Below are 56,931 nucleotides of genomic sequence, written 5' to 3' on the forward strand. Positions count from 1 at the left end.
CGGGTCAAACAAAAAACCCACCAAAAAAACCACCAAAACCACCCCCCCCAACCCCCCCAAAACCAAGAAAAAAAACAACACCCCACCCCACAAAACCCCCCCAAAACCCCCCCCCCCCCTTGGGGTTCCCCCCCCCGGGTTGGCTGAGCCCGGCTTTCCCGGGCTCACCAACGGGTTTGGCTGGGGTGTTACGGGCGGGCGGTTTCCCAGGCGACTGTGTCCTCGGCGGCGCCGGCAAGAGTGCGGGCGGCGGCGGGGGCCGGTGGGTTGTCGGCGGTGAGGTTGAGGCCGGGGTTGCGGTCTTCGATGGTGAACTGGGCTCGGGTGAAGACCTCGGCGTCCTTCGTCTGCACCGCGCGGACGGTGCGGAAGTCGGCGACCAGCGACTCACGGGTGATCGTGGTGTTCACGTAGCCGCGGAGGTTGTTCTGGAAGCGGAGGTGCGGGTTCCAGGCGAACCACGGGTGTGAGCCCGTCGCGGAGTCGGCGCCGTTGCCGCCGCTCGTGATCGACGAGCAGACGAGCTCCGAGCCGACGGTGCGCGACGTCGGGTCGTCGTAGTCGAGCTTCAGGTCCGAGGCCCAGTGGGCGTGCACGTCGCCGGTGAGTACGACGGGGTTCCGCACCCGGGCGTCGACCCAGCCGCGGGTGATGCGGTCGCGGGAGGCGACGTACCCGTCCCAGGAGTCCATCGAGGTCACCTTCAGCGGGCCGGAGTTGTTGTCGCGCTGCGCGAAGAACACCTGCTGGCCGAGGATGTCCCAGCGCGCCTCGGACCTGCGGAAGCCGTCGATCAGCCACTTCTCCTGCCGGTCGCCGGTGATCGACCGCTTCGGGTCGACGGCGGCGGGGCAGTCCTTGTAGCCGTCGCCGCAGCCCTGGTCGTCGCGGTACTGGCGGGTGTCGAGCATGTGGAACGTTGCCAGCTCACCCCACTTCACCCGGCGGAAGAGCTGCATGTCGATCCCGCGCGGCTTCGACGAGGCGCGCAGCGGCATGTTCTCGTAGTACGCCTGGAATGCGGCCGCGCGGCGAGCCAGGAAGCCGTCCTCGGCCCGCTCCGGGACCTCGTCGGCCCAGTTGTTGTCGAGCTCGTGGTCGTCCCACACCACCAGCCACGGCGCGACCGCGTGCGCGGCCTGCAGGTCGGGGTCGGTCTTGTACTGCGCGTGCCGCTGCCGGTACGACGCCAGGTCGGTGGTCTCGGGTCCGTCGTGATCACGGACGTTGCCGCCGGGAGCGACGTACGCGCCCTTGGTGTACTCGTACTGGTAGTCGCCCAGGTGGAGCACGAGGTCCGGGTGGTCCTGGGCGAGCCGCCGGTACGCCGTGAACCAGCCGTGCTCGAACTGGGAGCACGAGACGAACGACATCGACAGTTCGCGCGGCGTCGTACCGCGAGCCGGTGAGGTCAGGGTCCGCCCGGTGGAAGACACGTGGCCCTCGGCGCGGAAGCGGTAGTAGTACTCACGACCGGGCTCGAGGCCCTGCACGGTGACATGGATCGCGTGCGCGTGCTCCGGCCGGGCGACCGCGACGCCGGCCTTGACGACGCGGTGGAAGCGCGAGTCGGTGGCGACCTGCCACTGCACCGCGTACGCGCGGCTCGGCATGCCGCCGAGGCCGTCCGGCGCGACCGGGTCGACGGCGAGGCGGGTCCACAGCACGAACCCGTCCGGCCACGGGTCGCCGCTGGCGATGCCGAGGGTGAACGGGTTCTGCCGGACCGGCGTCGCGGCGGCGGTGGTCGAGGTGGCGAGGGCGGGGGTCAGGCCGGCGACGGCCGCAGTGGAAGCCAGACCGGCTTTCAGGACGGATCTACGGGAGGTCTCCATGCGCCCGACCGTTCCCGTCAATGATGTGCGGAGGCTGACTTCCAGGTGGCCAATGGGTTACATACCCCGGTCGTCGGGGACGAGCGGCGCTCGCCCGAGCACCCGATAGCGGAGGTGCGTCGCCGCAGGCGTTTGGATCACCCGGATCGGCGTGAGCTCGATCGCCTCCTTGCCGGCCAGGCCGAGATCGTCGAGCAGGCGCATCCCACCGTCGAGAACGACCGGGGCAATGTGCAGATCCAGGTCCTCTGGCGCCAGGCTGTTCCAGACGTCCTCGTTGCCGTAGATCAGCATCAGGTACTTCATGCCGCCTCCTCGGCGACTCGATTCTGCCTGCCGGCTAGCGGAGATTCCGTTCCAGCCGGGACTCCAGCCGGTCGAGAGCCTTCTCGGCGGCGGCGCGGACGGCGTGGTCGGGGTCGTCGAGAAGCCCCTGCAACGCCTCGGCGTGCTCGGCCTCGCCGGCCGCGCCCACCGCCCGAGCAGTGGCCGAGCGCACTCGGGGCAGCTCGTAGGTCAGACCAGGGAGCAGCGCATCGACCAGCTGGCCGAGCTCCCGTTGGGCCGTGACCCGGGCGACGTGTTCCCGCACCCGCCACGCCGGGTCGGCGGCGGCGATCAGCAGGACGTCGACCGCGTCGTCACGCCAGGCGTACAGAAAGACCCGGGCAGCCCAGACGCGCGCCCAGTAGAAGTTGACCGGATCGAGCTTCGCCCAGCCGCCGACGGTCGGACCGACCAACCACTTCAGCTTGTCGACCTCGGTCGTGAACGCCTCGTCCGCGCTCACCGCACCGGTCAGTACGGCGATCGCGAAGTCGATCACCGCGTCCTCGCCGTACTGCGCGCACGCCTCGAGCACGATCTCCCGCGGTGGCTGCCGGTCGGTCATGCACACCAGTAAAGCGGCGACCGCCGACAGAATGCCGAAGAGCCGGCCGGGCTCGCCCCGGCCGGCTCCTCAGGTGGTGCGTCAGCCCGCGATCAGGGACCGCAGGACGTACTGCAGGATGCCGCCGTTGCGGTAGTAGTCGGCCTCACCTGGGGTGTCGATCCGGACCACCGCGTCGAACTCCTTCTCCGAGCCGTCGGGCGAGGTCGCCTTGACGTGCACGGTGCGCGGGATCGAGCCGTCGTTCAGCTCGGTCACGCCGGAGATGTCGAACGTCTCCTCGCCGGTTAGGCCGAGCGACTCCGCGGTCTCCCCCTCCGGGTACTGCAGCGGGAGCACGCCCATGCCGATCAGGTTCGACCGGTGGATCCGCTCGAACGACTCGGTGATCACGGCCTTCGCGCCGAGCAGCGCCGTACCCTTGGCGGCCCAGTCGCGCGACGATCCCGAGCCGTACTCCTTGCCGGCCAGGATCACGAGCGGCGTGCCGGCCTCGGCGTACGCCTGCGCGGCGTCGTAGATCGTGGTGACCGGCGCGTCGGCCTGGGTGAAGTCGCGGGTGAACCCGCCCTCGGTGCCCGGCGCGATCTGGTTGCGCAGCCGGATGTTCGCGAACGTGCCGCGGATCATCACCTCGTGGTTGCCGCGCCGCGACCCGTACGAGTTGAAGTCCTTGCGCTCGACACCGTGCTCGGCCAGGTACGTGCCTGCCGGGCTGTCGGCCTTGATCGAGCCGGCCGGGGAGATGTGGTCGGTGGTGACCGAGTCGCCCAGCTTGGCCAGCACCCGGGCGCCGGCGATGTCGGTGACCGGGGCCGGCTCGTTCGCCATGCCCTCGAAGTACGGAGGCTTGCGCACGTACGTCGACTCCGGGTCCCAGGCGAACGTCTTGCCCTCCGGCGTCGGCAGCGACTGCCAGCGCTCGTCACCGGCGAACACGTCGGCGTAGTCCTTGGTGAACATCTCCTTGTTGATCGAAGTGGCGATCGTCTGCTCCACCTCGTCCGCGCTCGGCCAGATGTCGCGCAGGAACACGTCGTTGCCGTCAGTGTCCTTGCCCAGGGCATCGGTCTCGAAGTCGAAGTCCATCGTCCCGGCGAGCGCGTAGGCGATCACCAGCGGCGGGCTGGCCAGGTAGTTCATCTTGACGTCCGGGTTGATCCGGCCCTCGAAGTTGCGGTTGCCGGACAGCACCGAGACGACCGCCAGGTCGGCCTCCTGCACCCCGGCCGAGATCGGCTCCGGCAGCGGGCCGGAGTTGCCGATGCAGGTGGTGCACCCGTACCCGACCAGGTGGAACCCGAGCTTCTCCAGGTACGGCGTGACGCCGGCCTTCTCGTAGTAGTCGGTGACGACCTTCGACCCGGGCGCGAGCGACGTCTTCACCCACGGCTTCGACGCCAGGCCCTTGTCGACCGCGTTCTTGGCCAGCAGCGCGGCGGCCAGCATGACCGACGGGTTCGAGGTGTTGGTGCAGGAGGTGATGCTGGCGATCACGACGTGGCCGTGGTCGAGCTCGATCTCCTGGCCGTCCAGACTGACCGTGGTCTTCATCGACGGGCGCCCGTCGCTGCCGTGCGGCACGTGCGGCTCGTCGTTGACGTTGGCGCCGTGGCCGTTCGGCGCGTCGCTGGCCGGGAAGCTCCCGGTCTCCGACGGGTCGACGTCCAGCTCCTCGGTCGCGTAGTCGGTCAGCGCACCGCGGAAGGCCTCCTTGGCCTCGCTCAGCTCGACCCGGTCCTGCGGCCGCTTCGGGCCCGCGATCGACGGGACGACGGTCGAGAGGTCGAGCTCGAGGTACTCCGAGTAGCGCGGCTCGATCGCCGGGTTGTGCCAGAGGCCCTGCTCCTTGCTGTACGCCTCGACCAGCGCGACGTCGGCGTCGGAGCGGCCGGTCAGCCGCAGGTAGTCCAGCGTGACGTCGTCGATCGGGAAGATCGCGCAGGTGGAGCCGAACTCCGGGCTCATGTTGCCGATGGTGGCCCGGTTCGCCAGTGGCACCGCGGCCACGCCGTCGCCGTAGAACTCGACGAACTTGCCGACCACACCGTGCTTGCGCAGCATCTGGGTGATGGTCAGCACGACGTCGGTCGCGGTCGCGCCGGCCGGGACCGCGCCGGTCAGCTTGAAGCCGACCACCTTCGGGATCAGCATCGACACCGGCTGGCCGAGCATGGCCGCCTCGGCCTCGATCCCGCCGACGCCCCAGCCCAGTACGCCCAGGCCGTTGACCATCGTGGTGTGGCTGTCGGTGCCGACACAGGTGTCCGGGTACGCCTGGCCGTTGCGGACCATCACGGTCCGGGCCAGGTGCTCGATGTTCACCTGGTGCACGATGCCGGTGCCGGGCGGGACCACCTTGAACTCGTCGAAGGCGGTCTGGCCCCAGCGAAGGAACTGGTAGCGCTCACGGTTGCGCTCGTACTCGAGCTCGACGTTGCGCTCGAACGCGTCCTGCCGGCCGAACACGTCGATGATGACCGAGTGGTCGATGACCAGCTCGGCCGGAGCCAGCGGGTTGATCTTGGTCGGGTCGCCCCCGAGCTCGGCGACCGCCTCGCGCATCGTGGCCAGGTCGACCACGCACGGGACACCGGTGAAGTCCTGCATGATCACCCGGGCCGGGGTGAACTGGATCTCGGTGTCGGGCGCCGCGTTCTGGTCCCAGTTGCCGAGCTTGGAGATGTGCTCGGCGGTGATGTTCGCACCGTCCTCGGTGCGCAGCAGGTTCTCCAGCAGCACCTTGAGCGAGTACGGCAGCGTGTCCGCGCCCTCGATACCCGCCAACCTGAAGATCTCGTACGACTGTCCGTTGACCTCGAGTGCCCCCTTGGCACCGAAGCTGTCGACGCTCGCCATCAACCTGCTCCTCTATCCGGTCCAGTTCCTGTGCCCATCCTGCCGAGCCTCGCACCCGGCCGCGAGATCAGGCTCCCCTAACCTCACCCGACAAACTCTCTCGACATCAAGATACACGACATCGAGCCACCCCAGCACCCCAACATCCCTCCTGTGGACAACCCGCGGGCTGAAGACGCGGTCAGCGCATCGCCGCTTCGATCCGGGCCGCCAGGTCGTCCAGTTCGTCCAGCAGATCCGCCGCTCCCCAGACCTGGTTTCGCGTCCGGTCCGTCAGCGGACGGATGATCCCTGCCTCATGCAGCCGCTCGATCCCGGCGTACACACTGCTTGTTGCGCCACCGATGGTTTCCTCGGCCTCGCTCGCCGAGAAGATCGGCGCCGCGATCAGGCCGTCGAGCAGGCGGGACGCCGCACTGCCACGCCGGCCAGCCACCTTCTCTCGCCAGACGGACGGCAGCTCGGCGATCCGGGCCGCACTCACCCGCGACTCCCGCGCGGCGACGGCCGATGCCGCGGTGAACGACCGGATGATCGGCTCGACACGGCCCTCGCGATAGGCACTCAGGACGTCGAAGTAGTCGTCGCGCCGCGCCACGAGCGCGGAGGCCAGCGGGACGACGACGCGCCGGGTGGCCCCGCGGCGGCGCAGCACCGTGTTGATGAGCGCGCGGCCGATCCGGCCGTTGCCGTCGGTGAACGGATGGACGGACTCGAACTGCGCGTGCAGGATCGCGGCTTGGGCGAGCACCGGCAGGTCCGTGCGGTTGCCGAACTTCACCAGGTCGGCCACGTACTCATTGACCGTCTCCGGCGGCGGTGGCACGTAGACCGCGTTCCGCGGTGAGTGGTCGCTGCCGCCGATCCAGTTCTGCATGTCGCGGAACCGGCCGGCGTACGCATGCTCGTGCGGATCGTCGACCATCAGGGCCAGGTGAGCCATCAGGATCATCGCGACCTCGATGTCCTTGCCGTCGTCGACCGAACCGACCAGGGCGGCCAGCGCAGCTGTCGACGCGACCATCGACGTCGCCGACGGGTTCGACCTGATGCCGTGCAGCGCCCGGGCGAAGTCGTCGACCGAGGCGTGGATGTGCTCGATCTTCGACGAGGCGACCGACTCGGTACGCAGCAGCAGGGTCTCGAGTACGCCGAGCTCGGCACCGTGCGAGTGGTCGAGCGCGGCAATCTCGATCACACACGCTTCCATGACGGCTGCCAACTCCGGACTCAGCCGTACGTCGCGATCCCCGATCAACGGCGGTCGCATCGCCACGACTTCGGTGAGCCTGCGGTCGGCCGCCGTACCGCCTCGGGTGCGCTGGCGCCACGGCCGGACGTCGGGCACGTGCGCCGGCCAGCCCGGATCCGAACCACTTCTCTCCGGATCCGGGCTGTCGATTCGCGCGGGCGTCACCGGACTGCCTCCAAGTCGGAACTGCGTCGGCGTTATTCCGACTTAGTCAGTCTAACTCGGAATAACGTTCGGGCTATTCCGACTTGTGCTCAGGACACCTGCGGGAGGACCTCGGCGGCGATGAGGTCGAGGTGGGTGAGGTCTTGGAGGTCCATGATCTGGACGTACTGGCGTTGGGAGCCGGCGGCGGCGAACTGGCCGAGGCGGTCGACGACCTCGGCGGGGGTGCCGGCGATGGCGTTCTGCTTGAGGTCTTCGACGTCGCGGCCGATGGCGGCGGCGCGTTGCTTGACCTGGGCGTCGTCCTTGCCGACCACGACGGTGTGGGCGGTGGACAGGGCCAGCGTCTGCGGGTCGCGGCCGATCGCGTCACAGGCGGCACGGACGCGCTTGAACAGCGTCTCGGTCTCCTCGACCGAGCGGAACCCGGCATTGAACTCGGCCGCGTGCTGCGCGGCGAGAGACGGCGTACGCTTCCTGCCCGCGCCGCCGATGATGATCGGCGGGTGCGGCTGCTGGACCGGCTTCGGCAGCGCCGGCGAGTCGGTCAGCTGGTAGTGCTTGCCCGCGTAGTCGTACTTCTCCCCCACCGGCGTGTCCCACAGGCCGGTGATCAGCTCCAGCTGCTCGGTCAGCAGGTCGAACCGGCCGGGCGTGTCCGGGAAGTCCAGCCCGTACGCCTTGTGCTCCGCCTCGAACCAGCCGGCGCCCAGCCCGAGCTCGGCGCGGCCGCCGCTCATCTGGTCGACCTGCGCCACCGAGATCGCCAGCACGCCAGGGTTGCGGAACGTGGCCGAGCTGACCAGCGTGCCGAGCTTGATCCGACTCGTCTCCCGGGCCAGGCCGGCGAGCGTGATCCACGAGTCGGTGGGTCCGGGCAGGCCGTCGTGGTCGCCCATCACCAGGTAGTGGTCCGAGCGGAAGAACGCGTCGAACCCGTTCTCCTCGGTTTTGCGTGCCACCGCGAGCAGATCGTCGTACGAGGCACCTTGCTGGGGTTCGGTGAAGATCCTGAGAAGCATGCGGACAACGCTATCTCGCGGTCGTGTACAGCCTTTCCAGGTACGACGGCTGCCACTCGGGACCGCGGTCGTACAGCCGCCGTACCAAGCCGTGTACGTCGAGCCGCGGCTCCACCGGGTTGTCCCACCAGTCGGGCACCTGGTCGTACCACCGGTCGATCCGCAGCGTCCGCCCGGCCGCGTCGATCCGCGCGAACAACCAGCCGCCCTGGTCGCCGGCCTCGGTGATCCACAGGTCGCCGAGCAGACCGCTGAGCTTGTCGGCAGCGAACTCCGGATCGTCCACCTCCGGCGGCTCCAGGTCGAACCGGTACGACGGCGCCGCCGGGTCAAGCACCTGGACCTGAATCGTGAACCCGGACGGCACGACCGCAGTCCGCGCCCGGCACCACGCGTGCAGCGCCTCGAACGCCTCCGTCGCCCGAGGCCGCGGCCGCGGCCGCTCCACCTCGGCCCGCATCGCCTCCTCGATCGACCCCGGCTCCGGCTGAATCCGCGGCCCATCGGCCCCCACCAGCCCCAGGCCAGGAATAGACATCCGCACGGCAGCAGCCACGTCGGCCACCGGCTCATCCCCTATGACAGGAATGAAACTGGTCGGCTCGTCATCATCCGCATCGGCGCCGAAGCCAGCCCCCGCGAACTCCGCCGCCCCGTACGCCGCCTCGCGCCGAGCAGCGGCACCGTCATACGGCGCCCCGAACTCGTCCGCCTCGCCCCCGTATTCCGCTTCCTGCCGACCCGCCCGCGCCGCGTCCTCGTACGCCTCCTGCCGACCCGCCCGCGCGCCGTCGTCGTAAGCGGACTCCTGCCGACCCGCCTGCGCCGCATCCTCGTACGCCGACTCCTGCCGACCCGGACGAGCCGCATCCTCGTACGCGGTCTCCTGCCGACCCGCCCGCGCGCCGTCCTCGTACGCGGTCTCTTGCCGACCCGCCTGCGCGCCGTCGTCGTACGCAGACTCCTGCCGCCCCGCCCGCGCGACGTCGTCGTAAAACTCCGGCGCCGCGGCGCCGCTTGGCGCGCCTGCCTGCGTCTCGTCGTATGCCGCGTCCGCCCGCGCGTCGCCGTACGACACGTCCGCCTGCACGTCGCCGTACGGGTCACCCGCCTGCGTCGCACCGTCGTATGGAGCCTCCGGGCGCGCCTCGCCCTCGTACGGCGCCTCTGCCCGTGCTCGCTCGTCGTATGGCGAGTTGGCCTGCATCGCGTCGCCGAATGGCGGCTCCTGCCGAGACCCCTGCCTCGCTTCGTCGTACGAGGCCCCTGCCCGGCCGTCCTGCGGCGCGCCCAGTTGCCTCGCGTCGCCGTAGTCCGACTCGCGCCGGGTCGCCTGCGCCGCGTCGTCGTACGGCGCGTCCGTCATCGCGTCGCGGTAAGCCGACTCGCGATGGGTCGTCTGCGCCGCGTCGTCGTGCCCTGCGTCAGCCCTCGCGTCGCCGTACGCCGACTCGCGGTGGGTCGTCTGTGGTGCGTCGTCGTACGGTGCGACCGCCTGCCTCGCGTCGTACGGCGACTCGGTGCGGGCCGCCTGGGCAGGCGGGCGGTTGTCGGCTGGGTGGGTGTTCAGCGGGTCGTGGTGAGCTGCCGGCGCCACGTGGGTGGTGGGCTCGGGGCGGGGCATGGGGTCCGGCTGCGGGGACGGCTCGGGCTCCGGCCACGGCATCGGCTCGGGAGTGGGCTCGGGCTGTGGCTCGGGTTCTGGCCAGGGGCCAGGCTCAGGCTCGGGCTCCGGTTGTGGGGTGGGCTCCGGAGTTGGTTCCGGCGTGGGTTGGGGCTCGGGTTCGGGCCATGGCTCGGGCTCCGGACCGGGACCCGGGATCGGCCCGGGCGTCGGCTCAGGCTGAGGCGTCGGCTCGGGGCGCGTCGGCTCGGGGCCCGGAGTCGGCTGGGGCTCGGGGGTCGGCTGCGGGCCGGGTGTTGGGCCAGGACCTGGCGTGGGCTCGGGGTGCGGGCCGGGCTGGGGCCAGGGGGCCGGGTGGGGGTCGGGTTGTGGCCACGGCTCGGGGTGGGGTTGGGGCCAGGGCTGCGGTTGAGGGTGAGGCTCAACCTGAGCTGTAGCGGCCGGTGCCGTACCGAAGACCTCATCCTCTTCAGCATCCGGATCCACCCGCACGCTGAACCGCAACGCAGGCTCAGCCGACACAATCTGCCCAGCAGCGGCCTCCGCCGCGGACTGCTCGTCCGCCGGCGGCTCGTCTGACACAACCGGGATCTCTGCCGTGAGATCGTCCTCGGACTCATCAAACTGCGCACCAGGTACGGCGTCGTCCGCCCCCTCGCCGTACTGCGCGCTAGGTACGCCGGTGTCGTCCAACCCATCGCCGTACTGCGCCGCCTCGTCAGCTCGCTCGGGAGCAGCCTCGTCAGCTGTTGCGTGCCCGGGCGCTCCAGCCATGGGGGCACCGGGGCGTGACCTGGTGTCGTCGAGGTGGTCGTGTGAGGTGTCGACGCGGTTGGCGGGGCCCTGGTCAGTGGGCTCCGCCGGGTGGCTGACGGTTTGGTTGGGGTGGACGGTCGGCTCGCCGTCCGTGGGGGTGCTGGAGCGGGCTTCGGGAGATGACAGGCCAGCGGAGGCCGCGCGGGAGTCGATGGGCGCGGGCTGGCTGTCGGCGGAGGTGTTGGGGCTGCCGGCGGGTGAGGGTAGGCCGATGAGGGGGGTGGGGTGGTCCTCGGTTGGTTCTGGGGTTACCGGGGCGAAGGGGGACGGGCCGGTGAAGGAGGCCAGGTCTTCCTCGTCGTCGGTGGGGTCTAGGACGGCGGCGATTTCGGCGGTGGGGGCGTCGTCGTCTTCGAGGTCCGAGGGTGCCGCGGACGTGGTGGGGAGGAATGGGTTTTGCCGTGCGGACTCCGGGGCCGGTGGGAACGCGGTCGAGTCCTCGGAATGTGAGGGTGCGAACGGCTGCGAGGCCGGGGCGTTCGCGGCCGACGGGTGCGAGCCCGGCGGGTGGGTGGCGGACTGCTGGGCACCCGACTGGAGCTGGCCAGACTGATGGGCGCCCGACTCGTGCGGTGCAGGCGGCTGCGCACCTGGCTCGTGCGAGGCAGACGGCTGGTGCGGGGGGCCCGGCTCTCGCAGGCCAGACGGCTGGGCGCCCGGCTGATGCAGGGCAGACGGCTGGGCGCCCGGCTGATGCAGGGCAGACGGCTGGGCGCCTGACTCGTGCAGGGCAGAGGGCTGGGCATCCGGCTCACGCAAGGCGGACGGATGGGCGCTCGGCTGGTGCAGGGCCGATGGGTGGGCGGCCGGCTGGTGTGGAGTGGGCGGTTGAGGGGCGGGCTGGTGGGTGGTTGACGGGTGCGGCGCGGGCGCGTGGGTGCTGGAGGGCTGGCTGCTTGCGGGCGCGTGGTTGCTGGAGGGCTGGGCGCCTGCGGGGGTGGGGGTGCTGGAGGGGTGGGGGGCTGCGGGCGTGGGGTGGGGGGCGGGGGTGGGTGGGGTGGAGGCGTGGGGGGACGCGGGGTGTTCTACCCATTTGCCGTTGATCCAGGCGCCGCCTACCCAGTCGTTGGTGGGGGTGGGGTCTTCGGGGAAGGGGTTGTACTCGCTGGTGGCGTCTTCGTCGGACCAGGAGGGTTGTTCGGTGGTTTCCCAGTCTTGTTCGTCGGCGGGGGCAGCGGGCTGTTGGTAGGCGGCTGCGGGGGCGTCGGCGAAGAGGCTGGCGTAGAAGTCTTCGCCTTCGTGGACTCCGCCGCCTACTCGGGGTGGCTCCGAGGAGGGGAGGGCGCCGTACGGGAGGCCGGAGCCGATGATGCCGTCGGGGACGAAGGTGCCGGGCGCGGGGCCACCGGACTGGTAGGCGGCAGCAGGACCGCCGGACTGGTAGGCCGCGGCGGAACCGCCCGGCTCAAAGCCGCCCGGAGCGGAGCCGCCGCGGTCGGCGGGACCGCCGCGGTCAGCGGGACCGCCGTCATCGGCGGGGGCGTCGTCGTGCCTCCGGCGGCGGAGCCAGCCTTGTTTCCTGGAGACGATGCCGTAGTCGTCGTCCCGTGCGGGTTCCCGGTACGGCGTCTGGTCGTAGTAGGGCTCCGGTTCGGCATAAGCAGGACCGGCCTGCGCCGATTCGTCGATCGGCTGGCCGGTGAACGGGCTGATGCCGGGAGGAACGACGTACGACTCCTCGTCCTCCAGGTCCTCGGGTGCTCCAGTCACGGCATCTTCAACGACCGAGACCTCGGCTGTGTCAGGCTCGTCGGCCAACTGTTCTGCGACTGCAAGGTTGAAGTCGCCGGCCGCGGCCACCCCGGCGGGCAGGTCCGGCTGCACCGGCGAGCGCGGATCGATCCCGAAGATGCTGAAGAACTCCGCCAAGGAATCCAGCGTGACCCCGGCCCGGATCAGCTGCACCCCGAACGGCACCAGCTCGTCGAGCCCGCCGAGGTAGTCGCACCACTCCGCGACCCACTCGATCATCTCGCCGGCGGTGTCCTCGTCGGAGGTGATCCAGTGCCCGATCGGCGCGAACCCGTCCTCGGCCGGCTGCCACGGGTCGCCCGGATACGACGCCCGCGCCCACGTCCCGTTGAACGCGCCGTACACGAATCCGAGCTCGCCCGCCGCGATCAGCTGCCGGACCTCGGGCTGGCCGATCCAGTCCGGCGAGCCCGCGAGCAGATCCGCCCCGGTGGTCTGGCTGTGCTGCGTGTGGAACCCGAACAGCACCGCCCGCCCACCGTCCAGCCGGACCAGGTTCAGGAAAGACGCCGTCTCGTCCTGATGGTGGTAGCCCGCCTCGTCGGCGTACCAGCGCCGGTCGAACCCGGTGGCATGGGCGACCGCGGCGAGCGCGGCCCAGCGGGCACGCAACTCGTCTGGGTCGTCCAGGTCAACGAGCGGCATCAGGTCTCCAGCGCATTTGGAATCCAGGGCCAGAACGCTACCCGAGCCCCCCGACACTCGCGACTCAGCCGTCCACAGGCTCCAAAATGGCCACGCACTCGATGTGGTGGGTCATCCCGAACAGGTCGAACGCCCGCAGCGACGCGATCCCGTAGCCGAGGCCGGCGAAGGACTTCAGGTCGCGGGCCAGCGCCGCCGGGTCGCAGGCCACGTAGGCGACCCGACGCGGGGTCAGCGCCGCAATCCGCCGTACGACGTCCTTCCCCGCACCCGTCCGCGGTGGGTCCAGCACGACCAGGTCCACGTGCTCGAGCCCCTGCCCCGCCGCCGCGTTCAGCACGCGGTCGACGTCACCAGTCTCCAGCGTCACGTCCGTCAGGTCGTGCAGGTTCCGCCGCGCGTTGCGGACTGCGTCCTTGTCCCCCTCGATCGCCAGCACCGGGCACCCAGCCTCGGCCAGGAACGCAGCAAACAGCCCGACACCCGAGTAGAGGTCCAGCGCCGTCTCCCCCGCCGCTGGCTCCAGTCCACTCAGTACGGCGTCCACCAGCGTCTCCGGAGCCGCCGGATGCACCTGCCAGAACCCACCGGCCTCCACCCGGAACCGCCGGCCCCGCACAACCTCGACGACACGTCCACCAGGCGCCTCGTCGGTCAGTACGGCGGTCTTGCCCTCCGACGACACCACAGACTGCACCGACGTCACGTCCGGCCACCGCTCCCCCAGCACGTCAGGGCTGTCCGGGTGCGCGATCAGGCACTTGTCGATCTGGATCAGGTCGTGCGACCGGTGCGCGTACATCCCGGGCCGCCCGTCGACCACGGCGTACCGCATCCGGGTCCGCCAGCCGAGGCCGTCGTCTCCCGGCGACTCCATCACGATGGTGCGCTCGATCCCACCGATCCGCCGCAGCGTGTCCGATACCACGGTCGCCTTCAGCCGCCGCTGCTCGACGATGTTGGCATGCTGGAAGTCACAGCCACCGCACCGCCCCGGCCCCGCGTACGGGCAGGGCGGATCGATCCGCTGCGGCGACGGTGTCAGAACCTGTACGGCGTCGGCACGCAGGTACTTCGCGTTCTGCTCGGTGACGCGGGCGTGGACCAGTTCACCCGGCAACGCGTGCCGGACGAAGACCACCTGCCCCTCGTGCCGGGCTACACAGTGTCCCCCGTGCGCTACTGGCCCTACCTCCAGCTCGACTACCGTCCCGACGATGTTCTCGTCTGTCACCGATCTCCTGACGCCTTGCGGGCTCCACGCCGTACCTGGCCTGCCACCCGTTCCTCCCGGTCGTGCCGCTCCTCGGCTGCCTGCGACGAGATCAGCTGGTAAGGAACGGACGTAACCATGACACCAGGTGTGAACAAGAGGCGCCCCTTGAGCCGGAGTGCGCTCTGGTTGTGCAGGAGGTGCTCCCACCAGTGGCCGACGACGTACTCCGGGATGTAGACCATCACCACGTCCCGCGGCGACTGCCGCCGGATGTCGCGCACGTACTGCAGGATCGGCCGGGTGATCTCCCGGTACGGCGAGGCCAGCCGCTTCAGCGGGACCGGGATGCCCCGGCGGTCCCACTCGGCCTGCAACGCCTCCGACTCGTCCCGGTCGACGTCGACCGTGACCGCCTCGAGCATGTACGGCCGGGCCGCCTTGGCGAAGGCCAGCGCCCGCAGGGTCGGCTTGTGCAGCTTCGACACCAGCACGATCGAGTGCACCCGCGACGGCAGCATGAGCTGCTCGTCGCCTTCGGCCGCCATCTGCTTACTGACCGCGGTGTAGTGCCGGCGGATGCCCTTCATCATCAGGAACAGCACCGCCATCGCGATGATCGCGATGTACGCGCCGTGGGTGAACTTGGTCAGCAGCACGATCACCAGGACGACGCCGGTCATGGTCAGGCCGATCGTGTTGATCGTCCGGGACCGGTGCATCTGCCGTCGCCGGGAGGTGTCGGTCTCGGTCTTCAGCAGCCGGGTCCAGTGCCGGACCATGCCGATCTGGCTGATCGTGAACGAGACGAACACGCCGACGATGTAGAGCTGGATCAGCCGGGTCACCTCGGCGTCGAAGGCGACGATCAGGAAGATCGCGAACGCGGCCAGGATGATGATGCCGTTGCTGAACGCGAGCCGGTCGCCGCGGGTGTGCAGCTGGCGCGGCAGGTAGCCGTCGCGGGCCAGGATCGAGCCGAGCACCGGGAAGCCGTTGAACGCGGTGTTCGCGGCCAGCACCAGGATGACGCCGGTAGCGGCGGCGACCAGGTAGAAGCCGAGCGAGAAGTGGTCGAAGATTCCCTGGGCCAGCTGCCCGATGACCGGGTCCTGGTGGTAGCTGTCCCCGACCGGGACGCCGTCGCGGAGCAGCTGGTGCGCGGGGTCCTCCGCGAAGCGCACGTTCATCACGTTGGCCAGCGCCACGACGCTGAGCATCATCGCGATCGAGATGCAGCCGAGCAGCAGCAGCGTGGTCGCCGCGTTCTTGCTCTTCGGCTTCCGGAACGCCGGCACACCGTTGCTGATCGCCTCGACACCCGTCAGCGCCGCACAGCCGGACGAGAACGCCCGCAGCACCAGGAACCCCATGGCAAGGCCACCCGCGCCCTGCACGAACGGGTCCTCCGCGACCAGGTCCAGGCCGGCGGTCTCCGCCTGCGGCAGCGTCCCGAACACCATCCGGCCGAACCCGAACGCGGCCATCCCCAGGATCGTGACCATGAAGATGTACGTCGGGATCGCGAACGCCGCACCGGACTCACGGATACCGCGCAGGTTCATCGTGGTCAGGAACAGCACCGCGATCACCGCCGCGGTCGCCTGGTGCCCTTCCAGCGACGGGATCGCGGACGCGGCGTACTGCGCGGCGGACGAGATCGACACCGCCACCGTCAGCACGTAGTCGACCAGCAGCGCGCTGGCCACGGTCAGGCCGGCGGTCGGCCCGAGGTTGACGTTCGCCACCTCGTAGTCGCCACCGCCCGACGGGTAGGCGTGCACGTTCTGCCGGTACGACGCCACCACCACGAGCATCACCAGGGCGACGACGATGGCGACCTTCCACGAGATCGTCAGCGCGGTCAGGCCGGCCAGCGACAGGGTCAGGAAGATCTCGTCGGGCGCGTAGGCGACCGACGACAGGGCGTCGCTGGCGAACACGGGCAGCGCGATGCGCTTGGGCAGCAGCGTCTCACCCAACTGGGTGCTGCGCAGCTTGCGGCCGAGCAGCAGCCGTTTGCCGATATCGCCGAGAGCGGGAGTCACACCGTGATGTTAGAGGGCGAGGCGGGTCCGTGATGTCAGCGGGAGCCCCAGTGCGGTGTAGCGTCTATCCCGCCGAACCGAGCCAGTGGCCCCGCGAGCGGGGCAAGGAGTGAAACCGAGTGCACGTCGTCATCATGGGCTGCGGCCGCGTCGGGTCGACGCTCGCGCGGACCCTGGAGAAGCGGGGCCACACGGTCGCGATCATCGACCAGTCCGCCGACTCGTTCCGCCGGCTGAGCCCGAACTTCACCGGCCGGACCATCACCGGCATGGGGTTCGACCGCGAGATCCTGGTCGAAGCCGGGATCGAGGAGGCCGAGGCGTTCGCCGCGGTGTCCAACGGCGACAACTCCAACATCCTGGCCGCCCGGGTGGCCCGGGAGACGTTCGGCGTGAACAACGTGGTGGCCCGGATCTACGACCCGGGCCGCGCCGAGGTCTACCAGCGGCTCGGCATCCCCACCGTCGGCACCGTGCGGTGGACCGTCGACCAGATGATGCGCCGGCTGCTCCCCGAGGGCTCCGAGCCGGAGTGGCGCGACCCGTCCGGCACGGTCCGGCTGGCCGAGGTGCACGTGCACTCCGGCTGGGTCGGCCGGGCCGCGTTCGACATCGAGAAGGCCACCGGCGCCCGGGTCGCGTTCCTGACCCGGCTCGGCGAAGGACTCCTGCCCAAGGCCGACACGGTCATCCAGGAGGGTGACCTGGTCCACGTCGTGATGCTCGAACGGGACGCCGCAGCCGTCGAGTCCCAACTCGGCAACAAGCCTGAGGAGCTGTGATGCGGGTAGCCATCGCCGGCGCCGGCAACGTCGGCCGTTCGATCGCCGCCGAGCTGCTGGAGAACGGCCACGAGGTGCTGCTGATCGACAAGGACCCGCGGGCGATCAAGGCCGAGTCGGTGCCGCGGGCCGAGTGGCTGCTGGCCGACGCCTGCGAGCTGTCCTCGCTGGAGGAGGCAGCGCTGCAGCGCTGCCAGGTCGCGATCGCCAGCACCGGCGACGACAAGGTCAACCTGGTCGTCTCGCTGCTGGCCAAGACCGAGTTCGGCGTCCCGCGGACCGTTGCCCGGGTCAACCACCCGCGCAACGAGTGGATGTTCAACGAGGCCTGGGGCGTGGACGTGTCGGTGTCCACCCCGCGGATCATGTCCGCGCTGGTCGAGGAGGCGGTCTCGGTCGGCGACCTGGTCCGGCTGTTCACCTTCCGCCAGGGCGACGCGAACCTGGTCGAGCTGACCCTGCCCGAGGACTCCCCGATGATCGGCAAGCGGGTCGGCGACATCGACTGGCCGCTGGACACCGCGCTGGTCGTCATCCTGCGCGAAGGCCGGGTCCTGCGCCCGGACCCCGAAGGCACCCTCGAGCTCAACGACGAGCTGCTGTTCGTCGCGGCCGACGAGACCGAGGAACAGCTCGAGGACATGCTCTCGCCGCACCACCGCAAGGCGGAATGACCGCAGCGCCCGGGGATCCCGGGCGCTTCCTTTACTTCTTGTTCCCGCGCAGCAGGTGCGTGACGTGGTCGCGGGCCTCGTCCCACTTGTCCTGCGGCAGCGATCCACGCAGTACGGCGTACGCGAGCCAGAGCGCGAGCGCGTAGAACGGGAGCCCGAGGCCGATCTTCGCGATGCCGAGCGCGTTCAGGCTGCCGGTGAAGTACAGCGGCACCTGCACGATCAGCCGGATCGCGAACAGGCCGACGAACACCATCGTGGCCCGCGAGAACCCGCGCAGCATGGCCGGGTCCTTGCGCCAGGCGGTGCCGGTCTGGGTGATCACGCCGTACAGGACGCCGAACAGCGGCCAGCGGATCAGCACGGTGATCAGGTAGAGCGCGCCGTACCCCAGGTTGGTGAGCAGGCCGGGGACGTAGAAGTCCTTGGCGTTGCCGGTGCGGTTCGCGACCCAGGCCGAGATCAGCACGCCGACGAAGCCGCCGAACACGTTCCGCAGCGGCTGCCGGCGAAGCAGGCGCAGAACGGCGATTGCCGCCGCACCGCCGATCGCCACGATCAGCGCGACCTGCAGGTTGTGGTCGGTGGCCGCGTAGACGACCAGGAACGCGATCCAGGGCAGCCCGATGTCGAGCAGCGCGCCCCAGCCGCCGAGGGCGTGGAAGAAGTCCTTGTCACTCGACGGCGATTTCGCCTTGGTCTCGTCGCTGGTCAGCTCCGCCTCGGCCGCCTCGACCTCCGGACGCAGCATCTCGACGAGCTGCTCGTCGAGATGGTCATCCAGTTGCTTGCGCAGGCCCGACTCGGGCTGCTGGTCGTTATCGACCTGGTCGCGCCGCGGCTCAGCCATGCGCGGCCTGCGGACGCAGCTCATAGCGCGGGTTGAACATCACCCGGTCGCCGTCCACCACGCCGATCCGCCCGGAGACGATCAGCTCGGACCCCGGGTGGATCCCGGCGATCTTGCGGCGGCCGAGCCAGATCAGCTTGACCGTGCCGGTTCCGTCGTACAACTCGCCCTCCAAGGCTGGGACGCCGCCGCGCGGGCTGAACGTGATCGTGCGCAGCGTGCCGAACAAGGTGACCAGCTCCCGGTCGTGGCAGCCGGTGATCGACCGCGCGCCACAGTCCTGTGCGAAGTCCTGGAGAACCTCGGCGTCATGCTGCTCGCGGTCGCCAGCCAGGCCCCGGAAGGCGCGCCGCAACAGCCCCGCGGGTTTGTCGCTACCCATGCTTCGAGTGTAGTCCGTCAGGCTCCGGCTTCGGGAGCTGGCTGAGCGCCCGGCGGCAGCCGCAACGGCAGCGACTCCCGCACCGCCATCGGCTCGGTGCCGCGGACCACGATGGTGCTACGCAGCGTCTCCTCCATCGGCGGCGCCGCGTCCGGCTCGACAGCGGCCCGGCCGAGCACCGTGGCCCGGAGCAGCCAGCGCGGGCCGTCCACACCGATCACCCGCGAGGTCTGGCTGAAGATCTGGCCGTCCGGGTCCTCGACCGGCACGACCAGCACCAGCTCGGTGCCGAACGGGCCCTCGGTCTCGGTCGCCGTCCCGCCCATCCGGCTCGCCTCGGCGGCGATCTCGCGCCGTACCTCGGTCCAGATGCCGCTGGTCTTCGGCGCCGCGAACGCGCGCAGCTCGAGAGCCGAATCCTCCAGCACCAGCAGGATCGCCTGAACCTGGCCGGACTGCTCGTCGACTTGCAGCCGCAGCTCCATGCCGGGCTGACCGCTGATCACGAGGGCGCCGAGGTCGATCCGGTCCTCGGCCTCCAGGACCTCCGCGTCGACCTCGGAGGAGTCGAACGGGCCCTCCGCGCGGGGTTCCGGCGCCGTCTCCTCGACCGCCTCCTCGGCGGTTCCGGGCTCCTCGTTCTTTGCCTTGCGGCGGAAGATCACAGCCTTTTGCCTACTTCCTGGTTCTTGAGTTCGTACAGCCGCCGTAGTCTCGCGCATCCGTCAGGTCAACAGACGCACCTGATCAGCGTGTCACACCACCGAAACCGCCGGTCGAGCCGTACCCCCCGTCGCCACGGGCCGACCCGGGCAGCGTGGCGACCTCGATGAACCGGGCCTTCTCCACCCGCTGGATCACCAGCTGGGCGATCCGGTCGCCGCGCCGCAGGGTGACCTCGGCGTGCGGGTCGAGATTGACCAGACAGACCTTGATCTCGCCCCGGTAGCCGGCGTCCACGGTGCCGGGGGCGTTCACGATCGAGAGGCCGTGCTTGGCGGCCAGCCCGGAGCGCGGGTGCACGAAGGCGGCGAAACCGTCCTGCAGCGCGATCGCGATCCCGGTGCCGACCAGGCCGCGCTCACCGGGCTTCAGAGTGATGTCGCTCGCCGCCACCAGGTCCGCGCCGGCATCGCCGGGATGCGCGTACGACGGGAGCGGCAGGTCGGGGTCGAGTCGCTGGATCAAAACCTCGGTCACGGGAGGCGACCCTACCGACACGGTCGCGGCGGCCACGTGCCAGGCTGGTCCTCGTGGGTAGCTATCGCGAACGCCTGAGCGTGCCGGTGTCCTGGTGGATCATCGCCACCGCGTTGGTCGTCACGCTGTTCGTCATCACCTACGTGCCGGTCGGGCGCTTCGGCGGCGCCTTCGTCGGCGGCCTGTCCGCGCTTCTGCTGGTCCTCTTCTTCCTGCAGTACGGCGCTGCCGTGGTCGAGGTGGACGATGAGCGGCTCCGGGCCGGCCGGGCCGTGATCGACCGGGTCCACCTCGGCAAGGTCGAGGCGCTGACCGGGGAGGACGCCCGGAACGCGTTCGGGCGGGACTGCGACCCGAAGGCGTACCTGTTGCTGCGCAGCTACGTGCGGGGCGCGGTCCGGGTCGAGATCACCGATCCGCGCGACCCGGCGCCGTACTGGGTGATCGCCACGCGGCACCCGGACCGGTTGGCAGCAGCCCTGACGGGGAACAGCGTGGCAAGATCCTGATGTCGGGGACTTGCCGTTAGGAGGCTGTTGTGGTCGGAGCGAAGATCGGCTGGAAGCTGGTGCTGGCCGCGTTCACGCTGGTCGTGGGCCTGGTCGCGAACAAGGCGGTCAGTACGGCCTGGAAGCTCGGCTCGGGCGGGAAGCCGCCGAAGGGCGGCCAGGGCGGCTACGCCGAGGTGGTCACGTGGGCGGTCGCGAGCGGGGCCGCGGCGGCCGCCGCCAAACTGTTCGCCGAGCGGCGTGCGGCGGCGTACTGGTTGAAGTCCACCGGGTACGCACCCCCAGGCTACGAACAAGACGCCGTCAACGGCGTCCTGGTAAAAGCAACAGACACAGCCCTAACCAAGAAGCAAGAAGACTAAACCGCCTCGCTCCGCTCGGCGGGGATGGCGGGTAGCAGGCGGCTCGCCGGGCGGTTCGAGAGCCTCGGTCCGCTCGGCGGGGTGGGGGGACGGCTGGGGGTTGTGGTTGCGCAGCGAGCGGGGCCTCCCCATGGGCTGGGGTGGTCCCGCTCGTTGGCTGAGGCGAAGTAGGGCGCTGGTGTCAGGCTGCGCAGTCGCGGCAGATCAGTTGCCCGTTCTTCGTCTCTGCGAGCTGGCTACGGTGGTGAACCAGGAAGCAGCTCGAACAGGTGAACTCGTCGGCCTGGCGCGGGAGCACCCGCACCGCAAGCTCTTCGTGGCTCAGGTCGGCGCCGGGCAGCTCGAAGCTCTCGGCGGCCTCGGCCTCGTCCTCGTCGACCTTGCCGGAGTTCTTGTCGTGACGGCGAGTCTTCAGCTCCTCGATCGACTCTTCGGAAGCATCCTCGTCCGTCTTGCGCGGGGCGTCGTAGTCAGTCGCCATGGTGTTTCCCTGCCCTCTTCGTACCCGTGGTGTTGCCTGCTGAGCCCTTGAACGGGTAGAGCGGCCGAGAAATTCCGCGCCGGGACCGCACGCTGAATCTTTCGTCCCCCGAAACCCTTGACAGCCAGGCCGGGACCGGCAAGTACCGTTCCCGAGGACGGGATTGTGCCCTATGAAGGGCCCTACGCGCGCGTCAGGGTCCACCTTCCGGCCAGCGTGTCGCAACAAATGTCAGGACCGAACACGAAAATGCTCGTTAATGCTCAGTACGCGCACTAACGAGCACTCAGTGGCGTCTAGGCCCGCAACGGGTCCGTCGCGGCCAGCAGCTCGTGGAACGGCTCGAACAGCGCCGGACTGGCCGCGATCGACATCTCCGGCGACACCGCGGCCCCGTTCAGCCCGCCGACGGCCGCGCCGGCCTCGGCCGCGATCAGCGCACCCGCTCCGTAGTCCCACGGATTCAGTCCGCGTTCGAAGACCGCGTCCAGCCGGCCGCAGGCGACGTAGCAGAGGTCGAGCGCGCCGACCCCGATCCGCCGGATGTCGCGCACCTTGGTGATCAGCTGCTGGATCACCTCGGCCTGCACCTGCCGCCGCTCCGGGTCGTACCCGAACCCGGTGCCGACCAGCGCCGTGCTCAGGTCCGTGCACCCCGACACCTGGATCGGCTTCCCGTCCAGGAACGCGCCGCCGCCCAGGGTCGCCGTGAACACCTCCCCCTTGGGCGCGTCGACGACCACGCCGGCGACGGTCCGGCCGTCGTACTCCACCGCGATCGAGACGGCGTACGTCGGGATGTCGTACAGGTAGTTCACGGTGCCGTCGATCGGGTCGACGACCCATCGGACACCGCTGGTACCGACCACGTCGTCACCCTCCTCGCCGAGGAACGAGTCGTCCGGGCGAGCCTGCAGGATCCGGGCCCGGATCAGCTCCTCGGACTCCCGGTCGACCGCGGTGACCACGTCGGTGACGGTGCTCTTGGTGTCGGCGACCGTGATCGTGCCGCGGCGGCGTTCGACGATCAGCCTCGCTGCCTCCTCCGCCACCTCCACGGCCAACTTGAGCAGGTCCTGGGGGTCGGTCATACGGCTTCCTTAGGGGTAGGACGGCGAAGCGGTGGGCAGCAGTCGTGGCGGCAGTCGTCCCAGGCCGGGCCGAGCTTGCCGACGCACGGCCGGGCCGGCTGCTCGCCGCGCTCGGCCGCGGCCCGCTCGACGACGAGGTCGCGCAGCATGGTGACGAACGGCTTGTCGGTGCCGGGCGTCGCGGCCCGGGCCATCGGCAGCCGCAGCTTCTCGGCGGTCTGGGCGGCCTCGGTGTCGAGGTCGTAGATGACCTCCATGTGGTCGCTGACGAACCCGATCGGCACAACGGCCACACCCGGTACGCCGTCCGCCGCGAGCGCCTCGAGGTGGTCGTTCACGTCCGGCTCGAGCCACGGCACCTGCGGCGGTCCGGAGCGCGAGCAGTAGACCAGGTCGGTCCGCCGGGTCTGGCCGGTACGGCGCTCGATCTCGGCGGTGATCTCCGCGGCGACGTCCAGGTGCCAGTCGAGATACCCGTTGCCGTCCGGTCCGCTGGTGGCATTCATCGCGTTCGGAATGGAGTGCGTCACATACGCGATCGCCGAGCCGTCGGGCAGCTCGCTGAGCGCCTTCGCGGTCGATTCGACGAACGAGCCGACGAAGCCGGGATGGTTCGCGTAGTGCCGGAGCTTGTCGATCCGGGGCGCGTCCGGGACCTGCTGGGCGGCGTCCTCGAGGTTCTCGCGGTACTGCCGGCAGCCCGAGTACGACGGGTAGGCGGCGGTCACGATCACCACGGCCCGGCGGATGCCGTCGGCGGCCATCTGGCGCATCGTGTCGGTCAGGTACGGCGCCCAGTTGCGGTTGCCCCAGTAGATCGGCAGGTCCAGGCCGACCTCGTCGAACGACTCCCGCAGCGCGTGGAGGAGGGCCCGGTTCTGGTCGTTGATCGGGCTCTTCCCGCCGAACGAGTAGTAGTGCTCGCCGACCTCCTTCAGCCGCTCGTCCGGGATCCCCCGGCCCCGGGTCACGTTCTGCAGGAACGGCAGCACGTCGTCCGGCTTCTCCGGGCCCCCGAAGGACAGCAACAGCACCGCGTCGTACGGCGAAGCATCGACAGGCATACCCCAAGTTTCGCAGCCGGGGTGTGAGGGCGGACCGCCAGGCCATCACAATCGCCCCGGCGCGGCCGGGTTGAGCGCGGGCCGGTGCGTGCGCCGGGAATTGGGATGGCCTGGCGGTCCGCACCCGTTAGGGTGTTCCCGGTCCCCCATGCTCAAGCCTTACGTCCACCTCATGCGCCGTCCCGGCGCCAGCGCGTTCTTCGCCGCCGGGATCCTCGGGCGTATGCCGATCTCGATGATCGGGCTCGGCATCGTCATCCTGATCGCGCAGGAGAGCGGTTCGTACGGCCTGGCCGGCGCGGTGTCCGGTGTCGCCGTGATCGCGGGCGCGCTGACCGGCCCGATCCAGGGCCGCATGGTGGACCGGTTCGGGCAGCGCCTGCTGCTGATCATCGGCTCGGTGGTCTGCACGATCGCGCTGGCCGCGCTGCTGGTCGCCGTCCGTGCCGACGCCGCTACCTGGGTGCTGTACGTGCTGTCGTTCGTTGCCGGTGGCACCCGTCCGCAGGTCGGGTCGTTCGTCCGCGCGCGCTGGACGCATCTGCTCGGCCGGGGTCGGGCGTTGCAGACCGCGTTCGCGCTCGAAGCGGTCGGTGACGAGGTCGTCTTCATCGTCGGCCCGGTGCTGGTCACACTGCTCGCGACCCAGGTCAGCCCGTACGCCGCTCTGTCCGCAGCTGGAGTGCTTGGACTCGCCGGCGGCATCTGGCTGGCGCTGCTGCGGGCGTCCGATCCGCCGGGTCGTGGCAAGTCCGATGGGACCGAGCAGGCACCACTCCCCTGGGTGTCGATCATGCTGCTCAGCCTGATCGGGCTCGGTCTCGGCGCGACTCTCGGTGGCACGGAGGTCATCACAGTCGCGTTCACCACCGAGCGAGGCCAGGCGGGCATGTCCGGCGTCGTACTGGCCGTCTGGGCGTTCGGGAGCTTGCTGGCCGGTCTCTGGTACGGCTCGGTGCATTGGCGCGCACCGGTCGAGCGGCGGCTGCTGATCGGCACGATCCTGCTCGCGATCACGCTCGCTCCACTCCCCTGGGTCAACAGCGTGTGGCAGCTCGGCGTGGTGCTGTTCGGCTGCGGTATGACGATCGCGCCGACGATGGTCGCGGTCACTGCCTGCGTCGAGGAGTGGGTCCCGCCGCAGCGCCTGACCGAGGCGATCACCTGGACCGTCACCGGCATCCTGCTTGGCGTCGCCCCCGGCAACGCCGCCGCCGGCCATGCGGTCGACCTGTGGGGCGCGTCCACCGCCTACTGGGTCCCGTTCGCCATCGGCATCGCCTGTGCCCTCGTCGCCGCCGTGTCGATCACCTTCGCACGGCCGAAGACGAGGTTCGCGCACAACTAGACTTGTATCTCCTCCGAGGGGAGATGTGAGGGTCGTCCTGTGGATTACTCGATCGGTGAGTTGGCGCGGCGGGCCGGGGTCTCGGTGAAGACAGTTCGCTACTACTCGGACCAGGGCCTCCTGACGGCTCGCCGTACGGCCGCCGGCCATCGCCGGTACGACGGCAGCGCGCCGGCCCGCCTCGAGTTGATCCGGACGTTGCGTGCCCTGGGCATCGATCTGGCGACGGTCCGTGCCGTGCTGGACCAGGAGCGCACGCTCGCCGACGTACTCACCGCACACGCCGACGCGGTCGCCGTACAGATCCGGACGCTGCAGCTGCAGCACGCGGTGCTGTCGGTCGTCGCTCGCCGGCACTCGACCCCGGAGGACCTCGAACTCATGCATGAACTGACCACCCAGTCCGAGCAGCAGCGCCACGCCCTGATCGCGGACTTCCTGACCTCGACGCTCGGCGACGACCCCGGCCTCGCCGCGGTCCGGCAGAACCTCACGCCGGTGCTCTCGGAGGACGCCGACGCTGACCAGGTCGAGGCGTGGCTGGAGCTGGCGGCGCTGGTCCAGGATGACGCCTTCCGATCATCGGTACGGCGGATGGCCGTCGGCTACCGCGCGCTAGGCGACGACTGGCGTGATCCCGAGTTCCGCGGGCGGCTGATCGAGCTCCGTCGTACCGAGGCTGATCCGCGGTGGGACCGGTACCTCGAGCTGCTCGCCGTGGTCAACGGGTGGGCGCCGCCGTCACGAGTGGCGGGGTAGCGGCGCGTTCCAGCCGCGGAGGATCGCGAGCAGGCGGATGCCGAAACAGGTCAGCGCGGCCACGATCGGCACCCACAGAACGTGGTAGTCGAGAGCCGCGGCGATCACCACGATGCCCGCGCCGAGGAACGCCGGCGTGGCATAGATCTCGGAGCGCAGTACGACGGGAACCCGGCCGCTGAGCAGGTCGCGGATCACACCGCCGCCGATGCCGGAGATGGTGCCGAGCAGGGCGGCCGACAGCGGCGACAGGCCGGCCTCGATCGCCTTCCGGGCGCCGATCACGCAGAACAGCGCGAGGCCGGCCGCATCGAAGATGTTCACCAGCCGCTCGACCCGGCCGATCCCGGGGTGCAGGAAGAACGTGACCAGCCCGGCCACGACCGGGACGACGAGGTAGCGCCAGTCCTGCAGCGCGGCCGGCGGGGTGGCGCCGATCAGCACGTCCCGGAGGAAGCCGCCGCCGAGCCCGGTGACGAGCGCGAGCACCAGGATGCCGAACACGTCCAGCTGCTTGCGTACGCCGACCAGCGCGCCGGTGATGCCGAACACGAAGATCCCGATCAGGTCGAGCACCTGCAGAGTCATGCTCCGCACGCTAATCCACAGGCGCCGGCTCCCTTGCCGCTCTATCGTCTGTGGACATGACCGGAGCGCCCGACGTCGACTACACCGCAACCTCGCTGCGACCTGATTGGCCTGCACTCCCGCTCGCCCTCCGCGAGAGCCTGACCGTTGCCCTGGGCAGCGAGGTTGTTGGGGCCGGCCCATCCGTGAGCTCAGGCTTCACTGGCGGCTTCGCGGCCCCGGTCCGCCTGGCCGACGGCCGCCGGGTCTTCGTGAAGGCCTCCGACGACACCCTCCACTCCTACCGCGCCTACCAACGCGAAGCCAAGGTCGTCCCGCAACTGCCGCCGGAGATCCGGGTGCCGGCCATCCTCGCGACCGCCCACACGACAGCAGCTGGACAGAAGTGGTTTGCGGTGGTTTCGGAGTGGGTCGACGGGCGGATGCCGGGGACTCCCTGGAGCATCGCGGACTTCGACGCTGTGACTGCGACGTGTGAGGCGATCGCGGAAGTGATGGAGCCGAGTCCGCTCGAAGGTTTGCGGAGTTTCCTGGTGGACTTGGAAGAGAGCGGCTCGCCGTTGCTGACGCCGGCTCGGATTCTGGATGGCGAGGCGCCGTTGCCGACGGGCCTGCAGCCGTGGGTGCCGAAGGTGCTGCCCGAGTTGGTCGAGCTGGTGCAGCTGGCGCCGGAGGCCTTCGCCGGCGAGACTGCGACGCACAGCGACCTGCGGCCGGACAACCTGCTGATCGACGGCGACGGCACCTGCTGGACGGTCGACTGGAACTGGCTGGCGCTGGGCCCGCGGTGGATGGACTGGGTCGGCCTGCTCCCGGTCGCGCAGCACCACGGGGTCGACACGGCCGCCGCGATCCGGAGCAGCCCCCTCACGGCCGACGTACCAGCTGAGTACCTCGACTGCTTCATCGCGGCCGTCGCGGCGTACATGATGACGAGGGCGGACGAACCGCCACCGTTCGGCTGCACTCCGGCACTGCGCGAGCACCAGCGGTTCTACGCCTGGACATTCCTCGACTGGCTCGCCGTACGACGGGAGTGGCTACGGTGAGGGTATGACGAAACGTCCGACCACGAGGTTCAAGGTCGAGGTGCTGGACGGCGACCGGACGTCCCGGCGGGAGGACGTCGTCGTCACCGAAGAGCCGCTCGAGCTCCGGCTGGAATGGCCCGGGCACCCGCCCGAGCCGCTGATGGTGACGATGCGGACGCCGGGCTCGGACTTCGAGCTCGCGGCCGGGTTCTGCCTCGGCGAGGGGTTCGCGGTCCGCCCGGACGCGATCAAGACCGTTGCCTACTGCACCGATGAGCAACTGACACCGGACCAGCAGTTCAACACGGTCACCGTCACGTTCGACGGCCCGCCCGACCGGGAGCCACCCCAGCGGTACGGCGTGACGTCGGCAGCCTGCGGTGTCTGCGGCCAGCAGAGCCTGGACGAGTTGGCCGAGCGCGACTACGCCCCCGTCGACCCGGTCGAGGCGGATATCGACGTCGTACGGCGGCTGCCCGACCTCCTGCGCGAGGGCCAGCCGATGTTCTCCCGGACCGGCGGGCTGCACGCCGCCGGCCTGTTCACCACCGACGGCCGGCAGGTCGTGGTGAAGGAGGACGTCGGCCGCCACAACGCGGTCGACAAGGTGGTCGGCTGGACCGTCCTCAACAGCCACAGCCGCCAGGGTCTGATCCTCGCGGTCAGCGGCCGCGCCGGCTACGAGATCGTCCAGAAGGCGGTCGCCGCCGGGATCGGGATGATCGTGGCCGTCGGCGCACCGTCCAGCCTGGCCGTCGACCTCGCCCGCCGCTTCAACGTCACGGTCGCCGGCTTCGCCCGCGGCGACCGCTGCGTCGTCTACAGCGCGCCGGAACGAATCAAGCGTCCAGCTTGATGAAGGTCGCCCGGGGGACGTACTCGTAGCGGTCCGGCATGCAGGTCAGGATGATGATCTGCCCGTGGTCGCCGGCCCGGCCGAGCAGCGCACCCATGTCGCGGAGCCGGGCCTTGTCCGACCAGCCGAGCGCGTCGTCGAAGATCACCGGCACGCTCCCCTCGCCGGTGCTGACGAGGTGGCTGATCGCCAGCCGGGTGATGATGGCCAACTGCTCCTGAGCACCAGTCGAGAGTGCCTCGACCGGCAGCCGCGTGCCGTCCAGCTCACGCTCCGACACCGCGAGGTCGTCGTCCAGCCAGACCCGGAACGACGGCCCGTAGACACTCCGCCCGAGCGACTCGATCCGGCTCTGCAATGGCTCGGAGTACTTCGTTTGCGCCTCGGCCCGGTGTCGGCTCAGCGTCTCGTAGACCCGGCGAGCCGCCTCGGCTCGCCGCCGCAGGCTCTCGTGCTCTGCCCGCACGGCGGCCAGCTCCAGCTCGGCCACATCGCGTCGCGTCGCCAGCCCGTCCCGACCCGACTGCTCCAGCCGGCCCTCCGTCGTACGCAACGCATCGCGCAGCGTGTCCCGCTCGCCCTGCAACCGCTCGGCAACCGCCAACGCGTCCGCCAGCTCACCGGCGACCTGGTCGGCCCCGGCCGCGTCGGCCTGCTCCTGTACGGCGGTCAGCTCCTCGAGCACCGCCTCGACCTCAGCCGTCGCCTCGGTCTCGGCCAAGGCCACGGCGTCGTCATCGAGGACACCCCGAGCCGACTCCAACGCGTCCGCCGCCGCGGCCAGTCGCTCGGCCGCGATCTCCGACCGGGCCCGCGCGTTCTGTGCCTCGGACCGATCCTCGTCCGCCGCCTTCCGGGCCTGCGCCGCCGCGAACTCCGCGTCGCCCAGCAACCGCTCCGCCTCGGCCAGCCCGGCCCGGGCCTCCTCGAGGAAGGCCTGCGCACCGGCCAGATCGCCGGGCTCGGCGGCCGGCGGCTCGAAACCCTCGAACAGCGTGTCGAGTGGCGAGGCGAACTCCTCGAACAGCGACATCTGTCCCGGGACGCCCTCGACCGCAGCCTGCTTGTCCGCGGCCTCCTCGGGTTCGTCCGTCCCGAGCCGCGCGGTCAGCACCGCGATCCGCTCCCCCGGATCACCGCCGGCGGTTAACGATCGCTCGGTCCGCCGCGCCTCGTTCAGCTCGGCCGCGGCCGTGTCCGCCTTGCGCAACAGCTCCCGCGCGGCGGCGACGTCCTTCACCCCGGCCTTCTTCAGCAGGTCCTTCTCGCGCCGGACCGCCTCGTCCACGCGAGACCGCAGCGTCGCCGCTTCGCCACCGGCCCGGACGGTCACCTCGACCTGCCCCGGTACGCCGACCACCAGCTCACCCGAGACGAGCACCTCGGCCGACTCGTCGAAGCCCAACTCGGACGGCAGCGCGCCGGCGGTCACGTCCAGTCCGGTCCCCGACAACTTGACCGGCTCGGCGCCGAGTCGCCGTACCGAGACTTCCGGGACGCCGGCGGCGAGCGCGGCGCGGGCCTCGACGACCGCCGCGTGCGCGTCCTCGAGCGCGGCGACCTTCGCGTCGTCGACCTTGATCCGGTCCAGGATCGTCCCGGCCGTGGCGATCCGGGCCCGTACGTCGACGAGCTCGGCCTGCTGCCCGAGCAGCCGGTCCAGCTCCGCGCGATCCATCAACTCCGCGACCCGCCGCTCGGCCTCCTGGACGTCGGTACGGCGGGCGTCCTTGAGCTCGACCACCTCGGCCAGCGCCGCCTCGGCCGCGTGCACGGTCTCGGCCGCGGTCCTGGCGACCGTCTCGGCATCGGTACGGCGTTCGGTCAGCTCGGAGTCGGCCTTGGTGAACCGCTCGACCTCGTCGAGCAGCCGCTCCCGCTCGACCCGGGTCCGGGTGTGGTTCTCCAACCGCGCCCGGGCCGTCTCGGCACGGGCCCGCACCGAGTCGCGGCGGAGCAGGATCTCGTCGGTCGCCTTCTTGCGTTCGCGCAGCTCCTCGACCGACCTGAGGTGATCGGTGCCGCGAGCGGTCACGTCCTCGAGGTCGAGAGCGAGCCGCTCGGCCCGGCGAATGTCCTGCTGGACCTCTTCCATCGCCTTCAACGCCTGCGCCGCGGTCAGCTCGGCAGCGGCCACGGCCTTCTCGGACCGCGCGAAGTCGCCGGTCGGTCGGCCGCGCGGCGTCCAGTAGCGCAGGTACTCGTGCTCAACCGCCGAAACCAGTGGCATCGACGCACCGTCGATCGGCGTCCCGGACTCTGCGGTCACCGCGGTGATCAACGGCTCCGCGTCGGCCGGCGTCGGCAGCACCAGCGACTGTCCCTGGCTGACCATCAACGTCTGCCACAGCACCCGGTCGACGTGCTCGTGGAACAGTCGCTCGGCCTCGTTGTGCGCCTCACGCCCGGTCCAGGAGGTACGGCGGCCATCGCTGTCGACGATCGTGAGCTCGGTGGCGCGGTTCTTCAGCCAGCGCTTGGTGTAGGTCAGCTCGCGCCCGCCCAGCGTGAGCTCGGCCGTCACCTCGGGGCCGACGTCCTGGCCGACCGGCTGGATGTCGCGGATCCGGGTCGACTTCGAGTCGTCCGGCAGGTCGAAGATCAGCGCGAACGCCTCGACCAGGCTGGACTTGCCGACCTCGTTGTCGCCGACCACGACGGTGGTGCCGAGCGCGGGCAGCCGAACGGTACGGTCCTTGACGCCGCGGAAGTCCCGCAGCGTCAGAGCGTGCAGCCTCATCCCGCGTCCCGGGCCAGGCGGTGCATCAGCGACAGCGCAGCACCGGCGCTCTCGTCACCGGCGGCCAGCGCCTGCCGGAGCTCTTCCATCGCGGCCCGCGCCGGTCCGCTCAACTGCAACACGTCCAGGTCGGCCGCGTCCGGCGCCGGCCGGACGGTCCAGAACTTCGCCCACCGCTCCACGCTGGCGAACACCTCGCCCTGCGCGTCGATCAGCATGTCGAGCCGGCTGTGCAAGGGCAGCGGCAGCGACCCGTCACCTGCGAGCCGCACGTAGGTGCGCTCCTTGTCCGGAAGCTCGGCGAACCAGTCCTCGAGCGCGTCCAGCGATTCCTCGTCGAACAGCTCGACCCGATGGTCGACCATGTGCCACGCACCAACGCGAACCGGCTCGACGTCGATCGCACGCTTGCCGATCGTCACCTTGAGCACGTTGCCCGGATCGGTCTCCTCCGGAGTCGTCACTTCCTGCGTCCCGGAGAACCAGATCCGGTCGGTCACCTGGGTCGTGGAGTGCCGGTCGCCCAGACCGACGTACTGCACCCGGCCGTCCGCGACGACCGCTTCGAGGGCCGCCTGGTCGATGGTCGGTACGTCGGACATGCCGCCGCTGAGACTGGTCAGCTGGCCGTGCGCGAGGAGGATCCGCGCCGTCCCGGCCGGAGTGGGCTTCAGGTCGCCGTACCCGGGAACTGCCGGGTCCGACAGCGGGCGGCGGGAACGCCAAGGCGCGCCGACGATTTCGACACCGGGCAGGATCTCCAGCGGCTTGGTGTCGGTCAGGACCGTCACGTGCTCGGGCGCGTGTGCCTGCCACTGCGCCGACGTCCACAGCGAGCCCGGCTCGAGGGCGTCGTGGTTGCCGGGCAAGAGGACGACCGGGACCGGGATCCGCTTGAGCGCCTCACAGGCTCGCAGGATGGTCTGCCGCTCGACCTGGTTGTGCTCGAAAACGTCGCCTGTCACGACCACGAAGGCCGCCCCGGTACTGGTTGCGACGTCACCGATCCGCGCGACAGCATCCAGCCGGGCCTGACCCCACCGGGCCTGACCGTCCGGCCCCAGGAACCGGCGCATCATCCCCAGCTGCCAGTCCGAGCTGTGCAGAAACGTGATCGACTCTTCCATCGCGCTGAGAACGCTAACCCGACCCACCGACAACCACCCAACCCAACACACCCCAACCCTCACACCGCCCACACTCCGGACGCTCCGACCGACCTTGAGAAGCCACCAACCACTTTCGCGGGCCCGCGATGGTCGGTGGCTTCTCAAGGTGCGACGGCGTCGGGCGGCGCGGCGGGGTGGGGGGCGCGGCGGATGATGGGCGGCGTGGATGTGTACCTCGAAACCGGGCGGCTGAGACTACGTCGGTTCACCAGTGCGGACGCCGACCTGCTGGTCGAGTTGGACTCGGATCCGGAGGTGATGCGGTTCCTGACCGGGCAGCCGACCCCGCGTGCGGAGATCGAGCGCGTCGTGCTGCCGAGAATCCTGAAGCTGTACGACGAGCATCCGCAGCTCGGCACGTTCGCGGCGCAGCAGAAGTCGGACGGCGCGTTCGTCGGGTGGTTCGGGCTGCAGCCGACCAAGGAGCCGCAGACCGTCGACGTCGGTTACCGGCTGAACCGGGTCGCGTGGGGCAAGGGGTTCGCGACCGAAGGCACCAAGGCGCTGATCGACAAGGCGTTCGGCGAGCTCGGGATGGAGCGGGTGGTCGCCGACACGATGGCGGTCAACCACCGGTCCCGGGCGGTGATGCGGCGGTCCGGGCTGCGGTTCGTGCGGATCGTCCACGAGCACTTCGACGACCCGCTGCCGGGCACCGAGTTCGGCGAGGTCGAGTACGCCGTCGACCGCCGTACCTGGGAAGCTGGACGACGTGCCTGACCATCAACGCCCGTACGCCGTACTGGACATCGACGCCACGTTGTCCGACACCAGCCGGCGGATCCACTTCATCGAGAAGCGGCCGAAGGACTGGGACTCGTTCTTCGCGCACGCGAAGGAGGACGCCGTCCTCGACGAAGGTCTCGCGGTCGCGACCACACTGGCCGCCGACCACGAGATCGTCTACCTGACCGGCCGGCCCGAGCGGCTGCGCCGGGACACGCTCAAGTGGCTGAAGGACAACGGGTTCCCGGACGGCAAGGTCTACATGCGCGGCAACACCGACCGCCGCCCGTCGGTGACGATGAAGCTCGGCCAGCTGCAGCGGCTGGCCGGCGAGCGGCCGGTCGCCGTCCTGGTCGACGACGACGTCAAGGTGTGCGCGGCCGCCGAGAAGGCCGGCTACACAGTGCTGAGGGCCGACTGGGGACTCGACGCTGAGACCCAGCCGACCCTCTTCGAAGCTCAGGAGACCGAAGGACGGACCTGAGCCACTACTTGCTCAGCCCGACGATCAGCACGTTCGGGTACGGCGGGTACGGCGGCAGGTAGAAGTTCTGCACCTTGGAGCCGTGCAGGAACGCGTTGCGGGCGTAGATCAGCGGGACGATCGGGGCGTCCTTCATGATCTGCTGGTCCACTGCGCTCCATGCCGAGGCCGCCTTGGCCGGGTCGGACTCGGCCGTCGCCGCGTTGATCGCGGTGTCCACCGCCGGGTTGGAGTAGCGCGAGATGTTGTACCCGCCGTTGCCTGCCTCCGAGGACGCGAACAGCGGCTGGATGTTGCCGAGCGCGCTCGGGTAGTCGGGCAGCCAGCTCGACACGGTCAGGTCGAAGTCGGGCTTGTTGCCGGTGATCAGGTCGGTCAGCGGCTCGCTCTCCAGCGGCTTGATGGTGACGGTGATCCCGGCCCGCTTCAGACCCTGCTGGATCGCCTGCGCGACGCCGAGGCCGGACGCGTTGTCGGCCGCCAGGACCAGGTTGAGGTTGCTCACCCCGGCTGCCGCGAGCATCGACTTGGCCTTCTCCGGGTCGCCCTGCGGCGGCGCCTGGTACAGGTCGTACTTCTGGTAGCCCTCGATGCCCGGCGTGATCAGGGTGGTGGCGATCTCACCGCCGTACTCCGGTCCACCCTCGGCGACCTGGACGGCCTGCTTGTCGACGGCGTACTGGATCGCCTTGCGGACCTCGGGGTTGGCCAGCGCCGGGCGCTTTGTGTTCATCGCCAGGTACTGCAGCGCGCCGGACGGCGACGTCGCGACCCGGGACTTGACCGCCGGGTTGCCCGAGACGGTCGGGATCAGCGCGGCCGGCACCGAGACACCGGTGGCGGCGGCGAACTTGTCGTCACCCGCGTCCGCGATCAGCCGCTGGTTGACCACGTCGGCCTGCAGGCCCATGTCGATCACGATCGCGTCCGGCAGGCCGGTCCGGGCCTGGTCGGTCGTCTTGTCCCAGTTCGGGTTCCGCTCCAGCTCCAGCTTCGAGCCGGGCGTGTACGCCTTCACCTGGTACGGGCCGCTCGCGACCGGGTCCTCGCCGTAGTGCGCCGGGTCCTTGTCGGCCGCTTTCGGCACCGGCGAGAAGGCCGGCATGCTGACCACCCACGGCCAGTCGCCGAACGGCTTGTTCAGCTTGAACACGATCGTGGAGTCGTCCGGCGTCTCGACCGACGCCAGCTGGGCGCCCTTGTACGGGCCGGTGTACTTGTCGCCGCCGACCAGCAGTGACTTGTGGTAGCCGAGGCCGCCGGACAGCTCCGGCGCGAACGACCGCTCGATGCCGTACTTGATGTCGGCGGCAACGATCGGCGACCCGTCGGCGTACTTGAGACCCGGCTTCAGCTTGTAGGTCCAGGTCTTGCCGCCGTCGCTGACCTTGCCGGTGTCGGTGGCCAGGTCCGGGACCAGTTCGGCCGCCTTGTCCGGCGCGGTCTTCCACGAAGTCAGGCCGCGCAGCACCAGGTGGATCGTGCTCGTGCCCAGGTTCTGGCTTTTGGCCGGGTCGAGGCTGATCTCCTTGCTGGTGCTGAGGACGTGGAACGTGCCGCCTGCCTCGGCTGCCGCCGTACTGCCGGCGCCGCCGCTCGTCGACTGATTATTGGCGTTGCAGGCGGCGACAGCCAACGCCAGTGCGGCCGCTACCGCGACCGCTCGGGTGGTGCGCTCCATAGTGTCCTCTCAGAGGTGGGGGGCTCAGGGAAGTAGCAGGCGGCCCGGTGCTCGGTGTTGTCCTCGACGGGCTCGAGCACCGGCCGTTGCGTCGCGCAGACGTCCTCGGCCTTGTAGCAGCGGGTCCGGAACGGACAGCCGGACGGCGGGTCGATCGGCGTCGGCACGTCGCCGGACAGCACGATCCGATCCCGCTCGATCCCGGGCACAGGCACGGATACGGCGGACAGCAGGGCCTTCGTGTACGGGTGCGCCGGCGCCGAGTACACCTGGGCCGCCGGTCCCTCCTCCACGATCGTGCCGAGGTACATGACGGCCACCCGGCTCGCCACCTGCCGTACGACGGCCAGGTCGTGAGCGACCAGCACGTACGCCAGGCCGAGCTCGTCGCGGAGGTCGGCGAGCAGATTCAGCACCTGCGCCTGCACCGACACGTCGAGCGCGGAGACCGGCTCGTCGCAGATGAGCAGCTCGGGCTTCACCGACAGGGCCCGCGCGATGCCGATGCGCTGGCGTTGGCCGCCGGAGAACTCGTGCGGGTAGCGCTCGAGGTGTTCCTCGGACAGCCCCACCTGCTGGAGCAGCTCAACGAGCTGTGCTCGGGTCGGCCGGATGCCCTGCGCGCGGAACGGCGTGGTCAGGATCGCGCCGACCGACTGCCGCGGGTTCAGGGATGCCTGCGGATCCTGGAACACCATCTGGACCTTGCGGCGCACCGGCCGCAGCTTGCGTCCGTTCACCTTCGTGACGTCGTCGCCGGCGATCGCGACCCGGCCGGCGGTCGGGTCGAGCAGTCGCGTGGCGACCCGGGCGAGCGTCGACTTGCCGGAGCCGGACTCGCCGACGAGGCCGACCGTCTCGCCCTTGCGGACGACGAAGTCCACTCCGTCGACAGCCTTCACCGACTTGCCCGACCGCCACGGTGCGCCGCGCACCCCGAAGTGCTTGCGGACTCCGTCGAGGCGAAGCAGTTCGTCAGACAACGGCCGGCCTCCGCCCCAGATGGCAGGCGGCCTCGTGATCGCCTTCGCCCGGTCGCAGCGTCAGCTCGGGTCGCTCGGTGATGCAGCGCTCACCCACCTGCGTCGTGTAAGCGCACCGCGGCTGGAACGGGCAACCGGTCGTGACGGATCCGGGCGACGGCGGACTGCCCTGGATCGTGGTCAGCCGCGGCTTCGGCGGTACGTCGACCCGCGGCATCGCACCGAGCAGCCCGAGGCTGTACGGATGCGCCGCGCGCTGGAACAGGTCGCGGACCGTTCCGCGCTCGGCCGCGCGTCCGGCGTACATCACCAGGACGTCGTCGGCCGCCTCCGCGACCACCCCGAGATCGTGCGAGATCAGGACCAGCGCCGTACCGAACTCCGCCTGCACGTCCTCCAGCAGCCGCATGATCTGCGCCTGCACGGTGACGTCGAGCGCGGTGGTCGGCTCGTCCGCGATCAGCACCTTCGGGCTGTTCACCAGAGCCATAGCAATCACGACCCGCTGCCGCATTCCCCCGGAGAACTCGTGCGGGTAGTTGTTCGCCCGCCGGGCCGCGTCCGGGATGCCGACCTGGTCGAGCATCTCGACCGCCCGCCGGCGAGCCTCCTTCTTCGGCACGTCGTGGTGCAGGCGGTACGCCTCGGCGACCTGCCAGCCGACGCTGTAGTACGGGTTGAGCGCGGACAGCGCGTCCTGGAAGACCACGGCGATGTCGTTGCCGCGGACGCTGCGAAGCTCCTCGTTGGACAGGCCGACGAGCTCACGGCCGTCGAGCAGCACTTCGCCCTTGACGTCGGCGTTCGCCCCCAGCAGACCCATCACGGCGGCCGAGCTGACTCTCTTGCCGGAGCCGGACTCGCCGACGATGGCGAGCGTCTGGCCGGGCGCGACCGCGAAGTCGATGCCGTCGACGGCAGGGACCAGGCCGCCCTCGGTCCGGAACGTCACGTGCAGGTCGTGGACCTCCAGCACCGGCCGGTCAGGCATGGCTGACCCTCGGGTCGAGCGCACCGTGCACGATGTCCACCACCAGGTTCGCGAGGATGATCAGGAAGGCCGAGAACAGCGTCGTACCTACCACCACGGCGACGTCCAGCTGGCCGACCGCGCTTATCAGCAACTCGCCCAGGCCCTGCATGGAGAACACCTTCTCGGTCAGGATGGCGCCGCCGAGTAGACCGCCGAGGTCGAGGCCGAACAGCGTCACGATCGGGACCAGCGCACCGCGCAGCCCATGGGTCAGGACGACCCGCGCCTCCCCCGCGCCCTTGGCCCGGGCGGTGGTGATGTGGTCGAGGTTCAGCTCCTCGAGCATCTGCGCGCGGGTCAGCCTGATGTACGACGCCGCCTGCAGCAACGCGAGCACCAGCCAGGGCGTGATCAGGTGCCAGACCCAGTCGACCGGGCTCTCGGTGAACGGGACGTAGCCGTTGACCGGGACCATGTTGAGCCAGAACCCGAACACCAGGATGGCCAGCAGCCCGACCAGGAACGAGGGTGACGCGACCCCGATCAGCGCGAACCCGACGGCCAGCCGGTCGGCGAGCTTCCCTCGCTTCAGCGCGGCGACGACACCGAGCGAGACACCGGCGAGCAGCCAGAGTACGGCGGCGCCGATCGCGATCGAGGCGGTCACGGGCAGCCGTTCGAGGATCAGCGTGGTGACCGGACGGGCGAGTGGGAACGAGTAGCCGAAGCAGGGCGCTTCGCAGTGCACCGCCGCGCCCTCGCCGAAGGTGCGGCCGGCGAAGATGCCTCTGAGGAAGTTCAGGTACTGCTGGATGATGCTCTGGTCCAGCTGCATGAAGTGCCGCGCCTGCTCGAGCCGCTCCGGCGTACACGGCTTGCCGCAGGCCAGGTGCGCCGGGTCGGCCGGGATCGCGTAGAAGATCAGGTAGACGGCGAGGCTCAGCGCGAGCATCACCAGGACGGTGGCAGCGAGCCGCCGTACGACGAACCAGCCGAGGTCGGGCATCAGTGCGTCCTCCTCAGCCGGACGTCGAAGGCGTCCCGGACGCCGTCACCGAGCAAGGTGAACCCGAGGACGGCGACGAACAGCGCGGCCCCCGGGAAGACCAGGAACCACGGATCCGCGCCGGTGTAGACCCAGGCGATCGAGTCGGAGATGGACCGGCCGAGGCTTGGTGTCGGTGGTGGCACGCCGACGCCCAGGAAGGACAGCGCGGCCTCGGCGCCGATGTAGCCCGGGATCGCCAGCGTCGCGATGACCAGGACCGGGCCGAGCAGGTTCGGGAGCAGCTCGCGGGCGATCACGTGCCAGCCGCTCGAGCCCACACTGCGAGCGGCTTCGACGAACTCGCGATTCACCAGCGACCGCGCCTGGTTGCGGATCAGCCGGGCCAGGGTCGCCCAGCCGAAGACGCTGAGCACCCCGCACAGCAGCAGCGCCCGCGGCACGCCGGCCGGCACAACGATGCCCAGGGCAATCATGAAGACCAGTTGCGGGAAGCCGAACAGGAAGTCGAGCAGGCGCGAGACGATCGCGTCGTACCAGCCGCCGAAGTAGGCCGCGCTGATGCCGACCAGAGTGCCGATCACCGTCGTGACGACGGTGACCACGATCGCGATGGCCAGCGAGGTGCGCAGGCCGAGCACCACGATCGAGAACAGGTCGCGACCGGTCAACGGCTCCACACCGAACCAGTGCTCGTTGCTCACGCCACCCATCGGGCCCCTCGGCGCGTTGCCGCGGGCCGGGTCGAGCAGATCGATGTGGTACGTGTACGGGTCCTGCCCGGCCAGCTTGACCAGCAACGGCGCCGCGGCCGCGACCAGGATCAGCACCGCGACGAGCACCACCCCGAGGCGCGCGCTGCGATCACGCCGTAGCCGGCGCAACGCCTGCCGGGTCGGCGAAACGGTCCCCGCGACCGACGAACTCACAAGCACTCCCGACAGATCGATGCATGCAGCCGACAAACGTTAGGCCGCATCCTTGCACCAGCCGAGTGCCATCTCGAATTGCGAGAATGTCGACTCGACAACTCGAGTTTGTGCTCGCTTCAGAGCGCGAGCTGGTACCGGCTCACCCAGGTCAGCGGGACGCCGACCTCGGCGTCGCCGTGGTGCTGGAAGCCGCGGGCCTCGTAGTACGACCTGAGCCGGCTGTTCGACCGGACGCAGTCGAGCCGCAGATAGCGACAGCCGAGTGAGCTGCTGGTCGCCGCCGCCCAGTCGAGCAGCGCGGCGCCCAAGCCGCTCGCCGAGCGCCGGACCGCCATCCGGTGCACGTAGCCCGACAACCCGGGAGCGTCTTCCCACAGCGGATCGTCCCAGTCGAGCGTGATCGTCCCGGCGACCTCGCCGTCGATCCGCGCCAGCCAGGTCTCGCCGCGTTCGATGGCCGGCTCGACCCACCGGGCCTTGAAGCTGTCGGGCCACTGCTCGATCCCCGACTCCCGCAACCAGGCGGCGGCTTCGTCCAATACGGCGAGCACGTCGACGAGCTCATCCGGCGCCGCGGGTTGAAGGGTCAGCTTCTTCTGCACGAACGCCAGCATAACCGCGTTTGATATAGTGAACGTATGGTTCAGCAGATTGCCCCGGGTGTCCAGCATCCGATCTACCTCGAGGACAGCTACCTGACCGAGGTGGTGACGCGGGTTCTCGCCGCCGGGGACACCGGAGTTGCCGTGCGGGAGAACCTGTTCCATCCGCAGGGTGGCGGGCAGCCGGCGGACCGCGGCTGGGTCGGCGATTTCGAAGGTGTGCCTGTGCGGGGTGCGGACGGGCTGGTGTACCTGGCGACTGCTGCGCCGACCGGGTTGGGCGCGGGCGACGTCGTACGGGCGCGGGTGGATGCCGAGGCTCGGCTGCTGCATGCGGCTCTGCACACTGCGGGGCATGTGGTGGACGGAGTTGCTCGTGGTCTGGGCTGGACGTGGGCGGGCAACAACCACTTCCCCGGGCAGGCACGCATCGAGTTCACGGCGCAGGACGGTGTCGACCTGACCGACTCGGCCGAGCGGATCCAGGCAGGTGTGGACACGGCGATTGCTGCGGACCTCGCCGTCAGTGCGACCGAGCGAGACGGGCTGCGGGTTGTCCGGATCGGAGAGCTGCACGAGGCGCCGTGTGGTGGGACGCACGTACGCAGCCTTGCGGACCTGGCGGCAGTCACCGTCTCCGGTGTGAAGGTGAAGAAGGGGCGCATCCGCGTCTCCTATACGGCGACGCATCGGCCGCTGCGGTGACGCGGTCGGTCAGCAGTGCGGCCGCGGCGGCCGGTCTGCAGGTACTGCGGCGGCGCCAGCAGCGCGGGATGAGTCAGGCAGAGCTGGCGCGGCGGACCGGTCTCAGCAAGGCGACGCTGTCCCAGCTCGAGGCCGGTGCCAGCAATCCGACGATCGACACGCTCGACGCGATCGCTGTCGCCTTGGCACTCCCCCTCACTGACCTGCTGACGCGTCCGACCGACACCGGGACGCTGCACCTGCATGCGACCAAGGCCGATGCCGACGGACCGACCAGAGAACTGCTCAGGCGGATCAGTGGAGGCAACAGCTTGGAGATCTGGCGACTCCGCCTGCCGCCGAACACCTCAGTGGAAGGCGTACCGCACGCTCCGGGCACCAACGAGCACCTGCTGGTCGCCTCGGGTCACCTGGCAGCCGGACCGTCCGGAGACCTCCGCCAGCTCGCCCAGGGCGACCTGCTGGCCTTCGCAGGCGACGCTCCGCACGGCTACCACACCAACGACAGCTCAGCCGACGTCACCGTCGTCATCGCCTCCCCTGTGCAGGCCTGAAACTCGGTGAAGCAGCGCAGCGGGCGAGCGGACACTGGTGCAATGGCAATCGACGCGGCGGAGGTCGCACGGCAACTGGTGGACGAGGAGTATCCGGACGCGCGGGCAGCGTGGCTCGGCGGCAGCGTCGTACGCGGCGATGCCTCCTCGACGTCCGACCTGGACATCACCGTGCTGCTGAGCGGTCCGCCGGCGCCGATGCGGCGGTCGCTCGAGTACGGCGACTGGCCGGTTGAGCTGTTCGTGCACACGGAGGCCTCGCTCGAACACTTCAGCGAGAAGGACCGGCAGCGGCGGCAGCCGACCATGATGCGGCTCGTCGGCGAGTCGATTGTGCTGCTCGACACCGACGGGTCCGGAGCACGGCTGCAGCAGGCCTGTCTCGACGAGGTCGCGGCCGGTCCGCGGCCGCTGACGACCGCCGAGCTCGAGCTGCTCCGCTACGGGATCACTTGTCTCCTGGACGACCTGACGGACGCTGCGACCGACGACGTACGCACGGCCATCGCGTCGGTGCTGTGGCAGGACGCGGCTCGACTGCTGCTCACTGGGGCGCAGCGCTGGTCGGGCACGGGCAAGGGGCTGCTGCGGGAGCTCAAGTCGTACGACGAAGCACACGGGACAGACCACGCTCGTCTGTTGCTGGCCGGCGTGCGAGACACGGCTGCGCTGGTCGAGGACGTGGACCGCATCCTCGACCAGCACGGCGGGAGGCTGTTCGCGGGGTTCTCGCTCGCCGCTCAGCCGGTCTGAGCGGTCACTCGGCGTCGACCAGCTGCCAGTCGCGGCGCCTCGGCAACATCCGTACGGCGACCACCGCCGCCACTGCACCGAGCAGGAAGCCCGGGATGGTCCAGCGCCAGCCGGTGAAGAAGCCCGTGGTCTCGGTTACAGCCGCCGCCGGCGGCGGCTCCTCGGCAGCCGGAGCCGAGTCGACCTGCCCGTAGGACTCGGTCGGACCGCCCCAGGCGTCGCCGTCGAGCAGCTTCATGGAGCCCAGCAGCTTGAGCAGAGCCACGCGGTCGGTGGCCGTGTGCCAGACGGGCTTCTCCGGCAGCGTGCTGCCGTCCAGCGACGCCCTGGTCGCGATCCAGGGGCCGCCGGGCGCGTCCGGGTAGATGATGTCGATCCGCCAGACCGACATGTCGTGGATCAGCCAGGTGGCACGGACGAACCGGCCGACCTCGTGCTGCTCCTTGCCGACCGGGTCGCGTGATCCGCTGACGTCGGTCAGTCGCTGGAGCTCGTCGTACTGGCTGTCCTCGTAGCCGATGGCAACCACCTTGGGCGGGCTGCTGAGCACCACGCTGGTCGGCCCGCCGGCCTGGGCGGGCGCGGCTCCGAAGGCGGCGACAGCTAACAGCGCGATGCAGAACGCAAGAGTACGGCGGACCATGGCAGCCCTCCCCTGGGAACGATGACTACCTCTGGTACACCGCCGACGGCTACGAGGTTCCCTGGGCGAGCCGGATCGCGCGTGCCTTGTCCGCGACCCCTTCCAGGCGGAATGTGACGCCGCTGTCCACCCAGACCAGCGTCGGACCGGCCACGCGGACGCGCCGCTCGGTTCCGGTTGCCTCTTCCAGCACCAGCTCGTGCGGACCGTCGAACCAGTAGCCGTTGAGCTCCGGCACATGCTGCAGGCTGCTGTAGTACTTCTTCACGTACAGCGGCGACACCTCGGCCCGGAACTGCTCCAGCCGTACGCCGGCCCAGCCGACCGCTACGAAGCCCGGTGAGGCCTCGACCCCCGCAGGTACGCCCAGCTCAGCAGGCACGCCGGGCTTGAACCCCGCGATGCGTTGCGCTTCCGCCAGCGACAGCTCACCGGTGACCGCGGGCAGGGTCGGCGGACTGGTCGGTGCACTCGCGACGGGCTGGGCCTGCACTCCCCCGATATTGAGCCACTCCGCCACGGTCGCCCGGACTGGTGGCGTCGCGACCGCACCTGCGACCAGCACGAGGAAGAGGGCCAGGAACGTGCGCCACCGGTCCCGCAGCGAGCGCCGGATCGGTACGTCGGCCACACGTGTCAGCACGGCAGCCGTCAAGCCCTCGTCCACCGGAGGTACGACGGTGGAACGGCCGAGAGCCCTCAGCTCGTCGTCCATGTTCATCGCTGCACCTCCTTGTCAGGTAGTGAGTCCCGTAGGCGTCCCAGTGCTCGGTGCAGGCGGGACTTGACCGTCCCGCGCGGCCAGCCGAGCACCACTGCCGTCTCCTGCTCGTCCAGGTCCAGCAGGTAGCGGCAGGTCACCACCAGGCGGAACGGCTCGGGCAGCGACCGCACTGCAGCCTGCAGCTCGCGCCGCCGCTCCAGCGACACCGCCTCCTCAGCAGGGTCCAGTACGACGTCCAGCGGCGCGGCGAGCTCCTCGCGGTGGGATCGGCGGCTGCGCGACCGCAGTACGTTCCGCGTCTCGTTGGCCACGATCCGCAGCAGCCAGGGCCGGAAGGCGGCACCGGCCCGGAAGCTCCCGAGCGCCCGGTACGCCTTGACGAACGCCTCCGCATCCGCACCGGCTCCGAGGAACACCGCCGTACGCTTCGCCACCTGGGCGTGCAGCACCACCAGCTCGCCGTACGCGGCAGACTCCCCGCCCCGCACCCGAGCAACGATCTCCGCCTCGCCGCCTCCGCTGATCGCCCCTCCTGGTCAACCTGTTGACAATGTGAGTACACCGCAGCCGCAGGCCAGGTTCCGTGTATAGGGTCGTGATGTGCCAGAAGTCGATGCGAGTTTTCTCGCCCTTCCCCGTCATGAGCTTGCCGAGGCCGCCCTGCAACGGGCCAAGAACCTCGGCGCAACGTTCGCCGAGTTCCGGCTGGAGCGGATCCGGTCGGAGTCGATCTCCCTGCGCGACAGCCAGCTGGAGAACGCCCAGGACGACGAGGACCTCGGCCTCGCGGTCCGGGTGATCCACGACGGCACCTGGGGTTTCGCCGCCGGGGTCGCGCTGACCAAGGACGAGGCCGTCCAGGTCGCCGAGCAGGCGGTGAACATGGCCCAGGTGTCCCGGCCGATCAACGCCGAGACGATCGAGCTGGCCGACGAGCCCGTCTACACCGACGTCAGCTGGGTGTCGTCGTACGAGATCGACCCGTTCAGCCTGCCGCGCGCCGAGAAGATCGCGCTGCTGACCGACTACAGCGACCGGTTGCTCAATGCCGACGGCGTCGCCCACGTGACCGTCGGCGTCGCCTCGGTCCACGAGTGCAAGTACTACGCGAACTCCGCGGGTACGTCGTACACGCAGCAGCGGGTCCGGATCGGCCCGAAGATCACCGCGTTCGCCGTCGACGCGGAGAGTGGCCGGTTCGACTCGATGAGCACCTGCGCGCCGCCGGCCGGCCGCGGCTGGGAGTACCTCACCGGCACCGGCTGGAACTGGGACGAGGAGCTGGCCCAGCTGCCCGGCTGGCTGGCCGAGAAGATGGCCGCGCCGACCGTCGAGGCCGGCGCCTACGACCTCGTGGTCGACCCGACCAACCTCTGGCTCACCATCCACGAGTCGATCGGCCACGCCACCGAGCTCGACCGCGCGCTCGGCTACGAGGCCAACTACGCCGGCACCAGCTTCGCCACCACCGACAAGCTCGGCACGCTGCAGTACGGCTCGCCGATCATGCAGGTCATCGGCGACCGCACCGCCGAGCACGGCCTGTCCACCGTCGGGTACGACGACGAGGGCGTGGCCGGCCAGCAGTGGGACCTGGTCAAGGACGGCGTACTGGTCGGCTACCAGGTCGACCGCCGGATGGCGAAGGTCAACGAGGACCTGCTCGGCACCCCGCGCTCCAACGGCTGCGCGTACGCCGACTCGTCCGGCCACATCCCGATCCAGCGGATGGCCAACGTCTCGCTGCAACCCGCGCCCGACGGCCCGTCCACCGAGGAGCTCATCTCCCGGGTGCAGAACGGCATCTACATCGTCGGCGACAAGTCCTGGTCGATCGACATGCAGCGGTACAACTTCCAGTTCACCGGCCAGCGGTTCTACAAGATCACCGACGGCAAGCTGGACGGCCAGGTCCGCGACGTCGCGTACCAGGCCACCACGACCGACTTCTGGGGCTCGATGGAGGCGATCGGCGGCCCGCAGACGTACGTCCTCGGCGGCGCGCTGAACTGCGGCAAGGCCCAGCCCGGCCAGAGCGGCGCCGTCAGCCACGGCTGCCCGTCCGCCCTGTTCCGCGGCGTCAACATCCTCAACACCACGCAGGAGGCCGGCCGGTGACGACCGCCATTCAGCTCACCCCGCAGGACACGATCGAGCGGGGCCTCGCCCTGGCTGCGGCCGAGGGCGCCGACGGTTGCGTCGTCATCGTCACCGAGACCTCGAGCACGAACCTGCGCTGGGCCAACAACACCCTGACCACCAACGGGGCCATGCGCGGCTCCAGCGTGACCGTGATCGCGACCGTCGGAGCCGGCGAGGGTACGGCGGCCGGAGTGGTCGGCCGCTCCTCGGTCACCGACGCGTCGCTGCGGGACATCGTGTCGGCCGCGGTGGCGACCGCACGGTCGTCGAGCCCGGCCGACGACGCCCGCCCGCTGATCGACGGCTCGGCCGGCACGGACTGGGACGCCGAGCCCGAGGAGACCTCGGTCAGCGTCTACGAGAAGTTCGCCCCCGCCCTCGGCGACACGCTCAAGCGAGCCGGCCACGAGAACCGCTGGCTCTACGGCTTCGCCGACCACCAGGTCATCACCCTGTACGTCGGCTCGTCCGCCGGACTGCGGTTGCGGCAGGCACTCCCCCGCGGGTTCGTCACCGCGACCGGCAAGTCGGGCGACCTCAGCCAGTCCGCCTGGGTCGGCGCCGCCACCCGCGACTTCACCGACATCGACGCGCATGCGATCGACACCGAACTGACCCGTCGGCTCGGCTGGGCCCGCCGGACCGTGTCGGTGGACGCCGGCCGGCACGCGACCGTGCTGCCACCGGCTGCCGTTGCGGACCTCACGACGTACCTCTACTGGTGCCTGGACGGGCGGGAAGCGTTCGAGGGGCGCAGCGTGTTCGCCAAACCGTCAGGCGGAACGCGGGTCGGCGATGTGCTGTCGCCGCAGTCGGTGCACCTGCGGTCGGACCCGCAGTTCCCCGGGCTGGAGACGTTTCCATTCGCGGTGGCCCGGTCGTCCGGCGGCTCGTCCAGCGTGTTCGACAACGGGCTGACACTGAGCGCGACGGACTGGATCCGCAGCGGCAAGCTCGAGACGCTGATGACCAGCCGGCACACGGCCGACCTGATCGGTGCGCAGACCGCGACGCCGGACATCGACAACTACGTGCTGACGGTCGACGGCGCGAGCGGGTCCACCGACGACCTGGTCGCCGGGCTCGACCACGGGCTGCTGCTGACCTGCCTCTGGTACATCCGGATGGTGGATCCGCAGACCCTGCTGCTCACCGGGCTGACCCGGGACGGCGTCTACCTGGTCGAGAACGGCGAGGTGACCGGTGCCGTGAACAACTTCCGGTTCAACGAGAGCCCGGTCGACCTGCTGGCCCGTTTCACCCAGGCCGGCGCCACCGTGCCGTCGTTCTCGCGCGAGTGGGGCGACTACTTCTCGCGAACCGCGACGCCGCCGCTGCTCGTGCCGGACTTCAACATGTCGACGGTCAGCCAGGCCAGCTGACTTATCCACAGGGGAATCCACAGGACAGCACAACGCCCCGCGAACTCGACGAGTTCGCGGGGCGTTCTGTCAGCTCTGAACGGGCAGCTCAGACCGTCGGGTAGCCCGGCTCGGCCGGACCCGCGCCCGGCTGGCCGAAACGCTCGGCGGCCTTCGGGTCGGGGCCGTACTGGTTGTCGCCGGCGGTGCCCTCCTGGGCGGCCAGCACGATGAACCAGATGAAACCGACACACGGGATCAGGTTGATCAGGATCCACCAGCCGCTGCGGTTGGTGTCGTGCATCCGCCGGATGCCCACACCGATCGACGGCAGCAGCACCGCCAGGCTGTAGATCGAGCTGATCACACCCGAGTTCGCCGATCCGTACGTCGTCCCGATCAGGTTGTCGACGATGCTCAGGACGATCGACACGATGACGTTGAAGAGTACGAACATCCAGTACTCTTTGCGCCGGGCTCGCCCGTCGAACACGGCGTACTTCTTGAGGACCTCGATGTACCACTGCATTGCTGATTCTCCGATGGTCGAATGTGAGACGCGGACAGAGCTTGTCGGAACCGGTCGGGTTCGTCAATGCAACTTTTCGCTTTGGTGACCACACCGCAACCTGGCGCGCCGCAGCTAGAGTGAACTTCACCTTTTCGGAACCGGGTACTGCTAGAGCCGGCTTCAGCTTCCTGCTGGAGAGTGCCGAATCAGCTTGCTGGGTTGGGTTTCGCGAGTGCGACGCGCCAGAGCCGGCGGGCACTCTCGGTGTACGTCGTGATGTCGTCGACCCGCCAGCGCTCCGCCAGCTCGTGGATCAACGTCTCGTCGAAGAACCGGCCCGCGAACCCGTCGTGCTCCGACAACCCGTCCTCGAGCTCCTGCCAGTGGCCCGAGCCCGGGTCGTCGGCCGACCAGACGGCGTACACGAAGATCCCGCCCGGCCGCAGGACGCGGTGGATCTCGCCGACCAGTGAGCGCAGCTCGGCGCGCGAGAACGCCATGTTGAGCAGGATGTTCGCGAACACCGCGTTGACGGTCGCGTCGGCCGGCGGCAGCGGGTCGCGGACGTCGTGCAGCGCCGCCGTGACGCGGTCGTCGAGTCCCTCACGCTGCGCGTCCAGCCGGAGCTGGTCGAGCGCGGACTCGGAGAAGTCCGTGGCGTGCACGCTGAATCCCTGCCGCGCCAGGAAGAGCGCGTCGCGCCCCTGCCCGGCGCCCAGCTCCAGGACGTCATCGATGCCTGCGGCACCGAATGCCCCGGCGGCCCAGCGCGCGGCCGCGGACGGTTCCGTCCCGTGCAGGTGCGGCTGCTGCTCGTACGCCGTCTGCCAGCGTTCCTGCTGAGCCCTTGCGAGCTCGACATGTCCAGTGTTCATCGTGCTCCCCGTGTTCGTCACGCCAATCTGGACGACCGGCAGACCGCAGCAGCCTACGTCACGAATTGAGTAGACGTACTCACGCGGCCACCCGTTCCGCGTCGACATAGTGAGGTGAGACTCAGGAGGAATGCCATGAACACGCAGGTCTCCGCCCCGCTGGAGTGCCCGGCTTGTCACACACTGCTACACCTCAAGGTGGAAGCGCCACCACGCCCCGCGCCGACCGTCCCGCCCCCGGCTCCTGCCTACCCACCTGCTCCTTACTACCCACCGCCTCCGCCGCGTGGAGTCTCGGCGCCGGTTCAGTCCCCTCCCCCGATCCGACGGCCGGCGACCAGCTTCCAGCAGCCGCTCCCACCACCACCTGAACCGGCACGGCGTCCCGCACCTCCGCGCCGCCGGTTGAGTCCACAGGCCACCCTGCTCAGCCTCGGCGTACTCCTGCTTCTCGCGGCAGGCGTCACCTTCCTCGCCGTCAACTGGGACAGCCTCCCCGTCGCCGCGCAAGCCGGCATCATCGGCACCCTCGCCGCTCTCGCCTTCGTCGGCGCCGTCCCCGCGAGCCGCACCTCCCTGGCCTCGTCCGCCGAAGCCCTCGGCATCCTCGGCTCCGGCCTCCTCATCCTCGACCTGTACGGCGCCCGCGCCCTCGGACTGTTCTCCGCCGAGACCGTCGACGACCTGACCTACAGCGCGATCGTCTTCGCGGCCGTTGCCCTGGTCAACCTGCTGATGACTCGGTTCGCGCCGAAGGTCGTCACCTTCGGCGTCACCACGGTTATTGCCGGCCAGCTCCCACTTCCGCTGGTCCTCGCCGACCGGGTCAGCCTGCCGTGGCTGCTCGCCGCTCTGCTCGCCCAGGTGGTCGCCACACTGGTCCTGTCTTCGAAGGGTACGGCGATCGTCCGGCGTACCGGGGAGATCACCTCGGCCGTCGTCTTCTGCGGCATCCTGGTCACCGGGATGGCCCGGACCTTCCTTGGCCTGATGGTCACCTACTCCGTCACCTTCGACACCACCTGGTTCACGACGGGGCTCGCGACAGTCGTCGCCACCACCGTGGTGGTTTGCGTCGCCGCAGCCACCGGCGTCCTCATCCTGCGGAAGCGGCCGCTCCCGGCATCCATCACCCAGGGGCTCGGCGAGGCAGTCTGCGCTGTGGCCGCCGGGTTCGTCGTCGCGACGTGCCTACCGCAGGTCCCCGGGCCGGGTCGCTGGCTGACCACCGGCCTCTTCGCGGCGCTCGGGATCGCGGTGGTCCTGCGAGGTCGCCGTACCGGAACGATCTCGTTGGTCCTGCACACGGCGGCCATCACCGTTGCCTCGGTCAACCTCATGTTCTGCCTGTGGCAGGCGGACGTCCGGCAACTCGGGTTCATCGCCGGTATCGTCGCCGTACTGGCCGTCTTCGCCGCGCTGCGCAAGGTGGTCGACGCGGTCCCGGCCGCAGGGGTGGCGAGTGCGGGCGCGCAATTCGCGGTCGTGATGTTCGTGCTGGACGAGTTGATCGGCCTGTGGGCGGGTGCGGTCAGCCTCGCCGTAATCGGGGCGTGCGGCATCGGCCTCGCCTGCCGGTACATCGGCCGGCCGCTGGAGCGCGTGCTGATGTGGTCGTCGGCGAGCGCCGTACTGATCGCTGAGGTCGTCGCCGTCCTGGTGTCCACCGAGTCCGCCACCGGGGTCGTGCTCACGATCGCCGCCGCACCGCTGGTTGCGTATGGCATGAACCAGGCCCGGCGCCCCGCCCTGCTGGTGGCCGGCCTGCTGCTGATGGTCGCCAACACCGCGTTCGTCCTGTCCGCCGGCGCCACCACGATCGAGTGGTTCACCGTCCCGCCTGCGATCGTTATGATCGCGATCGGCGTGCTGGCCTGGCGCGACCAGCCCAGCTGGATCTTCCTCGGCCCCGGCCTGCTGATCGGCCTGGTCCCCTCCGCACTGATTGCCGATGGCAACGACAGCTGGATCCGCCTCACCCTCGTCGTGGCCGCCGCCGTGGCCGTCATCGTCCTGGGCGCCCAACTGGGCCTCCAGGCGCCCTTCGTCATCGGCGCCGCCGTCCTGGCCAAGATCGGCATCTGGCAGTTCCTCGAGGTAGCCCCGCTGATCCCCCGCTGGATCACCCTGGGCACCGCCGGCGCCATCCTCCTCGCCGTCGGCGCCACCTACGAACGCCGCCTGACCCAAGCCAAACAAGCCGCCACCTGGCTCACCGCCCTCCGTTGACGCGCGCATCCGGTTTCCCCGGTGGGCCGCTGATCCGCATACTTGGTTTGAGACGGATCAGGAGCCCGGGGGCCGGATGACCAACCGCAGCGACAAGCAGACCGCGGATGTGCTGCTGCTTGCCAGCGTGCTCGAAAAGCTGCGCACCCACGACGGCCTGACCGTCGCCCGGTTGCACGCGACCCGAACCGGCATCGCGGCCCCACTCATGGAGCTGGCCGCGACCCGCCGGTTCGCCACCGTCCACGAGCTCGACGTCGCCTCGGCCGCCTTCGACCTGGTGGCCACCTGCGTCCGCGACGACCTCCACGGCACCCAGCAGATCGTCGCCGACGCAATCCTCGCCCTCGGACTGCACGCCGACAACCACAGCCAGGCCGGCATCGAGGACCGGATCACACGTTCGCTTTACAGCACCTCGCTCGGCCGCCGCCGCGAGACCCTGCTCGGCAACTGGCACCGCCTGCACCAGGCCCTCGGCCACCAGCCCGGCGAGGCCCCGAGCGACCGTGCGCTCCGCGGCACGACCGAACCCGCCGTACTGCGGGAGCTCGCCAACCAACTGATCCGCCGCGACATCTACTCGGTCGGCTCGAAGACCGTCGTGATGCTCGACGCCGCCCCGGCCGTCGACGTCGCACCGGCCGGCCGGATCGTCGTGGTCGGCGGCGCGGTGATGGACGCGACCTTCCGGATGCGAACCCTGCCTGCGCCGGAGACGTCGAGCGAGGCGTACAGCTTCGACCTGTCCCCCGGCGGCAAAGGCCTGAACCAGGCGGTCGCAGCGGCCCGTCTCGGCCTGCACACTTCCCTGATCGCCGCAGTCGCCGACGACCGCTTCGGCGACGAGATCGTGCAGTACCTGCGGGACGAAGGGGTCGACACCTCAGTTGTCAAGCGGGTGCGCGACGGCCGTACGCCGTTCACCGGAGTCTTCGAGAAGGAGCTCGGCGACAGCATCGCGGTCAACTGGCGCAACCAGGCCGAGGTCTTCCTGGCCCCGGAGGACATGAACGACCGGTACGAGCAGCTGATCGCGTGCGACGCGTTGCTGATGACGTTCGAGGTGCCGCGCGCGACGATGCAGCACACGCTGGCGATCGCCCACCGCGACCCGGACAACCGCCCGGTGGCGATCGTCACCCCGGGCCAGCCGTACGAGGACGAGCGCATCTCGGGTGACACGTTCGGCCGGATCGACTACCTCGTCGCGCACCCCTGGGAGCTCGGCAGCTTCGCCTCGCAGGGACACGGCCCGTTCGACCCGGACCCGGTCGCCCGGAACCTGCTCGCCTTCGGCGTCGAGACGCTCTGCATGCTGGTCAACGGCGGCTGCACGGTCTACTCCGGCCCGGCCCACGACGTCCTGATGGTGCCGACGATCCCGTCCATCTACAAAGAGTCGTCGGCGGCCCGGGACGCCTTCTGCGCGGCGCTCGCGGCCAAGCTCATCGACAACAACCGGAAGTTCAACGAGAAGGTGGCGATCTGGGCCGCCGCCGCCATGTCGTGCGCCACCGCCGACTTCCCGCTGTCCAACTCCATGCCCGACCGCAAGCGTATCGAGGGTCTTCTCGCGCGCTCTCCGTTCAGCGCGAACGGCGGCACCGCCTGAAGGTCAGCGGCGGAGACGGCGCTGCTCGACCACGGGAACAGGCTCGGTCTCGCCGCGGATGCGGCAGCAGTAGATGACCGAGTCGAGCAGCTTTGCCCGGCTCTGCTCGAAGCGGCCGTGCGGGTAGGCGGCGCGCAGTTCGGCGAGGTTGGCGCCGCCGAACCGAGTCCGGAGCTGACGGGGGCTGGCGTAGACGCCGTCGACGTACAGGTAGGGCCGTGCCTCGATGGACATCCACTGCTGCCAGTTGGCCGCCCGGTAGCTCGAGCCGACGAATCCCAAATTCGGATCGACCGCGGTGGTGAGCAGTTGAACCGCCGGAATCTCCCGCCGGATCACCTGCCGGACTTTCGCCAGCAGAAAGGAGATCGCATTCGGCGGCGCGACGTCGAACGAATACACCCGGGACACGTCCCAGGCCGCGCCCAGCGGGACCCCGAACTGCGCCTGCAACTGTCGTCCGACCCGCATCCATTCCAGCGACGAAACACTGCACAACGTCACCGGAAGCTTGTTCACCGGATCGACCAGGGCAAAGTTGAGTGATCCCGGGCGGGCGCTGCGCAGGTAATGCAGGCGGCTGAAGATCTGATCCGCCTCGAGATGTCCGAGCCGCACGAAACGCAGATCCGAGAGCGCGTACTCGTCCTGCGGAATGAGATTCTGGATACTCCGCTGGTCGTGTGCCAACCGGCCCGCGTTGCGATTCAGCTCGGCGATCACCTGGTTCCGGCCGACGGTGCCGTTGGGACGGGCCAGCCGTGGCAGGTGCAGCAGGGTGCGAACGGTCAGCGCCCGGTGCGGCACCCGGTGCCGGCGCACGGCATCGGCCAGCAGGTCGGCGAACTCCGGGGCGGGCCTTCGGCAATCATCGAGGAAGAACCGGGCGGCTCGGGGAGGCGCTGCTGCTGGGGCTGGAGGCGGTGGGACGACCGCGGAAGCCGCCGGGCCGGCGGCGCTGATCACCACGCCTGCATGCTAGCCGACCGTTGCGGCGTCATCGCAACTTCCCAAACATACGAGTTTTGGCGGCGTGTTGATCTCCTGGCTGCCAGTTGGCAGGTCCGGTGTGCCAACTGGCGCGAAACGGTACGCCGAAACGCGCCGGCGTACTGCCAGCCGCCGCCAAAGCCGCAGCCACCGCTGCGGACACGATGCCAAAATCATGTCCGGACATAGCCGGTGGTGCCAATTTTTCTGGATTGACAACCGATTGTCGTGACGTTCACTGAAAGCGTAACCAGAACCGCCGATACGCCGACTCACTCTAACCCAGGATCGGCGAAAGACAAGCAACCAAGGGAAGTGAACCGAAGGAAAAGAGGAAACGCCATGCCTCCCAACGAATTCGTCGCGACCGTCGTCGTGCTGGCCAGTGCGATACTCCTGATCTCCTTCTGGAAACAGATCCTGTTCATTCTGCTCTTCGGAGTGGTCATGGTCTTCTGCTTCGGCCTCTACAACGTGGCCGCCGCGATGGGACGCTGATCTCGACCGGCAATCCCAACTGCTCGACACCCGCCCGGGGCTCCCCGGGCGGGTATTTTTTCGTAGGCTCGCAGACGTGAGTGACTCCGCCGCGGATCTCAGCCTGACCGAGGTGCTCCGATTACTGGAGCAGCGCCGGCTGTCCGCGCGCGAGCTCGTCGAGGACTGCCTGCGCCGGATCGACCTGGTGGAGCCTGCCGTCCGTGCCTTCGTCACCCTCACACCCGAGCTGGCGCTGGAGGCCGCACTCCGAGCGGACGAGGCCCGGGCGGCGGGCGGGCCGGTCGGCCCGCTGGCCGGCGTACCGGTTGCGGTGAAGGACGTGTTCCTCACCAAAGGAGTGCTCACGACCGCGGGCAGCCAGGTGCTGGCCACCTACGTCCCGGCCGAGGACGCCGCCGTCTGGGAACGACTCGCCGCCGCCGGCGCCGGGATGCTCGGCAAGACGACGACCCACGAGTTCGCCTACGGCACGGCGTCCACTCCGACGGCCAACCCGTGGGACGTCCGCCGTACTCCTGGTGGATCGTCAGGTGGATCTGCGGCCGCGCTCGCCGGGCGCATGGTCCCGATCGCGACCGGGACCGACACCGGCGGTTCGCTCCGCATCCCGGCGGCCGCCTGCGGCGTCTCCACCCTGCGCAGCGCCCGCGGCCGCATCTCCCGGTACGGCGTCATCCCGCTGAGCCCGTCGTTCGACGTCGCCGGCCCGATGGCCCGCCGGATGCTCGACATCTCGCTCCTCATGCGCGTCCTGGCCGGCCACGACCCGCGGGACCCGGCTTCGCTGAACGAACCCTGCCCGCCGTACCCGCTCGGGCCACCGGACGACCTCACCGGTGTCCGCATCGGCCTGCCGATCGAGATGTCGTGGCAACGCGTCGACGAACGCATCGCGGTGGTCTGCCGGGAAGCGCTCGACCTGCTCGTCGGCCGCGGCGCCGTACTGGTCGAGATCGAGAACCCGTCCAACACCAAGGTCGTCCTGGAGAAGTCCACCGGCGTCTTCGACACAATCAACGAGAGCGAAGCACACCAGATCCACGACGCCCTCGTCCCGCACAGCCACCTCTACACACCCCAGGTCCGCGAGCGCGTCCGCAAGGGCGAACGCATCAGCCCGCAGCGCTACAACGAGGCGCTCCGCCTCCGCGACCAGTGGACCCGCGACTGGCGCCAACTCATGCAGTCCCACCGCCTGGACGCGATCGCCCATCCCACGATCGACGCCGCTCCCCCACTGATCGACCACAGCCGCCCACCCAAAGGCCCCCGCATCCGCCTCTCGGTCCCGTGGTCCATCGCCGACTTCCCCGCCCTCAGCGTCCCCGCCGGCTTCGACGCCCGCGCCCTCCCCGTAGGCCTCTCCCTGGCCACCCTCCCCGAACACGAAGCCAACCTCCTGGCCCTCGCCATCCGCATAGACGAAGACCTGAAACTCTGGCGCCACGGCCCCCCGACCTCACTTTCGGAGAGCTGAGCACGGCTATTTCGGAGAGCTGAGCACGGCACCGCTCAAGGCCAACAGACCAGCCCCGACCAACGCCGCCGCGATCCGCACGCCCAGAGGAGACCCCTCCCCGAGAATCGCCGGCAACGCCACCAGAACCGCGCCCGCACTGGCCGCACTCCACCGCCGAAGCATCCGCGACCTCGACCGGCTGACCAGCAAGGGAATCCCGACGTGCGCCGGAATCGTCTTGGCGCCGTCCTTCTCGCTCGCCAGGCTGACCTTCACACCGGACAGCGTGTCGTAGTTCTGCGCGGCCAGGTGCAGCCAGAACTCGACCGAGTCGTACCGGAGCCTGACGTAGTACACCTCGTCGGAGGCAACCCGCACGTTGGTGCCACCGGTCGTGCAGGTCAGCTTGTACTCCGCCTTCGGCGCGTACGTCTCGGCGAAGATGTTGGTCACGATCCGGAGCGACTGGCCGTCGACCGCACGGACTCGCCCCTCGTCGTCGAACTGTAGCGACCTGTCCTGCTGAGTCTCGACCGGTGCGACTCGAAGGAAGTACGAGTTCGCGAAGGTGGGATGCAGGGCGAGCCGCGGAGCAGTGGCCAGCCACCTCTCGGGGGCATCGTCGGTGATCTCCTCCGGCATCTGCGGGAAGCTCGACGTGGCCGGATAGAACCGCGCATTCTCGTTCCTCGTCAGCTGACTCGACGTAACCCGGCTCTTGGCGACGATGTCGGCAAACGACAGCGGATACTCGTGCTGCAGGTTCAAGTAGCCACCAACCCGCAACTTGAAGATGAACATATCAGCGACACACTCGGCCCGGACGACTGTGGCGTATCGAATCGGCAGAATGAACGGGTCGCTGCCGCTCGCGACGAAGCCCAGGACGGCGCGGAGGCCGTCGGCTTGATGGCTCGGAACCGCGCGCTGTATCGCCGGTTCCACCCATCTCTCGCGATAGCGGAATTGCAGGATCGCGCCGGGCGGCGCGGCGAGAGCGGTCTGGATGTCCTCGGCATACCGTTGGCGATCGTCGGAGGACAGCAGCAATAGACGCATCGTCGGCTCCTACTTCGGTGAGTTCTGCGCGGCGCCACTCATCGCGAGCAGGCCGGCGCCGGCCAAGGCAGCGGCGATCCGCAGGGACAGCGGCGACCCGTCTCCAAGAATGGCCGGTAGTGCGACCAGTACGGCTCCAGAGCTGGCCGCGAACCAGCGACGAACAGTCCGCGATCTCGACCGATTGATGCGGAATGACAGGGGGACGTGTGCGGGGACCGTTGGCACGCGCGTCGTCTCGCTGGCCAGGCTGATCTTGACCCGCGAGAACGTGTCGTAGTTCTGCACCGCAGGGAACAGCCAGAAATCGACGGCGTCGTACTTCAGCGCAACGTCGTAGACCTCGTCCGACGCGATTCGCAGATTCGGCCCGCCGGGGGTGCAGGTCAGTTTGAAGCCGGAGTCCGGTACGTACCGCTTGGTGTAGATGTTCGTGACGATACGCAGCGACTGACCGTCGATTGCCTCGAGTCGCCCGTCCTTGTCGCATCGCACCACCTTCCCCTGGTAGGTCTCGATCGAAGCGACGCGCAGGAAGAATGCGTTCTCATAGGTTGGGTGAAGGGCCAGCCGCTCCGCCGCTGCAAGCCAGCGGTCGGGTGCGTTGTCAGAAGTCTCCTCCGGCATCCGTGGGAAGTTCGAGGTGGCGGAATGGAACACGCCATTCTCGAAGGCAGTCAACTGGTCGATAGCGATCCGGCTCTGGGTGACGATGCCCGGTAACGAGTCTGGATAGCCCTGCAGATTCGTGTAGCCGCCGATGCGCAACTGGAAGATGAACATATGCGCCACCTTCTCGGCTTTGGCGACGGTGGCATAGCGGATCGGCACCACGAAGGGATCGCTGGTCGACGTGTTCGCAGCGAAGCCGAGTACTGCGCGGATGCCCTCGACCTGCCGACTCGACACAGCCCGCCGCACCGCGGGAGTGACCCATCGGTCGCGATAGCGGAACTGCACGAGTACACCCTCCGGCGCCGCCAGCACCGTCTGGATGTCCTCGGCGTAACGCCGTTTGTTGTCGGACGAGAGAAGCAACAATCTGTCCACGGATCCCCCTCCCCAGAGCGCGAACAGATAAGGCCCGCGAAATGATTCCTACCCAGGAAGGGGTCGCACTACCACTGTCGCAATGGCGGGATCGAGTCGGCGGTGTGCAGCGGGTTGGGGATGGTGCCGGTGGAGGGGATGGGTGGGCGGGTGTCCAGGTCGGTGTAGCCGAGGGTTAGGCGGTAGGCGTTGAGGGGGTAGCGGGTGAAGGTTTCGCCGAGGAGGGCGGTGGCGTGGAGGCGGTCGGCGTACTCCGGGAAGGTGTTGGCGTAGAGGTCTACTTCGCCTCGAGCCAGGCCCCAGAAGGTTTCGGGGGTTAGGAGGTTGGATTCCTCGAGGAGGTTGGCGAGCGGGTTGAGGACGC

General features: G+C 69.6%; 53 protein-coding genes (1 of these 53 only partly in view). 19 read left to right on the forward strand and 34 right to left on the reverse strand.

Annotated features, from left to right (window positions below; translation table 11 throughout):
• Positions 1-188: 188 nt before the first annotated feature.
• The 9 genes from AB0H36_RS27050 to AB0H36_RS27090 all read right to left on the reverse strand — a co-directional run bounded on the left by AB0H36_RS27050 (position 189) and on the right by AB0H36_RS27090 (position 16,123).
• On the reverse strand, positions 189-1,835 hold the full coding sequence (locus AB0H36_RS27050; RefSeq protein ID WP_360529105.1) for an alkaline phosphatase D family protein: 1,647 nt from the start codon (positions 1,833-1,835) through the stop codon (positions 189-191).
• Between the two features lie 57 nt (positions 1,836-1,892).
• On the reverse strand, positions 1,893-2,141 hold the full coding sequence (locus AB0H36_RS27055; protein WP_360529108.1) for a hypothetical protein: 249 nt from the start codon (positions 2,139-2,141) through the stop codon (positions 1,893-1,895).
• Between the two features lie 34 nt (positions 2,142-2,175).
• Entirely contained in the window at positions 2,176-2,727 is a 552-nt protein-coding gene (locus AB0H36_RS27060) for a HEAT repeat domain-containing protein (RefSeq protein WP_360529111.1), read from the reverse strand.
• A gap of 81 nt (positions 2,728-2,808) precedes the next feature.
• Positions 2,809-5,586: an aconitate hydratase AcnA gene (gene acnA / locus AB0H36_RS27065; protein WP_360529114.1), complete on the reverse strand. Its 2,778-nt coding sequence runs from the start codon at positions 5,584-5,586 to the stop codon at positions 2,809-2,811.
• 181 nt (positions 5,587-5,767) lie between these two features.
• Entirely contained in the window at positions 5,768-7,003 is a 1,236-nt protein-coding gene (locus AB0H36_RS27070; RefSeq protein WP_360529117.1) for a Fic family protein, read from the reverse strand.
• 89 nt (positions 7,004-7,092) lie between these two features.
• Positions 7,093-8,025 (reverse strand): LLM class F420-dependent oxidoreductase, encoded by a 933-nt coding sequence (locus AB0H36_RS27075; protein ID WP_360529120.1) that lies wholly within the window; start codon positions 8,023-8,025, stop codon positions 7,093-7,095.
• Between the two features lie 10 nt (positions 8,026-8,035).
• Positions 8,036-12,862: a hypothetical protein gene (locus AB0H36_RS27080; protein WP_360529123.1), complete on the reverse strand. Its 4,827-nt coding sequence runs from the start codon at positions 12,860-12,862 to the stop codon at positions 8,036-8,038.
• Positions 12,863-12,926: 64 nt separating this feature from the next.
• The gene (locus tag AB0H36_RS27085; RefSeq protein ID WP_360529126.1) at positions 12,927-14,096 is read right to left on the reverse strand and encodes a TRAM domain-containing protein; all 1,170 of its coding nucleotides are present in this window, start codon (positions 14,094-14,096) and stop codon (positions 12,927-12,929) included.
• A complete protein-coding gene (locus AB0H36_RS27090) occupies positions 14,093-16,123 on the reverse strand; it encodes an APC family permease (protein WP_360529129.1) in 2,031 nt (676 codons plus the stop codon). The genes AB0H36_RS27085 and AB0H36_RS27090 overlap by 4 nt, the downstream gene beginning before the upstream one ends.
• 119 nt (positions 16,124-16,242) lie before the next feature.
• Between AB0H36_RS27090 and AB0H36_RS27095 the strand changes: the two genes are divergently transcribed.
• Together AB0H36_RS27095 and AB0H36_RS27100 are read left to right on the forward strand one after the other, a co-directional pair.
• Positions 16,243-16,905, forward strand: a complete 663-nt coding sequence (locus AB0H36_RS27095; protein ID WP_360529132.1) for a TrkA family potassium uptake protein — start codon at positions 16,243-16,245, stop codon at positions 16,903-16,905.
• Complete coding sequence (locus tag AB0H36_RS27100; protein WP_360529135.1) at positions 16,905-17,579, forward strand: TrkA family potassium uptake protein; 675 nt, start codon at positions 16,905-16,907, stop codon at positions 17,577-17,579. Before AB0H36_RS27095 ends, AB0H36_RS27100 begins: the two co-directional genes overlap by 1 nt.
• A gap of 31 nt (positions 17,580-17,610) precedes the next feature.
• Here AB0H36_RS27100 and AB0H36_RS27105 read toward each other — a convergent pair whose 3' ends face one another.
• The 4 genes from AB0H36_RS27105 to dut all read right to left on the reverse strand — a co-directional run bounded on the left by AB0H36_RS27105 (position 17,611) and on the right by dut (position 20,011).
• On the reverse strand, positions 17,611-18,429 hold the full coding sequence (locus AB0H36_RS27105; protein ID WP_360529138.1) for a DUF3159 domain-containing protein: 819 nt from the start codon (positions 18,427-18,429) through the stop codon (positions 17,611-17,613).
• Entirely contained in the window at positions 18,422-18,811 is a 390-nt protein-coding gene (locus tag AB0H36_RS27110) for an OB-fold nucleic acid binding domain-containing protein (protein WP_360529141.1), read from the reverse strand. The genes AB0H36_RS27105 and AB0H36_RS27110 overlap by 8 nt, the downstream gene beginning before the upstream one ends.
• A gap of 17 nt (positions 18,812-18,828) precedes the next feature.
• A complete protein-coding gene (locus tag AB0H36_RS27115; protein WP_360529144.1) occupies positions 18,829-19,476 on the reverse strand; it encodes a DUF3710 domain-containing protein in 648 nt (215 codons plus the stop codon).
• Between the two features lie 82 nt (positions 19,477-19,558).
• The gene (dut, locus tag AB0H36_RS27120; protein WP_360529147.1) at positions 19,559-20,011 is read right to left on the reverse strand and encodes a dUTP diphosphatase; all 453 of its coding nucleotides are present in this window, start codon (positions 20,009-20,011) and stop codon (positions 19,559-19,561) included.
• A 53-nt stretch (positions 20,012-20,064) separates the two neighbouring features.
• Here dut and AB0H36_RS27125 point away from each other — a divergent pair, with 53 nt between their 5' ends.
• A complete protein-coding gene (locus tag AB0H36_RS27125) occupies positions 20,065-20,520 on the forward strand; it encodes a DUF3093 domain-containing protein (protein WP_360529150.1) in 456 nt (151 codons plus the stop codon).
• A 29-nt stretch (positions 20,521-20,549) separates the two neighbouring features.
• Entirely contained in the window at positions 20,550-20,882 is a 333-nt protein-coding gene (locus AB0H36_RS27130) for a DUF4235 domain-containing protein (RefSeq protein WP_360529153.1), read from the forward strand.
• 181 nt (positions 20,883-21,063) lie between these two features.
• On the opposite strand, the gene AB0H36_RS27135 is transcribed toward AB0H36_RS27130, so the two are convergent.
• The 3 genes from AB0H36_RS27135 to AB0H36_RS27145 form a co-directional block, all read right to left on the reverse strand.
• Positions 21,064-21,363 (reverse strand): DUF4193 domain-containing protein, encoded by a 300-nt coding sequence (locus tag AB0H36_RS27135; protein ID WP_130379292.1) that lies wholly within the window; start codon positions 21,361-21,363, stop codon positions 21,064-21,066.
• Positions 21,364-21,659: 296 nt separating this feature from the next.
• Positions 21,660-22,454: an inositol monophosphatase family protein gene (locus AB0H36_RS27140; protein WP_360529156.1), complete on the reverse strand. Its 795-nt coding sequence runs from the start codon at positions 22,452-22,454 to the stop codon at positions 21,660-21,662.
• A complete protein-coding gene (locus AB0H36_RS27145) occupies positions 22,451-23,518 on the reverse strand; it encodes a ferrochelatase (protein ID WP_360529159.1) in 1,068 nt (355 codons plus the stop codon). Before AB0H36_RS27145 ends, AB0H36_RS27140 begins: the two co-directional genes overlap by 4 nt.
• 148 nt (positions 23,519-23,666) lie before the next feature.
• Here AB0H36_RS27145 and AB0H36_RS27150 point away from each other — a divergent pair, with 148 nt between their 5' ends.
• Together AB0H36_RS27150 and AB0H36_RS27155 are read left to right on the forward strand one after the other, a co-directional pair.
• A complete protein-coding gene (locus tag AB0H36_RS27150; RefSeq protein WP_360529162.1) occupies positions 23,667-24,866 on the forward strand; it encodes an MFS transporter in 1,200 nt (399 codons plus the stop codon).
• A 39-nt stretch (positions 24,867-24,905) separates the two neighbouring features.
• Complete coding sequence (locus tag AB0H36_RS27155) at positions 24,906-25,625, forward strand: MerR family transcriptional regulator (protein WP_360529165.1); 720 nt, start codon at positions 24,906-24,908, stop codon at positions 25,623-25,625.
• Here AB0H36_RS27155 and AB0H36_RS27160 read toward each other — a convergent pair.
• Complete coding sequence (locus AB0H36_RS27160; RefSeq protein WP_360529168.1) at positions 25,608-26,213, reverse strand: trimeric intracellular cation channel family protein; 606 nt, start codon at positions 26,211-26,213, stop codon at positions 25,608-25,610. The genes AB0H36_RS27155 and AB0H36_RS27160 overlap by 18 nt on opposite strands.
• A gap of 56 nt (positions 26,214-26,269) precedes the next feature.
• Between AB0H36_RS27160 and AB0H36_RS27165 the strand changes: the two genes are divergently transcribed.
• Both AB0H36_RS27165 and fdhD read left to right on the forward strand, forming a co-directional pair.
• On the forward strand, positions 26,270-27,262 hold the full coding sequence (locus AB0H36_RS27165; RefSeq protein WP_360529171.1) for a phosphotransferase: 993 nt from the start codon (positions 26,270-26,272) through the stop codon (positions 27,260-27,262).
• A 4-nt stretch (positions 27,263-27,266) separates the two neighbouring features.
• Complete coding sequence (gene fdhD, locus AB0H36_RS27170) at positions 27,267-28,100, forward strand: formate dehydrogenase accessory sulfurtransferase FdhD (protein WP_360529174.1); 834 nt, start codon at positions 27,267-27,269, stop codon at positions 28,098-28,100.
• Here fdhD and AB0H36_RS27175 read toward each other — a convergent pair.
• Positions 28,084-30,840: an AAA family ATPase gene (locus AB0H36_RS27175; RefSeq protein ID WP_360529177.1), complete on the reverse strand. Its 2,757-nt coding sequence runs from the start codon at positions 30,838-30,840 to the stop codon at positions 28,084-28,086. The genes fdhD and AB0H36_RS27175 overlap by 17 nt on opposite strands.
• Positions 30,837-31,967 carry a metallophosphoesterase gene (locus AB0H36_RS27180; protein ID WP_360529180.1) on the reverse strand — a complete coding sequence of 377 codons (1,131 nt, stop codon included), beginning with the start codon at positions 31,965-31,967 and terminating at the stop codon, positions 30,837-30,839. The genes AB0H36_RS27175 and AB0H36_RS27180 overlap by 4 nt, the downstream gene beginning before the upstream one ends.
• 195 nt (positions 31,968-32,162) lie before the next feature.
• Between AB0H36_RS27180 and AB0H36_RS27185 the strand changes: the two genes are divergently transcribed.
• Complete coding sequence (locus AB0H36_RS27185) at positions 32,163-32,729, forward strand: GNAT family N-acetyltransferase (protein WP_360529359.1); 567 nt, start codon at positions 32,163-32,165, stop codon at positions 32,727-32,729.
• Entirely contained in the window at positions 32,722-33,219 is a 498-nt protein-coding gene (locus AB0H36_RS27190; RefSeq protein ID WP_360529183.1) for an HAD family acid phosphatase, read from the forward strand. The genes AB0H36_RS27185 and AB0H36_RS27190 overlap by 8 nt, the downstream gene beginning before the upstream one ends.
• A 4-nt stretch (positions 33,220-33,223) precedes the next feature.
• On the opposite strand, the gene AB0H36_RS27195 is transcribed toward AB0H36_RS27190, so the two are convergent.
• The 6 genes from AB0H36_RS27195 to AB0H36_RS27220 form a co-directional block, all read right to left on the reverse strand.
• Positions 33,224-34,900: an ABC transporter substrate-binding protein gene (locus AB0H36_RS27195; protein ID WP_360529185.1), complete on the reverse strand. Its 1,677-nt coding sequence runs from the start codon at positions 34,898-34,900 to the stop codon at positions 33,224-33,226.
• Positions 34,870-35,883, reverse strand: a complete 1,014-nt coding sequence (locus AB0H36_RS27200; protein ID WP_360529188.1) for an ABC transporter ATP-binding protein — start codon at positions 35,881-35,883, stop codon at positions 34,870-34,872. Before AB0H36_RS27200 ends, AB0H36_RS27195 begins: the two co-directional genes overlap by 31 nt.
• Positions 35,876-36,874 (reverse strand): ABC transporter ATP-binding protein, encoded by a 999-nt coding sequence (locus AB0H36_RS27205; protein ID WP_360529191.1) that lies wholly within the window; start codon positions 36,872-36,874, stop codon positions 35,876-35,878. The genes AB0H36_RS27200 and AB0H36_RS27205 overlap by 8 nt, the downstream gene beginning before the upstream one ends.
• Entirely contained in the window at positions 36,867-37,862 is a 996-nt protein-coding gene (locus tag AB0H36_RS27210) for an ABC transporter permease (RefSeq protein ID WP_360529194.1), read from the reverse strand. The genes AB0H36_RS27205 and AB0H36_RS27210 overlap by 8 nt, the downstream gene beginning before the upstream one ends.
• A complete protein-coding gene (locus tag AB0H36_RS27215) occupies positions 37,862-38,791 on the reverse strand; it encodes an ABC transporter permease (protein WP_360529197.1) in 930 nt (309 codons plus the stop codon). Before AB0H36_RS27215 ends, AB0H36_RS27210 begins: the two co-directional genes overlap by 1 nt.
• Before the next feature lie 119 nt (positions 38,792-38,910).
• Positions 38,911-39,396, reverse strand: coding sequence for a GNAT family N-acetyltransferase (locus tag AB0H36_RS27220; protein ID WP_360529200.1), 486 nt, complete (start codon positions 39,394-39,396; stop codon positions 38,911-38,913).
• A 36-nt stretch (positions 39,397-39,432) separates the two neighbouring features.
• Between AB0H36_RS27220 and AB0H36_RS27225 the strand changes: the two genes are divergently transcribed.
• The 3 genes from AB0H36_RS27225 to AB0H36_RS27235 are packed head-to-tail and all read left to right on the forward strand — an operon-like array spanning position 39,433 to position 41,408.
• Positions 39,433-40,101: a hypothetical protein gene (locus AB0H36_RS27225; RefSeq protein ID WP_360529203.1), complete on the forward strand. Its 669-nt coding sequence runs from the start codon at positions 39,433-39,435 to the stop codon at positions 40,099-40,101.
• Positions 40,098-40,655 (forward strand): XRE family transcriptional regulator, encoded by a 558-nt coding sequence (locus tag AB0H36_RS27230; RefSeq protein WP_360529206.1) that lies wholly within the window; start codon positions 40,098-40,100, stop codon positions 40,653-40,655. Before AB0H36_RS27225 ends, AB0H36_RS27230 begins: the two co-directional genes overlap by 4 nt.
• 42 nt (positions 40,656-40,697) lie before the next feature.
• Positions 40,698-41,408: a nucleotidyltransferase domain-containing protein gene (locus AB0H36_RS27235; protein WP_360529209.1), complete on the forward strand. Its 711-nt coding sequence runs from the start codon at positions 40,698-40,700 to the stop codon at positions 41,406-41,408.
• 4 nt (positions 41,409-41,412) lie between these two features.
• Here AB0H36_RS27235 and AB0H36_RS27240 read toward each other — a convergent pair whose 3' ends face one another.
• The 3 genes from AB0H36_RS27240 to AB0H36_RS27250 are packed head-to-tail and all read right to left on the reverse strand — an operon-like array spanning position 41,413 to position 43,263.
• Positions 41,413-42,051, reverse strand: a complete 639-nt coding sequence (locus AB0H36_RS27240; protein ID WP_360529212.1) for a hypothetical protein — start codon at positions 42,049-42,051, stop codon at positions 41,413-41,415.
• A 49-nt stretch (positions 42,052-42,100) separates the two neighbouring features.
• Positions 42,101-42,772: a hypothetical protein gene (locus AB0H36_RS27245; RefSeq protein WP_360529215.1), complete on the reverse strand. Its 672-nt coding sequence runs from the start codon at positions 42,770-42,772 to the stop codon at positions 42,101-42,103.
• Positions 42,769-43,263, reverse strand: a complete 495-nt coding sequence (locus AB0H36_RS27250; protein WP_360529217.1) for a sigma-70 family RNA polymerase sigma factor — start codon at positions 43,261-43,263, stop codon at positions 42,769-42,771. Before AB0H36_RS27250 ends, AB0H36_RS27245 begins: the two co-directional genes overlap by 4 nt.
• 112 nt (positions 43,264-43,375) lie before the next feature.
• Between AB0H36_RS27250 and AB0H36_RS27255 the strand changes: the two genes are divergently transcribed.
• Together AB0H36_RS27255 and AB0H36_RS27260 are read left to right on the forward strand one after the other, a co-directional pair.
• Positions 43,376-44,893 carry a TldD/PmbA family protein gene (locus tag AB0H36_RS27255; RefSeq protein ID WP_360529220.1) on the forward strand — a complete coding sequence of 506 codons (1,518 nt, stop codon included), beginning with the start codon at positions 43,376-43,378 and terminating at the stop codon, positions 44,891-44,893.
• On the forward strand, positions 44,890-46,299 hold the full coding sequence (locus AB0H36_RS27260) for a metallopeptidase TldD-related protein (protein WP_360529223.1): 1,410 nt from the start codon (positions 44,890-44,892) through the stop codon (positions 46,297-46,299). Before AB0H36_RS27255 ends, AB0H36_RS27260 begins: the two co-directional genes overlap by 4 nt.
• An 88-nt stretch (positions 46,300-46,387) precedes the next feature.
• Here the strand turns inward: AB0H36_RS27260 and AB0H36_RS27265 are convergent, their stop codons facing one another.
• Positions 46,388-46,807, reverse strand: a complete 420-nt coding sequence (locus AB0H36_RS27265) for a DUF805 domain-containing protein (RefSeq protein WP_360529226.1) — start codon at positions 46,805-46,807, stop codon at positions 46,388-46,390.
• Between the two features lie 188 nt (positions 46,808-46,995).
• Complete coding sequence (locus tag AB0H36_RS27270; protein WP_360529229.1) at positions 46,996-47,664, reverse strand: class I SAM-dependent methyltransferase; 669 nt, start codon at positions 47,662-47,664, stop codon at positions 46,996-46,998.
• A gap of 405 nt (positions 47,665-48,069) precedes the next feature.
• Here AB0H36_RS27270 and AB0H36_RS27275 point away from each other — a divergent pair, with 405 nt between their 5' ends.
• Positions 48,070-49,893: a hypothetical protein gene (locus tag AB0H36_RS27275; protein ID WP_360529232.1), complete on the forward strand. Its 1,824-nt coding sequence runs from the start codon at positions 48,070-48,072 to the stop codon at positions 49,891-49,893.
• A 76-nt stretch (positions 49,894-49,969) separates the two neighbouring features.
• Entirely contained in the window at positions 49,970-51,508 is a 1,539-nt protein-coding gene (locus AB0H36_RS27280) for a PfkB family carbohydrate kinase (RefSeq protein WP_360529235.1), read from the forward strand.
• Between the two features lie 3 nt (positions 51,509-51,511).
• Here AB0H36_RS27280 and AB0H36_RS27285 read toward each other — a convergent pair whose 3' ends face one another.
• Positions 51,512-52,231 carry a hypothetical protein gene (locus tag AB0H36_RS27285; RefSeq protein WP_360529239.1) on the reverse strand — a complete coding sequence of 240 codons (720 nt, stop codon included), beginning with the start codon at positions 52,229-52,231 and terminating at the stop codon, positions 51,512-51,514.
• Between the two features lie 609 nt (positions 52,232-52,840).
• On the opposite strand from AB0H36_RS27285, the gene AB0H36_RS27290 reads away from it, so the two are divergent.
• Entirely contained in the window at positions 52,841-52,996 is a 156-nt protein-coding gene (locus AB0H36_RS27290) for a hypothetical protein (RefSeq protein ID WP_360529241.1), read from the forward strand.
• 76 nt (positions 52,997-53,072) lie between these two features.
• On the forward strand, positions 53,073-54,476 hold the full coding sequence (locus AB0H36_RS27295; protein WP_360529244.1) for an amidase: 1,404 nt from the start codon (positions 53,073-53,075) through the stop codon (positions 54,474-54,476).
• A gap of 6 nt (positions 54,477-54,482) precedes the next feature.
• On the opposite strand, the gene AB0H36_RS27300 is transcribed toward AB0H36_RS27295, so the two are convergent.
• The 3 genes from AB0H36_RS27300 to AB0H36_RS27310 form a co-directional block, all read right to left on the reverse strand.
• Positions 54,483-55,517, reverse strand: coding sequence for a hypothetical protein (locus tag AB0H36_RS27300; protein ID WP_360529247.1), 1,035 nt, complete (start codon positions 55,515-55,517; stop codon positions 54,483-54,485).
• A 9-nt stretch (positions 55,518-55,526) separates the two neighbouring features.
• On the reverse strand, positions 55,527-56,567 hold the full coding sequence (locus AB0H36_RS27305; RefSeq protein WP_360529250.1) for a hypothetical protein: 1,041 nt from the start codon (positions 56,565-56,567) through the stop codon (positions 55,527-55,529).
• Positions 56,568-56,635: 68 nt separating this feature from the next.
• Positions 56,636-56,931: the 3' end of an IucA/IucC family protein gene (locus AB0H36_RS27310; protein ID WP_360529253.1), read on the reverse strand. 1,453 nt of this gene lie beyond the right edge of the window; only the last 296 of its 1,749 coding nucleotides appear in the window; its start codon lies off the right edge, out of view; the stop codon is at positions 56,636-56,638.

The sequence above is a fragment of the Kribbella sp. NPDC050820 genome (assembly GCF_040653975.1).
In the GTDB taxonomy this organism is placed as follows: domain Bacteria; phylum Actinomycetota; class Actinomycetes; order Propionibacteriales; family Kribbellaceae; genus Kribbella.

What these genes read in the sequence shown, in the direction of transcription:
- AB0H36_RS27050 (WP_360529105.1), bottom strand. Translation starts at nt 1,835, where the DNA reads ATGGAGACCTCCCGTAGATCCGTCCTGAAAGCCGGTCTGGCTTCCACT.
- AB0H36_RS27055 (WP_360529108.1), bottom strand. Translation starts at nt 2,141, where the DNA reads ATGAAGTACCTGATGCTGATCTACGGCAACGAGGACGTCTGGAACAGC.
- AB0H36_RS27060 (WP_360529111.1), bottom strand. Translation starts at nt 2,727, where the DNA reads ATGACCGACCGGCAGCCACCGCGGGAGATCGTGCTCGAGGCGTGCGCG.
- acnA (WP_360529114.1), bottom strand. Translation starts at nt 5,586, where the DNA reads ATGGCGAGCGTCGACAGCTTCGGTGCCAAGGGGGCACTCGAGGTCAAC.
- AB0H36_RS27075 (WP_360529120.1), bottom strand. Translation starts at nt 8,025, where the DNA reads ATGCTTCTCAGGATCTTCACCGAACCCCAGCAAGGTGCCTCGTACGAC.
- AB0H36_RS27080 (WP_360529123.1), bottom strand. Translation starts at nt 12,862, where the DNA reads ATGCCGCTCGTTGACCTGGACGACCCAGACGAGTTGCGTGCCCGCTGG.
- AB0H36_RS27100 (WP_360529135.1), top strand. Translation starts at nt 16,905, where the DNA reads ATGCGGGTAGCCATCGCCGGCGCCGGCAACGTCGGCCGTTCGATCGCC.
- AB0H36_RS27105 (WP_360529138.1), bottom strand. Translation starts at nt 18,429, where the DNA reads ATGGCTGAGCCGCGGCGCGACCAGGTCGATAACGACCAGCAGCCCGAG.
- AB0H36_RS27110 (WP_360529141.1), bottom strand. Translation starts at nt 18,811, where the DNA reads ATGGGTAGCGACAAACCCGCGGGGCTGTTGCGGCGCGCCTTCCGGGGC.
- AB0H36_RS27135 (WP_130379292.1), bottom strand. Translation starts at nt 21,363, where the DNA reads ATGGCGACTGACTACGACGCCCCGCGCAAGACGGACGAGGATGCTTCC.
- AB0H36_RS27140 (WP_360529156.1), bottom strand. Translation starts at nt 22,454, where the DNA reads ATGACCGACCCCCAGGACCTGCTCAAGTTGGCCGTGGAGGTGGCGGAG.
- AB0H36_RS27145 (WP_360529159.1), bottom strand. Translation starts at nt 23,518, where the DNA reads ATGCCTGTCGATGCTTCGCCGTACGACGCGGTGCTGTTGCTGTCCTTC.
- AB0H36_RS27150 (WP_360529162.1), top strand. Translation starts at nt 23,667, where the DNA reads ATGCTCAAGCCTTACGTCCACCTCATGCGCCGTCCCGGCGCCAGCGCG.
- AB0H36_RS27160 (WP_360529168.1), bottom strand. Translation starts at nt 26,213, where the DNA reads ATGACTCTGCAGGTGCTCGACCTGATCGGGATCTTCGTGTTCGGCATC.
- AB0H36_RS27165 (WP_360529171.1), top strand. Translation starts at nt 26,270, where the DNA reads ATGACCGGAGCGCCCGACGTCGACTACACCGCAACCTCGCTGCGACCT.
- fdhD (WP_360529174.1), top strand. Translation starts at nt 27,267, where the DNA reads ATGACGAAACGTCCGACCACGAGGTTCAAGGTCGAGGTGCTGGACGGC.
- AB0H36_RS27175 (WP_360529177.1), bottom strand. Translation starts at nt 30,840, where the DNA reads ATGAGGCTGCACGCTCTGACGCTGCGGGACTTCCGCGGCGTCAAGGAC.
- AB0H36_RS27180 (WP_360529180.1), bottom strand. Translation starts at nt 31,967, where the DNA reads ATGGAAGAGTCGATCACGTTTCTGCACAGCTCGGACTGGCAGCTGGGG.
- AB0H36_RS27185 (WP_360529359.1), top strand. Translation starts at nt 32,163, where the DNA reads ATGGGCGGCGTGGATGTGTACCTCGAAACCGGGCGGCTGAGACTACGT.
- AB0H36_RS27195 (WP_360529185.1), bottom strand. Translation starts at nt 34,900, where the DNA reads ATGGAGCGCACCACCCGAGCGGTCGCGGTAGCGGCCGCACTGGCGTTG.
- AB0H36_RS27205 (WP_360529191.1), bottom strand. Translation starts at nt 36,874, where the DNA reads ATGCCTGACCGGCCGGTGCTGGAGGTCCACGACCTGCACGTGACGTTC.
- AB0H36_RS27210 (WP_360529194.1), bottom strand. Translation starts at nt 37,862, where the DNA reads ATGCCCGACCTCGGCTGGTTCGTCGTACGGCGGCTCGCTGCCACCGTC.
- AB0H36_RS27225 (WP_360529203.1), top strand. Translation starts at nt 39,433, where the DNA reads ATGGTTCAGCAGATTGCCCCGGGTGTCCAGCATCCGATCTACCTCGAG.
- AB0H36_RS27235 (WP_360529209.1), top strand. Translation starts at nt 40,698, where the DNA reads ATGGCAATCGACGCGGCGGAGGTCGCACGGCAACTGGTGGACGAGGAG.
- AB0H36_RS27240 (WP_360529212.1), bottom strand. Translation starts at nt 42,051, where the DNA reads ATGGTCCGCCGTACTCTTGCGTTCTGCATCGCGCTGTTAGCTGTCGCC.
- AB0H36_RS27245 (WP_360529215.1), bottom strand. Translation starts at nt 42,772, where the DNA reads ATGAACATGGACGACGAGCTGAGGGCTCTCGGCCGTTCCACCGTCGTA.
- AB0H36_RS27265 (WP_360529226.1), bottom strand. Translation starts at nt 46,807, where the DNA reads ATGCAGTGGTACATCGAGGTCCTCAAGAAGTACGCCGTGTTCGACGGG.
- AB0H36_RS27270 (WP_360529229.1), bottom strand. Translation starts at nt 47,664, where the DNA reads ATGAACACTGGACATGTCGAGCTCGCAAGGGCTCAGCAGGAACGCTGG.
- AB0H36_RS27280 (WP_360529235.1), top strand. Translation starts at nt 49,970, where the DNA reads ATGACCAACCGCAGCGACAAGCAGACCGCGGATGTGCTGCTGCTTGCC.
- AB0H36_RS27290 (WP_360529241.1), top strand. Translation starts at nt 52,841, where the DNA reads ATGCCTCCCAACGAATTCGTCGCGACCGTCGTCGTGCTGGCCAGTGCG.
- AB0H36_RS27300 (WP_360529247.1), bottom strand. Translation starts at nt 55,517, where the DNA reads ATGCGTCTATTGCTGCTGTCCTCCGACGATCGCCAACGGTATGCCGAG.